The 42297-nt window shown below is 60.8% G+C and carries 43 protein-coding genes; 18 read left to right on the forward strand and 25 right to left on the reverse strand.

Features of this window, described 5'->3' with window-relative positions; all coding sequences use genetic code 11:
- Nucleotides 1-13 precede the first annotated feature (13 nt).
- Nucleotides 14-553, forward strand: a complete 540-nt coding sequence (locus tag G5533_RS19690; RefSeq protein WP_058057072.1) for a gamma carbonic anhydrase family protein — start codon at nt 14-16, stop codon at nt 551-553.
- A gap of 92 nt (nt 554-645) precedes the next feature.
- On the opposite strand, the gene polA is transcribed toward G5533_RS19690, so the two are convergent.
- Nucleotides 646-3411: a DNA polymerase I gene (gene polA / locus G5533_RS19695; RefSeq protein ID WP_421207254.1), complete on the reverse strand. Its 2766-nt coding sequence runs from the start codon at nt 3409-3411 to the stop codon at nt 646-648.
- A 400-nt stretch (nt 3412-3811) separates the two neighbouring features.
- Between polA and elbB the strand changes: the two genes are divergently transcribed.
- Nucleotides 3812-4462: an isoprenoid biosynthesis glyoxalase ElbB gene (gene elbB / locus G5533_RS19700; RefSeq protein WP_421255861.1), complete on the forward strand. Its 651-nt coding sequence runs from the start codon at nt 3812-3814 to the stop codon at nt 4460-4462.
- A gap of 72 nt (nt 4463-4534) precedes the next feature.
- On the opposite strand, the gene G5533_RS19705 is transcribed toward elbB, so the two are convergent.
- From G5533_RS19705 to fieF, 4 genes are all read right to left on the reverse strand, one after another.
- On the reverse strand, nt 4535-4744 hold the full coding sequence (locus tag G5533_RS19705; RefSeq protein WP_005339554.1) for a cell division protein ZapB: 210 nt from the start codon (nt 4742-4744) through the stop codon (nt 4535-4537).
- Nucleotides 4745-4990: 246 nt separating this feature from the next.
- Nucleotides 4991-6271, reverse strand: coding sequence for a hypothetical protein (locus tag G5533_RS19710; RefSeq protein WP_421310180.1), 1281 nt, complete (start codon nt 6269-6271; stop codon nt 4991-4993).
- Nucleotides 6272-6291: 20 nt separating this feature from the next.
- On the reverse strand, nt 6292-7071 hold the full coding sequence (gene cysE / locus G5533_RS19715) for a serine O-acetyltransferase (RefSeq protein WP_019446522.1): 780 nt from the start codon (nt 7069-7071) through the stop codon (nt 6292-6294).
- An 8-nt stretch (nt 7072-7079) separates the two neighbouring features.
- A complete protein-coding gene (fieF, locus tag G5533_RS19720) occupies nt 7080-7991 on the reverse strand; it encodes a cation efflux pump FieF (protein WP_216952360.1) in 912 nt (303 codons plus the stop codon).
- A gap of 85 nt (nt 7992-8076) precedes the next feature.
- Between fieF and G5533_RS19725 the strand changes: the two genes are divergently transcribed.
- The 3 genes from G5533_RS19725 to trmL all read left to right on the forward strand — a co-directional run bounded on the left by G5533_RS19725 (nt 8077) and on the right by trmL (nt 10663).
- A complete protein-coding gene (locus G5533_RS19725; protein ID WP_421310178.1) occupies nt 8077-8772 on the forward strand; it encodes a response regulator in 696 nt (231 codons plus the stop codon).
- Entirely contained in the window at nt 8754-10124 is a 1371-nt protein-coding gene (locus G5533_RS19730; RefSeq protein WP_410170594.1) for an ATP-binding protein, read from the forward strand. Before G5533_RS19725 ends, G5533_RS19730 begins: the two co-directional genes overlap by 19 nt.
- 74 nt (nt 10125-10198) lie before the next feature.
- Nucleotides 10199-10663: a tRNA (uridine(34)/cytosine(34)/5-carboxymethylaminomethyluridine(34)-2'-O)-methyltransferase TrmL gene (trmL, locus tag G5533_RS19735; RefSeq protein WP_005339545.1), complete on the forward strand. Its 465-nt coding sequence runs from the start codon at nt 10199-10201 to the stop codon at nt 10661-10663.
- Between the two features lie 13 nt (nt 10664-10676).
- Here trmL and dinF read toward each other — a convergent pair whose 3' ends face one another.
- From dinF to lexA, 4 genes are all read right to left on the reverse strand, one after another.
- Complete coding sequence (gene dinF, locus G5533_RS19740) at nt 10677-12038, reverse strand: MATE family efflux transporter DinF (protein WP_421310175.1); 1362 nt, start codon at nt 12036-12038, stop codon at nt 10677-10679.
- A gap of 2 nt (nt 12039-12040) precedes the next feature.
- A complete protein-coding gene (locus G5533_RS19745) occupies nt 12041-12667 on the reverse strand; it encodes an SCO family protein (RefSeq protein ID WP_047434095.1) in 627 nt (208 codons plus the stop codon).
- 210 nt (nt 12668-12877) lie between these two features.
- Nucleotides 12878-13093: a hypothetical protein gene (locus tag G5533_RS19750; protein WP_019446524.1), complete on the reverse strand. Its 216-nt coding sequence runs from the start codon at nt 13091-13093 to the stop codon at nt 12878-12880.
- A gap of 483 nt (nt 13094-13576) precedes the next feature.
- Nucleotides 13577-14203, reverse strand: a complete 627-nt coding sequence (gene lexA, locus G5533_RS19755) for a transcriptional repressor LexA (RefSeq protein ID WP_421310174.1) — start codon at nt 14201-14203, stop codon at nt 13577-13579.
- Between the two features lie 204 nt (nt 14204-14407).
- Here lexA and plsB point away from each other — a divergent pair, with 204 nt between their 5' ends.
- Nucleotides 14408-16831 (forward strand): glycerol-3-phosphate 1-O-acyltransferase PlsB, encoded by a 2424-nt coding sequence (gene plsB, locus G5533_RS19760; RefSeq protein WP_441255235.1) that lies wholly within the window; start codon nt 14408-14410, stop codon nt 16829-16831.
- A 68-nt stretch (nt 16832-16899) separates the two neighbouring features.
- On the opposite strand, the gene ubiA is transcribed toward plsB, so the two are convergent.
- Nucleotides 16900-17769 carry a 4-hydroxybenzoate octaprenyltransferase gene (gene ubiA, locus G5533_RS19765; protein WP_005339536.1) on the reverse strand — a complete coding sequence of 290 codons (870 nt, stop codon included), beginning with the start codon at nt 17767-17769 and terminating at the stop codon, nt 16900-16902.
- Entirely contained in the window at nt 17766-18302 is a 537-nt protein-coding gene (locus G5533_RS19770) for a chorismate--pyruvate lyase family protein (protein ID WP_421207245.1), read from the reverse strand. Before G5533_RS19770 ends, ubiA begins: the two co-directional genes overlap by 4 nt.
- A 145-nt stretch (nt 18303-18447) precedes the next feature.
- Here G5533_RS19770 and G5533_RS19775 point away from each other — a divergent pair, with 145 nt between their 5' ends.
- Together G5533_RS19775 and G5533_RS19780 are read left to right on the forward strand one after the other, a co-directional pair.
- Nucleotides 18448-18888 carry a flagellar basal body-associated FliL family protein gene (locus G5533_RS19775; RefSeq protein WP_216952370.1) on the forward strand — a complete coding sequence of 147 codons (441 nt, stop codon included), beginning with the start codon at nt 18448-18450 and terminating at the stop codon, nt 18886-18888.
- A gap of 112 nt (nt 18889-19000) precedes the next feature.
- Nucleotides 19001-19165, forward strand: coding sequence for a hypothetical protein (locus tag G5533_RS19780; protein WP_098971330.1), 165 nt, complete (start codon nt 19001-19003; stop codon nt 19163-19165).
- An 18-nt stretch (nt 19166-19183) separates the two neighbouring features.
- Here the strand turns inward: G5533_RS19780 and G5533_RS19785 are convergent, their stop codons facing one another.
- The 5 genes from G5533_RS19785 to waaF all read right to left on the reverse strand — a co-directional run bounded on the left by G5533_RS19785 (nt 19184) and on the right by waaF (nt 23241).
- A complete protein-coding gene (locus G5533_RS19785) occupies nt 19184-19516 on the reverse strand; it encodes a DUF2799 domain-containing protein (protein ID WP_216952374.1) in 333 nt (110 codons plus the stop codon).
- Between the two features lie 137 nt (nt 19517-19653).
- Nucleotides 19654-19791 carry a hypothetical protein gene (locus G5533_RS19790; RefSeq protein WP_216952376.1) on the reverse strand — a complete coding sequence of 46 codons (138 nt, stop codon included), beginning with the start codon at nt 19789-19791 and terminating at the stop codon, nt 19654-19656.
- A 74-nt stretch (nt 19792-19865) separates the two neighbouring features.
- Complete coding sequence (gene acuI, locus G5533_RS19795; protein WP_421255863.1) at nt 19866-20846, reverse strand: acrylyl-CoA reductase (NADPH); 981 nt, start codon at nt 20844-20846, stop codon at nt 19866-19868.
- 93 nt (nt 20847-20939) lie between these two features.
- Nucleotides 20940-22205 carry a lipid IV(A) 3-deoxy-D-manno-octulosonic acid transferase gene (gene waaA / locus G5533_RS19800; RefSeq protein ID WP_421310171.1) on the reverse strand — a complete coding sequence of 422 codons (1266 nt, stop codon included), beginning with the start codon at nt 22203-22205 and terminating at the stop codon, nt 20940-20942.
- A 1-nt stretch (nt 22206) separates the two neighbouring features.
- A complete protein-coding gene (gene waaF / locus G5533_RS19805; protein WP_005339516.1) occupies nt 22207-23241 on the reverse strand; it encodes a lipopolysaccharide heptosyltransferase II in 1035 nt (344 codons plus the stop codon).
- Nucleotides 23242-23517: 276 nt separating this feature from the next.
- Between waaF and G5533_RS19810 the strand changes: the two genes are divergently transcribed.
- Nucleotides 23518-24291 (forward strand): glycosyltransferase family 2 protein, encoded by a 774-nt coding sequence (locus G5533_RS19810; RefSeq protein ID WP_441255236.1) that lies wholly within the window; start codon nt 23518-23520, stop codon nt 24289-24291.
- A 51-nt stretch (nt 24292-24342) separates the two neighbouring features.
- On the opposite strand, the gene G5533_RS19815 is transcribed toward G5533_RS19810, so the two are convergent.
- The gene (locus tag G5533_RS19815; protein WP_441255237.1) at nt 24343-25380 is read right to left on the reverse strand and encodes a glycosyltransferase family 9 protein; all 1038 of its coding nucleotides are present in this window, start codon (nt 25378-25380) and stop codon (nt 24343-24345) included.
- A gap of 134 nt (nt 25381-25514) precedes the next feature.
- On the opposite strand from G5533_RS19815, the gene coaD reads away from it, so the two are divergent.
- The gene (gene coaD, locus G5533_RS19820) at nt 25515-25997 is read left to right on the forward strand and encodes a pantetheine-phosphate adenylyltransferase (RefSeq protein WP_040069411.1); all 483 of its coding nucleotides are present in this window, start codon (nt 25515-25517) and stop codon (nt 25995-25997) included.
- Nucleotides 25998-26103: 106 nt separating this feature from the next.
- Here the strand turns inward: coaD and G5533_RS19825 are convergent, their stop codons facing one another.
- The 6 genes from G5533_RS19825 to radC form a co-directional block, all read right to left on the reverse strand.
- Nucleotides 26104-27039 carry a VirK/YbjX family protein gene (locus G5533_RS19825; protein WP_441255238.1) on the reverse strand — a complete coding sequence of 312 codons (936 nt, stop codon included), beginning with the start codon at nt 27037-27039 and terminating at the stop codon, nt 26104-26106.
- 114 nt (nt 27040-27153) lie between these two features.
- Entirely contained in the window at nt 27154-27966 is an 813-nt protein-coding gene (gene mutM / locus G5533_RS19830) for a bifunctional DNA-formamidopyrimidine glycosylase/DNA-(apurinic or apyrimidinic site) lyase (RefSeq protein WP_005357390.1), read from the reverse strand.
- A gap of 24 nt (nt 27967-27990) precedes the next feature.
- Nucleotides 27991-28446: a hypothetical protein gene (locus tag G5533_RS19835; protein ID WP_216952392.1), complete on the reverse strand. Its 456-nt coding sequence runs from the start codon at nt 28444-28446 to the stop codon at nt 27991-27993.
- Nucleotides 28447-28539: 93 nt separating this feature from the next.
- A complete protein-coding gene (rpmG, locus tag G5533_RS19840; protein ID WP_005307500.1) occupies nt 28540-28707 on the reverse strand; it encodes a 50S ribosomal protein L33 in 168 nt (55 codons plus the stop codon).
- Between the two features lie 11 nt (nt 28708-28718).
- Entirely contained in the window at nt 28719-28955 is a 237-nt protein-coding gene (rpmB, locus tag G5533_RS19845) for a 50S ribosomal protein L28 (RefSeq protein WP_005307492.1), read from the reverse strand.
- A 136-nt stretch (nt 28956-29091) separates the two neighbouring features.
- A complete protein-coding gene (gene radC / locus G5533_RS19850) occupies nt 29092-29766 on the reverse strand; it encodes a RadC family protein (protein ID WP_441255239.1) in 675 nt (224 codons plus the stop codon).
- 147 nt (nt 29767-29913) lie between these two features.
- Between radC and coaBC the strand changes: the two genes are divergently transcribed.
- The 5 genes from coaBC (at nt 29914) to pgi (ending at nt 35311) form a co-directional block, all read left to right on the forward strand.
- Nucleotides 29914-31116: a bifunctional phosphopantothenoylcysteine decarboxylase/phosphopantothenate--cysteine ligase CoaBC gene (gene coaBC, locus G5533_RS19855; protein WP_421255868.1), complete on the forward strand. Its 1203-nt coding sequence runs from the start codon at nt 29914-29916 to the stop codon at nt 31114-31116.
- Nucleotides 31117-31197: 81 nt separating this feature from the next.
- Nucleotides 31198-31656, forward strand: a complete 459-nt coding sequence (gene dut / locus G5533_RS19860) for a dUTP diphosphatase (protein WP_005339498.1) — start codon at nt 31198-31200, stop codon at nt 31654-31656.
- Between the two features lie 68 nt (nt 31657-31724).
- On the forward strand, nt 31725-32321 hold the full coding sequence (slmA, locus tag G5533_RS19865) for a nucleoid occlusion factor SlmA (RefSeq protein WP_005339495.1): 597 nt from the start codon (nt 31725-31727) through the stop codon (nt 32319-32321).
- Between the two features lie 165 nt (nt 32322-32486).
- On the forward strand, nt 32487-33323 hold the full coding sequence (locus G5533_RS19870; RefSeq protein ID WP_041210774.1) for a mechanosensitive ion channel domain-containing protein: 837 nt from the start codon (nt 32487-32489) through the stop codon (nt 33321-33323).
- Between the two features lie 338 nt (nt 33324-33661).
- Nucleotides 33662-35311 carry a glucose-6-phosphate isomerase gene (gene pgi, locus G5533_RS19875; protein ID WP_139477812.1) on the forward strand — a complete coding sequence of 550 codons (1650 nt, stop codon included), beginning with the start codon at nt 33662-33664 and terminating at the stop codon, nt 35309-35311.
- Nucleotides 35312-35467: 156 nt separating this feature from the next.
- Here pgi and ilvC read toward each other — a convergent pair whose 3' ends face one another.
- Nucleotides 35468-36949 (reverse strand): ketol-acid reductoisomerase, encoded by a 1482-nt coding sequence (ilvC, locus tag G5533_RS19880; RefSeq protein ID WP_216959951.1) that lies wholly within the window; start codon nt 36947-36949, stop codon nt 35468-35470.
- Between the two features lie 221 nt (nt 36950-37170).
- Here ilvC and ilvY point away from each other — a divergent pair, with 221 nt between their 5' ends.
- The gene (ilvY, locus tag G5533_RS19885) at nt 37171-38064 is read left to right on the forward strand and encodes an HTH-type transcriptional activator IlvY (protein ID WP_005339488.1); all 894 of its coding nucleotides are present in this window, start codon (nt 37171-37173) and stop codon (nt 38062-38064) included.
- On the opposite strand, the gene G5533_RS19890 is transcribed toward ilvY, so the two are convergent.
- Nucleotides 38053-38919, reverse strand: a complete 867-nt coding sequence (locus tag G5533_RS19890; protein WP_198505594.1) for a hypothetical protein — start codon at nt 38917-38919, stop codon at nt 38053-38055. The two genes, ilvY and G5533_RS19890, sit on opposite strands and share 12 nt — an antisense overlap.
- Nucleotides 38920-39110: 191 nt before the next feature.
- Between G5533_RS19890 and G5533_RS19895 the strand changes: the two genes are divergently transcribed.
- Together G5533_RS19895 and G5533_RS19900 are read left to right on the forward strand one after the other, a co-directional pair.
- Nucleotides 39111-39302 (forward strand): hypothetical protein, encoded by a 192-nt coding sequence (locus G5533_RS19895; RefSeq protein WP_019446537.1) that lies wholly within the window; start codon nt 39111-39113, stop codon nt 39300-39302.
- Between the two features lie 73 nt (nt 39303-39375).
- On the forward strand, nt 39376-41952 hold the full coding sequence (locus G5533_RS19900) for a bifunctional acetate--CoA ligase family protein/GNAT family N-acetyltransferase (RefSeq protein WP_421255869.1): 2577 nt from the start codon (nt 39376-39378) through the stop codon (nt 41950-41952).
- The last annotated feature ends 345 nt before the right edge of the window (nt 41953-42297 follow it).

Consider the following 42297-nt stretch of genomic DNA (forward strand, 5'->3'; position numbering starts at 1 on the left):
CAAGGAGGCCAAGATGGACTTGCGACTGAGACCCTATAAGGGAAAACGCCCGCAACTGGGCAAACGGGTGTATGTAGATCCCTGCGCGACACTGGTGGGCGATATCGAACTGGCCGACGACGCCAGCATCTGGCCCATGGTGGCGGCACGGGGGGATGTGAACCATATCCGCATCGGCGCCCGCAGCAACATTCAGGATGGCACCGTATTGCATCTGACCCGCAAGAGCGTCAGCAATCCGACCGGCTATCCGCTGCTGATCGGTGAAGATGTCACTGTGGGTCACAAGGCGATGCTGCACGGCTGCACCATAGGCAACCGGGTGCTGGTCGGCATGGGTGCCATTCTGCTTGATGGCGTCGTGGTTGAAGATGATGTGATGATCGGCGCAGGTTCACTGGTGCCACCGGGCAAGCGACTCGAATCGGGCTTTCTATATATAGGGAATCCCGTCAAACAGGCTCGTCCGCTCAAACCCGCCGAGATCGCCTTCCTCAAGACCTCGGCCGACAATTATGTGCTGCTCAAGGATGAGTATCTGCAAGAGACCTGATAGGGCTGGCAGAAACAGGAAGCCCGGCATGATGCCGGGCTTCGCTTCTTATATAGCTATCTATATAGCCGTGCAGAACGGCTGACCGGAAATCAGTGGGCCTGATCCCAGTTGTCGCCGGTACCCGCTTCAACCAGCAGCGGCACATGCAGTTCGGCAGCGGCCGACATCTTCTCCTTGATGATGGCGGTATACTCCTCCAGCTTCTCTTCGCGGATCTCGAACACCAGTTCATCGTGTACCTGCATCAGCATGCGGATCGACTCATCCCCGATACCGCGGATCCAGCTGTCCACGTTGATCATGGCGCGCTTGATGATATCGGCGGCCGTGCCCTGCATAGGCGCGTTGATGGCGGCCCGCTCGGCTGCCTTGCGCAGACCGGCGTTGCGGGACTTGATATCCGGCAGATAGAGGCGACGACCAAACAGGGTCTCGACATAACCCTGGGCTTCCGCCTGCTGGCGGGTACGCTCCATATACTCCAGCACGCCCGGGTAGCGTTCGAAGTAGAGATCCATGTACTTCTGCGCTTCGGCACGACCGATCCCCAGCTGCTTGGCCAAACCGAAGGCACTCATGCCGTAGATAAGACCGAAGTTGATCGCCTTGGCGCTGCGGCGCATGTCGGTGGTGACCGCATCGAGCGCTACACTGAATACCTCGGCGGCAGTCGCCTTGTGGATGTCCTTGCCCTCGGCAAAGGCGGTCAGCAACCCCTTGTCACCGGAGAGGTGCGCCATGATGCGCAGCTCGATCTGGGAGTAGTCCGCCGCCACCAGCTTGTAACCGGCGCTCGGAATAAAGGCCTGACGGATCCGGCGCCCCTGCTCGTTGCGCACCGGGATGTTCTGCAGGTTGGGATCAGATGATGACAAACGGCCCGTAGCCGCTACCGCCTGATGATAGGAGGTATGTACCCGCCCGGTCTGCGGCTTGATCATCAGCGGCAACTTGTCGGTGTAGGTGGACTTGAGCTTGGCCAGCCCACGATGCTCCATCAGCAGTTGCGGCAGCTCATAGGTCTCCGCCAGCTCGGCCAGCACCTCTTCTGCGGTGGACGGTGCCCCCTTCGGCGTCTTTTTGATGATCGGTAGGCCCAGCTTGGTGAAGAGGATCTCCCCAAGCTGCTTGGGTGAGGAGAGGTTGAACTCCTGTCCAGCCAGCTCATGGGCCTGCTTCTCCAGCTCCGCCAAGCGCAGCTCGATCTCCTGGCTCTGCTGGTGCAGCAACTTGGGATCGATAGTGGTGCCGAGCAACTCCATCCGCGCCAGCACTGGCAGCAGAGGCAGTTCGATCTCGCTGAATACCTTGGCGAGACCCGGCACGGCCTCCAGCTGACCCCACAGCGCCTGATGAAGACGCAGGGTGATATCGGCATCTTCCGCCGCATAGGGGGCGGCCTGCTCCAGCTCGATCTGGTTGAAGGTGAGCTGTTTCACCCCTTTGCCCGCAATATCTTCAAAGGAGGTGGTCTCAACCCCGAGGTAACGCTTGGCCAGCGAATCCATGTCGTGGCGACTGGCGGTGGAGTTGAGCACATAGGATTCGAGCATGGTGTCGTAGGCGATACCTTGCAGGTCGATGTCGTGGTTGAGCAGCACGTTGCGATCGTATTTGAGATTCTGCCCCACCTTGAGACGGGTCGGATCTTCCAGCAGCGGTTTGAGCTTGCCCAACACCACGGCCTCGCTCAGCTGTACCGGTGCCCCCAGATAGTCATGGCCAAACGGCACATAAGCAGCCTTGCCCGGCTCAACCGCGAAGGAGACCCCGACGATCCGCGCCTCCATATAGTCGAGACTGGTGGTTTCGGTATCGAAGGCAAACAGCGGTGCCGCTTTCAGCTGTTCCAGCCAGCCGTCAAACTCGGCTTCGTCCAGAATGCAGCGGTAGTCGGTTTCGATGGCGGCAACCGGAGCGGCGCTCTCATCGCCAGCCTCGTTCTGTCCGGCGCTCTCGCTGCCCTCTTCACCACCGGATTCCAGCTCCTTGATCAGGTTGCGCAGCTCGTATTCGCGATAGACCGCCAGCAGGGACTCCTTGTCGACCGGCTTGAGCAACAGCTCTTCCAGACTCTGTTCCAGCTCGACATCGGTCTTGATGGTCGCCAGTCGATAGGAGAGACGAACCTGCTCTTCCTGCTCGCGGAACTTGTCGGCGAACGCCTTGGAGCCTCGGAAGCCGAGGGCGGCCACCTTGTCCAGGTTGGCGGCAATCTCGTCGATACTGCCAATCCCCTGCAGCAGAGCCAGTGCAGTCTTCTCGCCGACACCGGTCATACCGGGAATGTTGTCGACCTTGTCACCCATCAGGGCCAGATAGTCGATGATGAGCTCGGGCGGTACGCCAAACTTCTCGATCACCCCTTCCCGATCGGTCTTCACATCTTTCATGGTGTCGATCAGGGTGACATGATCGGAGACCAGCTGCGCCATATCCTTGTCACCTGTACTGATCAGCACCGGTAGCTGCTTCTCGGTCGCCTGGCGGGCCAGGGTGCCGATCACGTCGTCGGCCTCCACCCCCTCCACCATCAGGAAGGGGAAACCCATCGCCTTGATCATCTGGTGGATCGGGGCAACCTGGCTGCGCAGATCGTCCGGCATGCTGGCGCGGGTCGCCTTGTACTCGGGATAGATGTCATCGCGGAAGGTCTTGCCCTTGGCATCAAACACCACGGCCACATGACAGTCAGGATATTGCTTGCGCAGGCTGCGCATCATGTTGGCCATGACACGGACGGCGCCGCTCGGCAAACCGGTCGATGTGCGCAGATCGGCCTGCTGGGAGGCGAAGAAGGCGCGGTAAAGATAAGAGGAGCCGTCGACCAGAATAAGGGGGTTGCTAGGGGCCATGAAATCGTCCTGCCAGAGATAAACAGCCGCTAGGATGCCACAGGGCCCCCCTCACACCAAGGGGCGCAGCAACAGCACACAGCGCCTGATAAAGGGACTCAATCTGTGGATAACTCTGTGTTCAAAAATGGGGCGCATCAGAGCGCACAGTGATAAAACTGTGCATAAGAATATAAAAATCCATTAAAAACAATGCTTTGAGATCGCAAAAACCGATCGTGAGACAGTTAGAATGATCTCGATCAATGTGGAAAAAGATTTAAGGGAGTAGGTACGGCAGGATCCAAAACGAAACAATCCTAGCACAGCAAGATGACTTGACCAGCGGAGGGCGAGCGATAACCATACAAAAGTACAACAATCCATCCTGGCTCACATTTTCAACAACGAGGAGTTTGCCATGAAAAAAGTGGCCGTGATTTTGAGTGGCTGCGGTGTCTTTGACGGGGCCGAAATCCACGAGGCCGTCATCAGCCTGCTGGCGTTGGCCCGTCAGGGAGCCGCCGTCCAGTGCTTCGCCCCGAACGTGGCGCAGCTCCATGTCATCAACCACCTGACCGGTGAAGTGAGCGAAGGGGAGAGCCGCAATGTGCTGGTCGAAGCGGCCCGTATCTGCCGTGGCCAGATCAAGGATGTGGCCGAGCTGGATGCGGTAGATTATGACGCCCTGCTGGTGCCCGGCGGCTTTGGCGCGGCCAAGAACCTGTGTGACTTCGCTATCAAAGGAGCCGAGTGCCAGATCCAGCCCGATGTGCTGAAAGCGTGTCAGAGCTTTGCCAACGCCAACAAACCGGCCGCCTATATCTGCATCGCCCCCGCCATGATCCCGCAGATCTATGGCGCCGGGACGCTGGCGACCATCGGCCATGACGAAGGCACCGCCAACGCCATCGAGGCGATGGGTGGCAGCCATCTCAACTGCCCGGTCAACGAATTCGTGGTGGATCAGGAGCGCAAGGTGATCTCCACTCCGGCCTACATGCTGGCCAACAACATAGTCGAAGCGGCAGACGGCATCGAGAAGACAGTCAAGCAGCTGCTGGCGCTATAATCCTCACCCAGCCAAAAACAGACGGGCCGCTCATGGAGCGGCCCGTTTTCAATTCTGCCTGAAGGCGATGAGTTAGATGGTTTCGCCCATTTGATCCATTTTACCCAGCAGGGCACGCAGACGCTCCTGCCATGCAGTGTGCTCGTTGCGCAGCTGATGGTTCTCGTCTTGCAGCTTGCTGTTCTGCTCTTTCAGCTCGTCCAGCTCCATCTTCAGCAGGGAGATGTTGTCGACAGCGGATTGTACTTTGGATTCGAGTTGCTCAAGGACTTCTAGTGACATATGCATACCTGTTTGTTCAATTGCGATGCCCCACAGAGGGCGATTCAAGCGCGTGAAGCCAGCATACCCCGAGCGCATCGGCACAAACAAGCCAGTGCGCTGTAAAATGCGCCTTCCATAGATGTATTGTCTAAATATGCGTCTATTTTTCTCGCATCCTGCGCCCGAGCCGCGACAACACACTGAACCGTGCGTAAAAGACCCCGCCGCCCGCGCATCATTTGCCCCCTCCTGACGGCGCCGCCGTTATCCATGCAAGGCGATATAAGCCCCCAGCAACAGACAGGCGACGACATACATCAGCAGGCCATAAAGCAGGTTCCAGCGCAGGATCAGCCCGGCACTGAGGTTGTAGCGGGAGGCCAGCGCCAGATTGGAGCCGGAGAGCGGACTGGTGCCGGTGGCAAGCCCCCATCCCAGCAGGAAACACATACCTAGCAGGCTGGGATCCGGCGCCAGCGGCCAGAGCAGCGGCGCCAGCCCGGAGATACTGATGAGCGGATGCACCCCAACGATGGCCACCAGCAGGATCAGCAGCAGAGTGAGGGATGCCTCAAGCCAGCCAAAGTGGTTGAACAGTGGCAGGCCATGACCGGCACCGAGATCGATGACCGACAGCGCGCTGTTGATGCCTGCCGCAAGCAAACCGGCCCCCAGAAACAGCACCAGCTGACCGCCGATGGCGGGAAAGCGTTCCACCACCTGCCGCTTGAGGGCCGCCTTGCGCCCGACCCTAGGCATAAAAAGCAGCGCCAGCAGCGGGGCCACCAGCGCGATCACCGCCAGAATGCCGAGCTGGGGCCAGACCTGCTTGATGAGCAGTACCAGCAGCGCCAGCGTGACCGGCAACCCCAGGGTCTGCAGCCGCAGCGGATAACCGGCAAAGTCGGCTACCCCGATCCGCTCCACCTGCCAGGCAGTCAGCCCCATCGCCAGCAAGGCGGCGAGGATTCCAAACGGCAGAATATGGGAGAGCTGCAAGCCCGGCGCATAGGTGAGCGCCACCGCCATGGCGACAAAGAAGGGTGACCAGAAGGCAGCGGCACAGAAGATCCGGCTCAGCACCATCACCTGACGCCGCTCCAGGGTGCCATTGCGCTCCAGCCGATCGCCGATGATGAACAGCACCGAGAGGTTGATGACCGCCCCCAGCAGATTGAGGCTGGCCATAGTGCTCCACAGCCCCTTGCGTCCGGTCCAGGAGGTGGTGCCGGTCAAGAGACCTGAGGTGGCGAGGTTGAGGGTGCTCACCGCGGCAAACATGGTGAGCATATTGATGTTGGGCAGCAGCCAGTCACCGGCGGTGAGGGTCGCGCCCTGCCACCAGGAGAAGAAGAGCAGCAACAGCGCCGCGCCATACAAGGCCAGCGCCTGCCGCTTGGCGGCCCCCACCAGCCAGGGCCAGGTGAGCAGTGATGCCCCCCAGGCCGCCATGGCCGCTGGCCAAGGGGAGAGTCCCAGATAGAGATGGAGCAGGTTGAGCAGCCACATCCCCAAAATCAGATAACCCGACCAGCGTTTGGCCATCGACTACTCCGGCCGGGAGATCAGAGACACTGATCCATATCCAGTGAAGGCTTGTCGCACTCCGGACGGCCGACGATCTTGGCGGGTACGCCAGCGACCGTGGTATGAGGCGGCACCGGGTTGATCACCACGCTGCCCGCGCCAATTTTGGCACCCACGCCCACTTCGATATTGCCGAGCACCTTGGCGCCCGCCCCTATCATCACCCCTTCGCGGATCTTGGGATGGCGATCACCGCTCTCCTTGCCGGTACCACCGAGGGTCACGCTCTGCAGGATGGAGACATCATCTTCAATCACCGCCGTCTCGCCCACCACTATGCCGGTGGCGTGGTCGAACATGATCCCCTTGCCGATACGGGCGGCCGGGTGCACATCCACCCCGAACACCACCGAGATCTGGTTTTGCAGATAAAGGGCCAGCGAGCGGCGCCCCTGACGCCACAGCCAGTTGGCGACCCGATAACCCTGCAGGGCATGGAACCCCTTGAGGTAGAGCAGCGGGGTGGAAAAGAGATCGACCGCCGGATCCCGCTCCTGCACGGCGCAGATGTCGGCCGCCACTACCGTCAGCAGCTCGGGCTCGCTGCGCAGGGCCAGCTCGATCACCTCGCGCAGGGCGATGGCGGGCATGGTGGCGCTGTCGAGTTTGTTGGCCAGCTGGAAGCTGAGGGCCGAACGCAGATTCTTGTGATTGAGAATGGTGGAGTGAAAGAAGCTGGCCAGCATCGGCTCCTGAGCCGCCATGCACTGTGCTTCTTGCTGAATTTTGTGCCAGGTTTTGGCAACCAGTTCATCCATGTTGCAGCCTACTGTTGTTCTGGGTGAGGGCTCTGTTGTTCTTTTGTCAGCACCGAGATGGGGTCCATGTGGATGATGACATCCATCCGCTCGAATGCCTGGCGCACGGCCAGCTCGGCTTCATCGGCGATCTGATGGGCCTTGACCAGGGGGATCTGATCATCCAGTTCCAGATGCAACTGTACGAATCGGGTCGGCCCGGATTGACGGGTACGCAGGTCATGAACGCCGTGTACCCCTTCTACGGCACAGCAGAGGGCCATTATTCTCGCTTGTTCTTCCGCTGGCAACTGACGATCGAGCAGGGCCTGCACCGACTCGTAGCCGATATGTCCCGCCCCCCACAGCAGGAACAACCCGATCAGGATGGCAAACAGGCCGTCAGCCCAATACCACCCCTGCCCCGCCAGCACCAGCGCCAGCAACACCCCGGCGTTGAGCAACAGATCGGAGCGGTAGTGCAGCATGTCGGCCTTGATGGCAACGCTGTTGGTCTTGCGAATGACAAAGCTCTGGAAGCTGACGAGCAGCAGGGTCAGCACGATGGAGCCACCACTGACCCAGAGGCCCGCCTCCAGCCGCTCGATGGGTGCCTGCTTGAGCAGCGACGAGATGCCGTGCATCACCAGCAACAAAGCGGAACCGGAGATAAAGGCCGACTGGATGAGCCCAGCCAGCGATTCGGCCTTGCCGTGGCCAAAGCGGTGCTCGTCATCGGCAGGGGCCAGCGCATATCGGATGGCCAGCAGGTTGATGATGGAGGCGCTCACATCCATGAAGGAGTCAGTCAGGGATGCCAGCAAGGTTGATGAATCTGTCATCAGCCAGGCGATCAGTTTGCCGATGATGAGCAGGGTGGCGGTCGTGACGGCCGCCATGCTGGCAAAGGTAACCCAACGGGAATATTGTTGATGGCTCAAAACCGGCTTTCCTCTGGCGATGAAAAACTTATTATACCCTGACCCCGGCGTCAGTTTGGCGCGAAAATCTGCGGAATAACACCCGATGAACAGAATACTCCTGGTCGACGACGATCTTGAATTGACCCAGTTGCTCACCGAAATTCTGACCCTGGAGGGATTTCAGGTCACGGTCGCCGAGGATGGTGAAGAGGGGCTGCAACGACTGGCAGAGCAGAGCTTCAATCTGGTGCTGCTCGATGTGATGATGCCCAAACTCAACGGCTTCGCCATGCTGGCCAAGCTGCGCAAGACCCATGAAACACCGGTACTGATGCTGACCGCCCGTGGCGACAGCCAGGATCGGGTCAACGGTCTTGAGGCGGGGGCCGACGACTATCTGGCCAAGCCTTTCGATGACCGGGAGCTGCTGGCCCGGGTGCGCGCCATCCTGCGCCGTACCCAGAGCGCCCCGCCCCAGCGCGGCAACTCCTCCGACGAAGTCAGCTTTATGGACATAGTGCTGCAACCCGGCCTGCAGCAGGCCCGCTGCGGTGAGCAGCTGCTGGAGCTGACCGCCACCGAGTTCGGCCTGCTGGAGTGCCTGCTGCGCAACCCTGGCCAGATCGTCAGCAAGAGTCACCTCTCCGAGCAGGTGCTCGGCAAGAAGCTGGAACCCTTCGATCGCGCCATCGACATGCACCTGAGCAACCTGCGCAAGAAGCTGCCGGACCGCAGTGATGGCCAGCCCCGCTTCAAAACCGTACGGGGGCGCGGTTACCTGTGGCTAGAGCAAGAATAAAGAGTACCAGCTCCCTCAACGGCATATCGACCCACATCTTCCTCTGGTTCTGGTTCATGCTGCTGGTGATGCTGGCCGCCGTGATCAGCCTGCCCACTCTGGATCCTCGCAACCAGATCCCGCTGCCGACCCATGAGGCGGTGCGAATGCAGAAAAATGTGCAGGCCCTGCTCAACGCTGCCGATCCGAATCAGGATTTCGATCTGGCCAAAACGATGGACAAGATCGCCATGCTCCCGGTGGACAATGTCTACCTGCGCGACGAGAGGGGGCAGATCCAGTCCACCACCCATCCGCGCAAGTTTGTGGTGCGCTTTATGGTGGACGCCGATGACCCGGCCAAACCCATGCTGGGCAACGAGGATCGCAAGGCGATCGCTGGTCCCTTCCTGATGGAGCACCGCGGCCATCGCTATCACGTCTATTTCGGCCTCAATGCCGAGAACCCCTACCTGTTCCTGTTCATACAGGTGCTGGATCACCCGATCCGCATTCTGGGCATCTCGATGCTGGTCAGCACCCCGCTCTGCCTGCTGCTCGCCTGGCGGCTGACCCGCCCCATCCTGCAGTTGCAGAAATCGGTCTCCCAACTGGCGGCTGGCAATCTGGAGGTACAGATCCCCAACCTGGGACGGGGCGACGAGATCGGCCAGCTGGCGGATAACGTCAGCCGCATGGTGGAGACACTCAAGAGCATGATCCAGAAGCAGAAACAGCTGCTTTCCGATATCTCCCACGAGCTCCGCAGCCCCCTCACCCGGATGCAACTGGCGCAGGCGCTGATCCGCCGCAAGCAGGGTGACAGCGCCGAGCTGGCTCGGATCGAATCGGAGATCGGACGCCTGGACAAGCTGATCGGCGATCTGCTGGATCTGTCGCGAGTGCAGCAGCATGTGGAGGCGCCGGTGGTACATCCGCTGGCCGACCTGCTGGAACCCATCCTCGAAGATGCCATGTTCGAAGCGAATCAGAGTGGCAAACAGCTCAGACTGCCGCCGCTACCCGCAGAGTCGATCCAGATGTGGCCCGAGCTGCTGGCCCGGGCCGTGGAGAACCCCCTGCGCAATGCCCTCAAATATGCCCGCGAGTTCATCAAGGTGGACTGGTATCGGGAGGGACTGGAGTGGGTGATGACCATTCGGGATGACGGCCCCGGCGTGCCTGACGAGCAGCAGGCGCTGCTGTTCCAGCCCTTCTTCCGGGTGGATGATGCCCGCAACGCCAAAACTGGCGGTACCGGGCTGGGGCTGGCCATCGCCTCGGAGGCAATACAGCGCCACGGCGGCACCATTGCGGCCAGCAACAATCACCCGACCGGGCTGACCATCACCATCCGCTTGCCCATCGCCTGATCCTTTTCATCCGGACGGGCGCTGGGTATGCTGGCGCCCCTTCTTGGCTTTACATCTCTTTGCAGGAGCTCGTCATGCTCGATATCGTCCTCTACCAGCCGGAAATTCCGCCCAACACCGGCAATATCATCCGGCTTTGCGCCAATACCGGTTACCGGCTCCATCTGATCGAGCCGCTGGGATTTGAGTGGGATGACAAGCGGGTAAAGAGGGCGGGACTCGACTATCACGAGTTTGCCGAGGTGAAGCGCTGGCCGAGCTATGAGGCCTTTCTGGCCGCCGTGGCGCCCAAGCGGGTGTTTGCCTGCACCACCAAGGGCCGCACCGCGCACTCGGCAGCACAATATGCCCTTGGCGACGCCCTGCTGTTTGGCCCGGAGAGTCGCGGCCTGCCCATCGAGATCATCGAGAGTCTGCCATTCGAGCAGCGGCTACGCATCCCTATGGTGCCCCAGAGCCGCAGCATGAACCTATCCAACGCGGTGTCTGTCTTTGTCTACGAGAGCTGGCGCCAGCTCGGCTACGACGGTGCCATGTAAGCGCCACCGATGATCAGTGGCGGGCGTCGAGCAGATGCCCGCTGCGCTCCAGCCGCCAGCAAGTGACCCCCAGCGACAGACCGCGCCCCACCATCAGCGCCGCCATCGCCGCCCATAACGCGGCCACGCCCCACGACTGACAGAGCCACCAGATCGGGAAGAAGCCGCCAAACGCGGCCAGCAACATGCTGTTGCGCATCTCCCGCGCCCGGGTCGCTCCGATAAATACGCCATCCAGCAGGAAGCACCAGACCGCCAGCAAGGGCATGGCGATCAGCCAGGGAAGCTGACGATGTGCCTCCGCCATCACGGCCGGAATGTCGGTGATATAGCCGATAAGGTGGGCACCAAAGAGGGCAAACACCAGGGTAAAACCACTGGCAATGAGGGCGGCCCAGCCCAGATTGAGCACTATGGCCTCCCGCAGTTTCTGCCGATCCCTCAGGCCGATGGCCCGCCCCACCATGGCCTCCACCGCGTAGGCAAAGCCATCGAGCCCGTAGGAGATGAGCATCAGGAAGTTGAGCAACACCGCATTGGCGGCCACCGCCACATCCCCCAACCGTGCCCCTTGCAGAGTCATGAAGGCGAAACAGAGCTGCAAACAGAGGGAGCGCAGGAAGATATCGCGGTTGAGGCCGAGCAGCCGCACCATGGGCGCAAGCTGCCGCCAGCGCTGCCAACCATCCTGCCACACCGTCGGCGCCAGTTGCCGCAGCTGACGGCGTACCAGCCAGATACCGACTGCCAGCGCGCAGTAGTCCGCCATGACCGAGGCCGCCGCCACACCCCGCACCTGCCAGCCGAGTCCCAGCACAAACAGGGCATCGAGCGCCATGTTGACCAGATTGGTGAGGATCAGCATCACCATGGGGCTGCGGGCATCCTGCATCCCCAACAGCCAGCCCATGACCACCAGATTGCAGAGCGCCGCCGGGGCACTCCAGATCCGCACCGCCACATATTGGCCCGCATAAAGCTGCACCTCGGGCGAGCCGCCACTCAGGGCGATCAGTCGTGGCAACAGGGGGAAGAGCAACAACAGCAGCGCCAGGCCGAGAGCAATGGCCAGCCCCAGCGCCCGCAGCAGGGTATCGAGCTGGGCACGACCGTCGGCGGCGCCGAGCGCCTGCGCCGTCAGGCCGGTGGTCGACATCCGCAAAAAACCGAGCAGCCAGAAGATGAGGTTGATCAGGGTCGCACCGACCGAGACGCCCCCCAGAAACCAGGCCTGACCGAGATGACCGATCACCCAGGTGTCCACCAGCCCCAGCAAGGGGGTGGTGATATTGGAGAAAACCATGGGCAGGGCGAGCGCAAAGACGGCGCGGTGGCGAGAGGGATCTCGCCACCAGGGGGCAACAGCTGGGGTCACGCTCAGTTGCCTGTCAGCTTCAGGATGCGGGAGAAGTCAGAGAGCATGGTGGCCATCTGCACCCGTGGCACCTGACCCGGCGCCACTTGCGGGCGGAACACCGCCTGCAGCTTGCCATTGGGATTGATGAGCACGATGGAGGCGGAGTGATCGATCAGGTAATCCTTCTCCCCCTGATTGGCGATGGAGTAGATAAGCCCCAGATTGCGCACGAACGGGAACAGCTTGTCGTGGGGGGCAGTGGCCGCCTTGAACTCGGGATTGAAGAAGGCGGTATAGGTCTTGAGGCGTGGAATGTCGTCACGCTGGGGATCCGCCGAGATAAACACCACCTGACTGTCGGGCGCCATCTTCTTCAGCTGGTCATAGACGGAACGCATATCTGCCAGGGTGGTGGGGCAGATATCGGGGCAGAAGGTGTAGCCGACAAACAGGAAGGTCCAGTGCCCCTTCAGGTTGGCAGGAGTGAACGGCTGGTTGTCCGCATCGGTAAAGGCGAAATCGTTGATATCCCGCCCCGCCGGATAGTAGTCGGCCTGTTCAGGCTGCTCTGGCTGCGTGGCGTAGAACACCAGGATCAGGCAGGCTGTCAGCAGCAGAAAGAGCAGGGGATAGCGGAGCTTCATCATAACAAGAGACCCTTTCAGTTCGAGACAGATGGCCAGCAGTGACCGGACAAGAGGGGGGCATTGTACCCCAGCGAACCGCCAAGGTGGGTCAACCTTGTGCAGCACCCTCTCGGGAGTCGACCATTTGGCATAATTAATCGCCAGTTGCGGCCATAAAAAAACCGGCCCCCTCGGGTGCCGGTTATGGGTGGATTTGTTTGTCTCTTATGCTCAGGGGCGAGCGTTACGCCCCTGCTGCAACATCTTGCCGATGGCCCGCACGCCGATGGGAATAACGGGCGCCAGCCAGCCCTCTTCCCCCTGGCGATCACCGTGACCCCGTTTGAACAGCAGCACCAGACGCACCACCTTCTCTTTCGGGCATCCCAGCCAGAGCGTCCAGTGCGAACCACGATGGTGCAGCCAGAGACCGTAAAACCAGGTCATCCGGCTACCTTTGACAAAACGGGTGATTGACGATTCCGCTGGCGCAGCCCCAGCCTCTGAATCCCATGGCGATCTTGATGCCATACCAGTCCTCCTTGACCGACAGGTCATGTTGCTTCGTCGGCCTGAACTGGGAACAGGCCCGTCACGACTATCTGCAACCATTACGAGTGGTCCCCTTTGCCTGACAAGGCTCGGGATCTCCCCACTCCCCCTTCATATCCCGTGAAGGTGTACTGCCCGATTCTCGTTGTTACCGGCCCTCCCGTCCTGCGCATTGCGATGGTCAGAGGGAGGCGCCAAGCCCAGTCTCGGCGACAGGGCACTGATCTGAGCATATATCTGAAATGGATGATTGGTAGCCGGTCGCGCAGGACAAAAATGCCGCCACCGATGATCTGTTTGATATGACAAGGAAAGTGCGCCAGAAACAGCACGGCCTCCCGAAGGAGGCCGTGTGACAAACGCAGTTGGCGGGCATGATTACATCCAGTCGGCGTTGCGGATCACCCCGACAGCCAGTCCTTCGATGGTGAGCTGCTGGCAGGAAAGATCCACCTCGATGGGGGAGAGCTCTTCATTTTCCGGCAGCAGCCATACCTGACTGCCCTTGCGCTGGAAGCGCTTGACGGTGACATCCTCATCGAGACGAGCCACCACCACCTGACCGTTGCGCACCTCCTGAGTCTTGTGCACCGCCAGCAGGTCGCCATCCAGGATGCCGATGTTCTTCATGCTCATCCCCTGCACCCGTAGCAGAAAATCTGCCCGCGGATGGAACAGGGCGGGATCCACCTGATAGTGGCTCTCGATATGCTCCTGCGCCAGGATAGGTTCACCGGCAGCCACCTTGCCAATCAGGGGCAGGCCGCTCTCTTCCTGCACCTCTTCCTCCTCTTCAAGCAGCAGGCGGATGCCGCGGGACGTGCCCGGCATGATCTCGATGACCCCTTTTTTGGCCAGGGCCTTCAGATGTTCTTCGGCCGCATTGGCCGACTTGAAACCAAGCTTCTGGGCAATCTCGGCGCGAGTCGGCGGCATGCCGGTTTCGCTCATATTCGCCTTGATCAACTCCAGCACTTCGGCCTGGCGGGGAGTAAGGGGTTTCATAGAATGGGCACCTGTCTTTTTATACAGCACACTGGCAGTATATACAGTGCAGTGACCAAGGCAAGGCAGAGCTGACATTTGTCGCGACAAACCGCTCATTTATCGCTGTTTTGATCCTGCGCAGCTGACTCATCGTACCTCTCGGCGACAAGGGGCCGCCGATTTGCTATGCTCACGCCGCATTTTTTTGGAGAGCAGACGCACATGTCCCTAGGACAGAAGATTTCCAGAGCCATCTTGCAATGGCCGGTCAGCGGCTTGGTCAATCACAAGAGCCTGCCGGAAAATCCCATCACAGAACTCAATCTGGATCCGGCCAGACCCATCGTCTACGCCCTGAAGACCAGTTCGATCACTGACCTGATGACCCTGCAGCAGTGCTGTGAGGATCTCGGTCTGCCCGGCCCCTTCACCCCGCTGGAACTTAACGGCCAGCTGCTGCCGCGCTATGTCTGTCTGGATCGTCCGCCTCCCCTGTTTGGCAAACGCAGCAAACCGCTCCCCTTCCTGCAGGAGTTCCACCAGCTGCTGGATCTGCACAAGCAGGATCCCGAACTCGATATCCAGGTGGTGCCCGTCACCCTGTTCTGGGGCCGCGCCCCGGGTCGGGAAGGCGAAGAGGCATCCGGCCTCAACATCATCAGCAGTCTGGCGCCGAACAGGCTGAAGAAAGCGCTCATCGTGATCCTCAAAGGTCGCGAGAATCTGGTGCGCTTCTCGCCGCCGCTCTCCCTGCGCTACATGGCGGACAAACATGGCACCGACGAAGGGATCGCCCACAAACTGGCGCGGGTGGCTCGTACCCATTTCAGCCGCCAGCAGCTGGCCGCCACCGGCCCGAAACTGCCGAACCGCCACCTGCTGTTCAAACAGCTGCTCGACTCCGAAGTGATCCAGCAGGCGATTGAAGAGGAGGCCCAGCGCGAAGGGATCAGCCTCGAGAAAGCCAAGAAGCGGGCTCACGGCTATATGGACGAGATCGCCTCCGACTTCTCCTATCGGCTGATCCGTCTCGGCGAGAGCTTCCTCGGCTGGCTGTGGAACAAACTCTACCGCGGGCTCTCCGTCAACGGCGCCGAGAAGGTACGCCAGCTGGCACAGGAGGGGCACGAGATCGTCTACGTTCCCTGCCACCGCAGCCACATGGATTACCTGCTGCTCTCCTACGTCATCTACCACCAGGGGATGGTGCCGCCCCATATCGCGGCGGGCATCAACCTCAACTTCTGGCCGGCGGGCCCGATTTTCCGCCACGGCGGCGCCTTCTTCATCCGCCGCACCTTCAAGGGCAACCCGCTCTACAGCACGGTATTTCGTGAATACCTCAACCTGCTGTTTGCCAAGGGTTACTCGGTGGAGTTCTTCACCGAGGGTGGCCGCTCCCGTACCGGTCGCCTGCTACCGCCCAAGACCGGCATGCTGGCGATGACCCTGCAGGCGATGATGCGCGGGCTGGACAGACCGGTCACTCTGGTGCCCGTCTATCTCGGTTACGAGCACGTGATGGAGGTGAACACCTACCACAACGAGCTCAAGGGCAGCCGCAAGGAGAAAGAGAGCTTCCTGCAGGTGCTCGGCATCCTGCGCAAGCTGCGCAACTACGGCCGCGGCTTCGTCAACTTCGGCGAACCGCTGACCCTCAACAGCTACCTGAGCGAGCATATTCCCGACTGGAAACAGCACATCGGGGAAGAGGAGCGTCCGGAGTGGATGGCGGGTACCGTCAACGAGCTGGCCGAGCTGCTGATGACTCGCATCAACGGGGCTGCCGCGGTCAATGGCCTGACCCTGAGCGCGCTGGCACTGCTGGCCGCCGAGCGCCACGCCCTGACCCGCGACGAGTTGCAGGCCCAGCTCAACACCTATCTGGATCTGCTCAAGCAGGTGCCCTACAGCCCGCACAGCACCATGCCGGCCGAAGATGCCGCCACCCTGCTGGATCAGGCGATGGAGCTCAACAAGTTCGAGGTGAGCGAGGACAAGCTGGGCCAGATCATCAGTCTCGACCGCTATCAGGCGATCCTGCTGACCTACTACCGCAACAACATCCTCCACCTGTTCGCCATGCCCTCGCTGGTAGCAGCCCTGATCGAGCGTTGCGAAGGGATCTCACACAGCGAGCTGCTGGCCCGCTGCATCGACATCTATCCGCTGCTCAAGACCGAGCTGTTCCTGCGCTACGAAGAGGATGAGCTGCCGGCGCTGGCCGACAGCCTGCTCGACGCTCTGCAAACCCAGCAACTGATCGAGACCCGCGATGACGGCTACTGGGTCAATCCGGCCAACCAGATGCGCCTGCTGCTGCTGGCTGAGAGCATTCAGGAGACCCTGCAACGCTACGCCATCGTGCTGACCCGGGTGTTGGCCCAGCCCCATATCGAGGCGGAGCAGCTGGAGGCGGATGGCCTGATGATGGCAGAGCGCCTCGGCACCCTGCACGGCATCAACGCCCCCGAGTTCTTCGACCAGAAGCTGTTCAGCACCCTGATCCACACGCTGCGCAAGGAGGGCTACCTCTCCCCCGAGTGCAAGCCGGATCTCGGCCGCTTCCAGGCGCTGGCCGACAACATAGTGCCGCTGCTGAGCAACAAGATCCGCCGTACCATTCAGGCAGGCAATCAGCTCTGATCTGCAACACAAACAAAGAAGGCCGCATCATGCGGCCTTCTTTTTATCCAGTTTTACTCGGGGCGCAATCACGCCAGCAGGTAGTCAAGCACCAGACCGGCAAACACCAGCGCCCCCACATAGTTGTTGTTGAGAAACGCCTGGAAGCAGGCTTCCCGCTGCCGCTCGCGAATGAGCCGCTGCTGATAGACAAACAGCACCGCCGCTCCCAGCAATCCCCAGTAATACCAGCCCCCCAGCGTCATCAGTTGCCCGACCGCCAGCAACAGCAGCAGCGTCGAGAGTTGCAGTGCGCCGATGATCCGCTTGTCGTAACGACCAAACAGGATGGCGCTGGATTTGAGGCCGATCTTGAGGTCGTCATCTCGATCCACCATGGCGTACTGGGTGTCGTAAGCCACGGTCCAGAGCAGGTTGGCGAAGAAGAGCAGCCAGGCCACCAGCGGCAGGGCATCCGCCTGCGCCGCATAGGCCATCGGGATCGACCAGGAGAAGGCCATCCCGAGCACCAGCTGGGGATTGGAGATAAAGCGCTTCATGAAGGGGTAGCTCACTGCCAGCAGCAGGGCGACAAACGACAGGCCGATGGTGAGCGGATTCATGGTCAGCACCAGACCAAACGAAATAAGCGCCAGCACGAAGAAGAGCGCCAGCACCTCCCACGGCTTGACTCTGCCCGTGGGCAAGGGGCGTCCAGCGGTGCGTTTGACATGACCGTCGAAGTTGCGATCCGCATAGTCGTTGATCACGCACCCTGCCGAGCGCATCAGAAAGACGCCGACCACAAACACGGTCAGCACCCAGAGATTGGGCAGGCCACCGGCGGCCAGCCAGAGCGCCCACAGGGTTGGCCACAGCAGCAGCAGAGTGCCTATGGGTTTGTCGACGCGGGCCAACTGCATATAGGCAAGTCCCCGCTCCTTGGTTAACAGATTCACTCCAGCTCCTTGTCACAGACGAGAGAGGGCAGAAACAGCTCGTGCACCAGCAGTGGCCACTGCCCCAGAAACAGACGGGAACGACGCCCCCAGACAGTGGCGGCCGGGCAACGGGGATTGGCGGCAATATCGAAACGGGCCAGCTGCAGGTGATCGCGGCGGGCAGGCTCATGGCCAAATACCCGTTCACCCAGCGGCTGCTCGCCAAGCTCTGCAATGCCGCTCCCTTGCAGTGCGTCATCGGCAAACAGGGTCCAGCCCAGCACGGCGGGCCCACGATCCCCGTGCAGGATCACCTCGCGGCAGGTACCGGCCGGCGAGGCCGAATCCACCAGCCACTGCTCATCGGCAGTAAGGGCGACCGGGTGATTGCCCAGCCACTCCACCGAAAAGTGGCGATTGTGCTGACGCAGCCGCCGTGTCATGGAGCCGGACTCCAGCAGCCAGGGGCGCAAGTTGGCGGGCAATTCACAACATTCGGGGGCCAGCCACCCGCTTAACGGCGTGAGAGGAACAGTCAACTCGGACTTCACAGCTTCACCATCCAGAGATTTCCGTGTTCAGGTTAAAATCCGGTTTATTATCCGTAAATCAATAGCGAAATGTAAGAACATCCGTGCTTGACGGCCCCGATGGCAACATCAAAAATGGGTTATCTCTTGCTGATGAGCCATCTATATGAAGATCTTCAAAATTCTGCTGGTGTTGTTACTGAGCTGTGGTGCGCTGCATGTACAAGCCTCATCCGAAGAAGAGCCGCCCGCAGAGGGAGAAGAAGCAGCCGCAGCCGCCAAGCCGGGCTTTTCCTACCACGCGCTCGACCCCGACATCATCACCAACTACCTGAGCAACGGCAAAACCCTCGGTTATGTCCGAGTCACGGTGGAGCTAATGGCGGAAAACGAAGCCGACCTCAAGCTGCTGGAGCAGCATGACCCGCTGATCCGAGATACCATCATTCGTTTGATGGGCAGCAAGAGCGCCGAGCAGATCAAATCCCTGGTCAGCCGTGAAGAGTTGCGCAAGGAGTGCGAAACCAAGGTCAACGAACTGCTAGTCAAAGAGACTGGCAAGAAAGCGGTGCGCGAGCTCATCTTCACCAAGTTCCTTTACCAGTAATCCCTCCCGAAACAATCGCTTATTGGCATAACGGCCAATAAGCGAGCTTTACCGATTCACTCGAAATGAAAATCGATTACAATACGGCCGTCGAGTCTTAGAGGTAGTCGTTATGGGCAGCAAGACCCTGTGTGAGTGGCGTCGCCACGAGATCCCCACTGATCTCAAAGCGTTGCGCAAAATTGTTCGCAAGCCGAAATTCGTCTGCGGCAAGTGCGCCCGCAGCGCCAATGACAAGGGTTACCTCTGCCAGCCACTCCGCTTGAAAGAGGAGTAACCCCTCACGGTCAGTGCACTATTGATCGGTCCAACCCTGTCGTCCCTGCTCGAACAATCTGCGCGCCTGGGTATCGTTCGGGCAGACACCGCGATACTCCTCGCCTGAGCGGCCAGCCAAATAGAGATGCTCGGGGCGGCAATACCATGCCAATCCCTTCTGATGTCCCTGCTTCCACAGTTCGGTATCCACCTTCTTGCCACACTGGCCCTGATGGAACTCAACCCGTTCGGTGGTGAAGCCCAGCTTGCCGTCAGCCTCCCCCACTTCGCTCCACACCTTCTCGCAAGGGTCATCGTTGGAGACACAGCCCCCCAGCAGGGCCGCCAGCAATATGATGGAAAGTCGCATAGTCATCCTTGAGTGTCGTTTGAGCTGTTCATTCTTGACCAGCCAGGGGATGACCACAAGCAACTTGCATCCCCCCTGTGAGCGCACCAAAAAAATCAGGCGGGCACAATGCCCGCCTGTTCATTCAATGCTATGGATCACGGGTTGTTGAAGGGGTCATCGAAGGGATCATCGTCCTGCCAGCCTTCTTCTTCCCACTGATCCAGCTCTTCTTCCCAGGAATCCGGCTCCCAATCATCATCAGAGGAGTCGTAATCCGGCTTGTGTCCACCCATCTTCACTCTCCTTGGATAGTTCACCCGCACTCCAATTTTATCCGGAATTGTCGGGCTCGCCAGTCAGAGGAAGTTCAAAGTTTGACCAAGGTGCGGCCGGCGATCTGGCCTTGCGTGATGGCCTCGGCGGCCTCCACTACCTGCTCCAGCCCAATCTCGGTGACCGCCTGTTCAAAGAAGCTGGCAGGCAGATCCCGTGCCAGTCGCTGCCACGCCAGTTGACGACGTTCAAACGGGCACATCACCGAATCGACCCCCTGCAACCGCACGTTGCGCAGGATAAAGGGCATCACACTGGTCGGCAGATCGAAACCGCCCGCCAGCCCACAAGCTGCCACAGCGCCGCCATAGTTCATCTGGGCCAGCAGCTTGGCCAGCACCTGACTGCCGACGGTATCGATGGCAGCGGCCCAAAGCTGCTTCTCCAGCGGTTTGGCAGGCACCTGCAGCTCGCTGCGCGGCACGATGCGGCTGGCACCCAGTGCGGTCAGCATGGCGCCCTGCTCTTCGGGACGACCGGTCAGCGCCGCCACCTGATAGCCAAGGGCCGCCAGCAGGGCGACCGAGGTGGCCCCCACACCGCCTGCCGCGCCGGTGACCAGCACCTCGCCACTTGCGGGAGTAATACCCGCCTCTTCCAGCGCCAGCACGCAGAGCATGGCGGTGAGACCGGCGGTACCGATGCACATGGCCTGGCGCTCATCCAGCCCGGCGGGCAATGGCACCAGCCAGTCCCCCTTGACCCGCGCCTGTTCGGCCATGCCGCCCCAGTGCCCTTCGCCCACGCCCCAACCGGTCAGCACCACCTTGTCGCCGGGCTGATAGCGGCTGTCGGCAGACTCGAGCACGGTACCGGCGAAGTCGATACCGGGCACCAGCGGCCACTGACGCACAATCTTGCCCTTGCCGGTTATGGCCAACCCATCCTTGTAGTTGATCGAGCTGTAAGCGACCGCCACCCGCACTTCACCTTCCGGCAACTGGCTCTCGGTCAGCCGAGTCAGAGTCGGAACAGTCTTGCCGTCTTGGTTTTCCAGTAACAGAGCCTTGAACATGGTTGCCTCTTTGATGACGTGTGAAACGGGGATCAGCTGCTTTGACGCTTTTGCAGTTGAAAATCGAGAGCCAGAGCAGTGCCCATCATGGGTTCAGTCGTTCTCCAGCGCGGTGAGACAATGAGAGAGGGTGCGCGCCAGCGCCCCCTGATTGCGCAGCACCACGGCGCGGGCCTGCTCGCCCATCTCGCGGCGGGCGTTGCCGTCGGCAAACAACTGGCTCACCTGCTCGCCCAGCTCGGCGGCATCGGCCACGATGGCGGCGCCACCCTGAGCCACCAGCTGGCGGGTGATGTCGCTGAAGTTGAAGTAGGCGGGGCCGGTCAGGCAGGGCTTGCCGAGGGCTGCCGGCTCCAGCAGGTTGTGACCGCCAATCTTCACCAGACTGCCACCAACGAAGGCCACATCGGCCGCCGCCAGCATCAGCGGCAGCTCGCCCATGGTATCGCCGAGATAGACCTTATCCTGTGCTCCAACCGCGGCATGACTGGTGCGCCGCACGCAGCCGTAAGGGGCACACAGCTCGGCCACCCGGTCGAACCGCTCGGGGTGGCGCGGCACCAGAATGAGCAGCGCGTCGGGCTGGCGTTTGAGCAGCAGATCGAAGGCGGCCAGCACCTGCTCGTCCTCACCCTGATGGGTGCTGGCGGCGATCCAGACCGGCCGCTCGGCGCCCAGCTGCTGGCGCAGGGCGCGCCCCTTAGCCTGCACCTCGTCACCAAACTGGATATCGAACTTGATGGAGCCGGTCACCGCCAGCCGCGAACGATCGATGCCGAGGTGGGCGAAGCGGTCGGCGTCATCCTGATGCTGACAGAGCAGATGGGTCAGCGGCCGGCTCAGGGCATCGAAGGCGCCGTGGAAGCGGGCATAACGCTGGCAGGAACGCTCGGAAAGACGGGCGTTGATGATGGTCACCGGCAGGTGGCGCGCCTCACAGGCGGCCAGCCAGTTCGGCCAGAGCTCGGTCTCCATCACCCAGAGCGCGCGCGGCTTGAAGGTGTCGAGAAAGGCGGCAATGGCCCAGGGGTAGTCGAGCGGCGCGTAGCGATGGATCACCAGATCCCCCAGCCTGGCAGCCTGATCGGCGCCGGTGCGGGTGGTGGTGGTGAGCAGGATCGGCAGATCGGGCCGCTCCGCCTTGAGGGCGCGAATGAGCGGCGTGATGGCCAGCGTCTCCCCCACGCTCACCGCATGGATCCAGAGCGGCGCCTCCTGTCCGGTGGCGGGCAGCCGCCCGAGATGCTCGGCCCAGCGCTTGCCAAAGCCTGGCTTGCCTTTCTTCGGCTTGTAGAGGGCCAGCAGCGCCAGCGGCAATCCCAGATGGATCAGCAGGTTGTAGAGCAGACGGTAGGGCATCTTACTGACTCTGCTCCAGCTTCTTGCAGGCATCGACCACCTGCTCCGGCGCCAGATCGATCAGGCACTTGAGATGGCCGAACTTGCAGGTGCGCTTGAAGCAGGGGCGGCACTCGATGTCGGTGTGAACGATCTCGACCCGATCCGCCAGCGGCGGGGTGTAGAGCGGCGAGGTGGAGCCATAGACGCCCACCAGCGGCCGGTTGAGGGCGGCAGCGATGTGCATCAGGCCGGAGTCGTTGGAGATGACCCGGCTGGCCAGCGCCATCAGATCGATCGCCTCGTGCAGGCTGGTCTTGCCCGCCAGCACGTGGCAGTTGGGGCGAGTTAGCAGGTTGACCCGATCCCGGATGGTATTGGCTACCGGGACATCCTTGTTGGAGCCGAAGATCCACACCTGCCACCCTTCGTCCAGATGCTGCTGGGCCACCACGGCATAGTGCCCCTCCGGCCAGCGCTTGGCCGGGCCAAACTCGGCACCGGGGCAGAGCACCAGCACCGGGCGAGCGCGATCCAGTCCCAGCCGCTCCAGCGCCTTGCTCTGGTTGATCAAATCGACGTGGAGAGCCGGGTGCGGAATGGTCGGGATATCGGCCCGGCTCTTCATCTGCGCCTTGGGATAAGCGAGCGCCAGATAGCCCTCCACCATCAGCGGGAAGGCGGACTTGTTGCTGCGCAGGTCATTGAGCAGACCGTAGCGGCTCTCGCCCTTCCAGCCGGTACGGACCGGAATGCGGGCAAACCAGGGGATCAGCGCCGACTTCATGGAGTTGGGCTGGACGATGGCCTGATCGTACTTCTCCGCCGCCAGCTGCTTGCCGAGGCGGCGGCGCGCCACCAGCTTGAAGTCACCGTGGCCGAGGGGCATGGTGATCGCCTTGTCCACCTCCGGCATCCGCTCCAGCAGGGCGCAGCACCAGGCGGGGGCCATCACGTGCAGTTCACACTCCGGATGGTTGGCCTTGATCGCCTTGTAGAGGCTCTGGGACATCACCATATCGCCGACCCAGGAGGGGCCGATCACCAATATTTTCATCACGCGTCTTCTCTCGGGTCTGGCCCGGCGGTTAATCATCACTGGGCGAGATTATGCCCCAAGAATGGTCGGATAAATAACAGAAGATCCTTGGCAAACGCTGCCGTCACCCCATTTTTCCAGCAGTGCCCCGCTTCCAACCGGACGAGACGAGACAGGCAAACAGCTGATAGAAACGGGCAATGGCGGCTCTCTCTTTGACCCGTTTTTCCGTTAGAATGGCCCATCAATACGCATTCGACCCGCCAGCCGGGCAATAACCGTGAGCCCACATTCGTGAAAAAACCGACTCTGGCTGCCGTTCTTATCGTCAAGAATGAAGCCGACAACCTGCGCAAGTGCCTCGCCTCCCTCGACGGACTGGTGGACGAGATCGTCATTCTGGACTCTGGCAGTCAGGACGAAACCCCGGCCATCGCCGCCGAATTTGGTGCCCGTTTCTTCGTCAATGCCAAGTGGCCCGGCTTTGGCAAACAGCGCAGACTGGCCCAGTCCCATGTGCAGTCCGACTGGGTGCTGTGGCTGGATGCCGACGAGCGGCTCACCCCCGAGCTGAAAACCGCCATCGCTAACGTGATGGCCAATCCGGCCAGCGACACCATCTACTCGCTGCCGCGCCTCTCCTGGGTGTTTGGCCGCTTTATCCGCCACAGCGGCTGGTATCCGGATCGGGTGCTGCGCCTCTATCCCAAGGCGCTCACCAGCTACAACGAGGCGCTGGTGCACGAAAAGGTGGAAGTACGGGCCAACATGAAGATCGTCAATATTCATGGCGACCTGCTCCACTTCACCTATCGGGATCTGGAGCACTATCTGGTCAAATCGGCCGGTTATGCCCGCGCCTGGGCCGACCAGCGCACCGCTCGCGGCAAGAAGGGCTCCCTCAGTCAGGGGCTGATGCACGCCGTCGGCTGCTTCATCAAGATGTACCTGCTCAAGGCGGGCTTCCTCGATGGCAAGCAGGGGTTGCTGCTGGCGATCCTCTCCGCCCACTCCACCTTCGTCAAATACGCCGACCTCTGGGTGCGCCAGCAGCAGCAGCCGGAATAACCGTCATACTAAACAGGGCCCCGCGGGGCCCTGTTTGCATTGCTGCATACGTTATTTGCGCCAGAAAGGCGCCGCCCAGCGGGCCATCTCCGGCACCATGGCCTTGGGATCGAGCTGGCTCATATCCTCCGGGTGATCGCTGTCCTCCGGAGGGCTGAAGGCGAGGTGACGCCCTTCGCTGTTGAGGGGCTTCCAGCGCAGCGGGGTGGCGGAGCGGCGCATCGGGAAGAAACCGATGGTCGGCACATCGAGCGCACCGGCGATATGGAGCGGGCCGGTACTGCCGGCGATAAACAGGGCTGCGTTGGCCAACACCTGACAGAACATCGGCAAACCGTCGCTGGAGCGGTAGATCCAGCCGTTGCCGCCGTGGGCCAGCAGCTCGGCCGCCAGCTGTTCGGCCATCTTCTCCTCGCCCGGGCCTGCGGTCAGCACGCACTGCAGCTCGGGGCAGGCCTGATTGAGCTTGATGATGATGCGGGCGTACTGCTCGATGGAGAGGTTGTTAGCCGAGCCACCGCTGCCGGCGTGTACCATCAGCCAGGGGCGGCTGGCATCAAGCTTGAGCTTGAGTGCCAACTGCTCGCGCACCTGTAGCAGGGTCTCGTCATCGAACTGCAGGAAGGGGGTCTGGGGCTCCACCACGGCCACCTGCTGATCGGCCAGGAAGCGGCGGATCAGCTCCAGATTGTACTCGGACTCCGGCTTCTGGGAGCGGGAGCGGCGCTGCACCAGTCGCTGGTTGTAGAGCACCTGCGCCAGCTTGGTCGCCGGCGCCAGCCGGTAAGGGATATGTGCCTTCCACACCAGCATGGCGTTGCGGGAGTTGGAGAAGAGGCAGATGGACGCGTCGAACGCCGCCGCCTTGATCCGCGCCAGCAGCGCTCGCTGTTGCTCCTTGTCGGCCCGCACGCCCGGATCGATGATCACCTCGTCAATCCAGGGGCAGAGCCGGGCCAGCGGCGCCGTGTAGGCCGGAACCAGGGCAGTCACATGACACTCCATGGAACCTTTGAGCATGGCGAAACTCGGCCACGCCAGCATGAAGTCACCAATCTTGTCATTGCGAACGACCAGAATACGTTTCATAAAAAATCCCTTTGCTCCCTGTCACCAATGCAGGGAGGCTTGATGCGCGATGGCGTATTCTTGCCTGATGCACTGCTATTCTCAAGCGACGACCTTATAATGCGACCAAATTTCCAGGTTGCAGGACCGCAAAGATGACTACCAGGGTGATCTATCCCGGGACGTTTGATCCCGTTACCAATGGCCACGCCGATCTCATCGGCCGCGCCGCCAAGCTGTTTGACGAGGTGGTGGTCGGTGTCGCCAACAGCCCGAGCAAGCGACCTCTGTTCGATCTGGCAGAACGTGTCCAGCTTGTCCAGCAAGTGACCAGCACGCTTCCCAACGTCAAGGTGGTGGGCTTCTCCGGTCTGCTGGTCGATTTCGCCAAAGAGCATCAGGCCAACGTGCTGATCCGCGGCCTGCGCGCCGTCTCCGACTTCGAGTACGAGTTTCAGCTGGCCAATATGAACCGCCGCCTGATGCCTGAGCTGGAAAGCGTCTTCCTCACCCCGGCCGAGGAGAACTCCTTTATCTCCTCCACCCTGGTGAAAGAGGTGGCGCTGCACGGTGGCGACATCCGCCAGTTTGTCGACCCCGTGGTGGCCCAAGCCATCGCCGCCAAACAGAAAGGGTGATCCCCTTCCACACTGGCCATTCCCGACGGCAACAACGAACAAGGGCTACCCACGGGTAGCCCTTGTTGTATCTTTCTCGTTATAGAGAGGTCAGCATGCTTGCCGGTTACTGACGGGCAAACCGCTCATTCATCTCCTGCACCAGCAGATCGAGCCACTCGTAGCGGCGCCGGTACATGGCCCGCTTCTTGGAGGCGATCTCCTCCAGCGGCTTGCGCGGCTGGGCTTGCAGGGCGACGAAGTTGGCATCCACATCCCGGGCGCCGAATTCCTGCCACAGCTCGTCATAATCGGCCTGCAGGTTGGCTTTTTGCTTGCTGCTGTAGCGCCTAGCCTGAAACACGTGGGCCCGCTTGCGCACCGCCAGCACCTCCGCCGCCCCCATGCTCTGCGCCAGTTGCAGCACCAGCTGCACCAGCAGGGATTTGGGCCGCAGGCCGTGTCCCTCTTTGGTCAGCTCGCGCACCCGATCCTGGGCATTCTCGACCGCAGGCTCCGGCCCCTGCATGGAGCCGATCATCAGAATCAAATGATCGACGCTACCCGCCAGCGAAAAGGCGCAGCTGTAGAGGCGCTGCCCCTCGCCGTTGACGATGGAGAGCGCCAGCTCGGCCTCGCGGCGGAAGGTGCCATCATGGCGCAGCAGAAGGCGGCAGCCACTCTGGGGATAGTGCCCCAACTCGATCCCCTCGCCCAGATAGAGGGGATCAATCAGCTGGGGGTAGCACTCCAGCAGCAACCGATAGTGATTTTCCAGCATCTCGGCCCGTTGACGGGCGCTGGCACAGGCGAAGCGATAGGGACGCATCGGCTTGTCGAGCAGCTCGGGATAAACAGCTGGCAGTGCCTTGAGCGAGTCGCACTGAAACAGGCTGAAGACCCGGCTCAACGACTTGCGATAGAGCAGGCTGCGCAGCACAAACTTGCCGCGATTGAAGGTTTGGCGCTCGCACCCCTCGGGATAGAGGAAGCGGGCCATGGATTTTGCGCAATAGCGCTCCTGCCGGGATAGATACTCCCAGTCTATTGATTTTAAAGTCATTTCTAGTTCTCAAACCGCCTGAACGGCCGCTGATACTAGTAATGACTGCGCAAATATTCAACAGCCTGGAAATATGCTGTTACAACTTCCCCCGGATCGGGGAAAAAAGTATGCTCAGCGCTGGCAATGACTGCAAAAAACCGTGGTACGCTGCCCCATTCTTGTCTCGGTCAGCAGGGTGTGACAGTGGAAACAGGGCTGACCGCCACGGCCGTAGACCTGCAACTGCTGCACGAAATAGCCTGGCTTGCCATCGGCACTGGTGAAATCCTTGAGGGTGGTGCCGCCCTGCCGGATGGCTTCGGCCAACACCCGCTTGATCTCGGCCACCAGGGTTCCCAGCCGCTCGGCGCTGATATTGCCCGCCGCCCGTTTGGGGTGAATACCGGCGGCATAGAGCGCCTCGTTGGCGTAGATGTTGCCTACCCCGACCACCACCTGATTGTCCATCAGGAACTGCTTGATGGCAGTGCTGCGCCCCTTGGCACGCCCCTGCAGGTAATCAGCACTGAAGGCATCGGTGAGCGGCTCGGGCCCCAGCTTGGCGAGCAGCGCGTGGGCTTCGGCCGGTTCCCTGGTCCAGAGCAGGGCGCCGAAGCGGCGCGGATCGTTGAGCCGCAGCAGCTTGCCATTCTCCAGCTCGATATCCACGTGGTCGTGCTTCTCGGCCGGGGTGCCGATATCCAGTACCCGCAGGCTGCCGGACATCCCCAGATGGAGGATGGCGGTGCCGAAATCGGTCTCCAGCAGCAGGTATTTGGCACGGCGGCGCACCCGATGGATGGTGAGGTCCACCAGCTCCTGAATCTCACCGGGGATCGGCCAGCGCAGGCGGCCATCCCGCACCACCACGCGCGTCACCTTGATACCGGTGAGCCAGGGGGAGATCCCCTGACGGCTGACTTCAACTTCTGGCAATTCAGGCATGGGTACCTCACAAGGAAAAGGAACTCAGGGGGCAGGGCGCAGCAGATCGCGATACTGCTCGGCTGTGAGGGCGAGCCAGAGACCGGACGGCAGCTGGGCACCATACTGACCGCTATTCTGATAGAGGCCGATCTCGACCGGATCGTTCTGGCCGGCAATCCACACCTTGATGGTCACCGGCGCACCGCGTACCGCTTCACCGGGGGGTAACAACCAGCCCTGCCAACGTGCCAGACGGGCATCCAGCTGCGCGCTGTCGAGCCCCAGATCCGGCCCGCTGCGCCAGCCCTGACCGATCCGCTCAATCTGCCAGCTCGGCCCCTGCCAGGTGAGCACCACAGCCGCATCAGGCAGCAAGGGGCGAGCCCGCTTGGCGCTATTCTCCTGCTGGGCCAACTCCATACGATGCAACAGGGTGATCACGATCAGCACCACCACAATGATCACGTTATTCCAGCCTTTGCGGCTCAATTTGAACATGGCAAGCCTCCCTTTGAACCGGCAGTGTACTGAATTCGGCGCATAAAAAAACCCGGCACAAGGCCGGGTTTTTGGGAATGCAGCATCAAGTAATTACTTGATTTTGCCTTCCTTGTAGATCACATGCTGACGAACAACGGGATCAAACTTTTTGATCTCCATTTTTTCGGGCATGGTGCGCTTGTTTTTGGTAGTGGTATAGAAGTGACCAGTACCGGCGCTGGAGTTCAGGCGAATTTTCTCGCGAATACCTTTAGCCATGATCTAATTCCTTATACCTTAACACCGCTGGCGCGCAGTTCAGCCAGAACCACTTCAACGCCACGCTTGTCGATGATACGCATGCCTTTTGCGGATACGCGCAGGCTTACGAAGCGTTTTTCACTCTCAACCCAGAAACGGTGAGTGTGCAGGTTCGGCAGGAAACGACGCTTGGTAGCGTTGTTAGCGTGCGAACGGTTGTTACCAACTGCCGGGCGCTTGCCGGTTACTTGGCATACTCTAGACATGTCAGTCTCTCCAAATCTTACTTCATTGCTCGAGCAAATATCTGCCCCGCTGGCCTTCGATTGCGGGGCAAACAGAAGGCGGCATTTTATACAGCATCCGTGATCAAAGATCAACTAATACGGTGCCAGAGCACAGTTATAGCCAACCGCGCTCGGCAAAAGAAACCGTGATGCCATCACCGATCACCAAGTGATCCAGCACTCTGATATCGATCAGGGCCAAAGCGGCCGTGATCCGATCCGTGATCTGGCGGTCGGCCCTACTGGGCTCGGCGACGCCGGACGGGTGATTATGCGCCAGAATCACCGCGGCTGCATTATGTTTGAGCGCGATCTGCACGATTTCTCTTGGCCAGACGCTCGCCGAATCGATTGTGCCGTAAAAAAGCTCAACAAATTGAATGACTCTGTGCTGATTGTCGAGCAGCAGCAGGGCAAACACCTCGCGCGGCCGATCCCGCAGCTGGGCCTGCAGATAGTCCCGGGTCAGCTGGGGCGAGGTGAGGGCATCGCCCCGTTGCAGTTGCTCGGCCAGATGGCGTCTGGCCATCTCCAGCACCGCCTGCAACTGGGCATATTTGGCCGGGCCAAGGCCGTGCGCCTCGCAGAATGCCTGTTGATCCGCCCCCAGCAAGCTGCGCAAAGAGCCGAATTGATTCAATAGGTTGCGTGAAAGATCCACTGCACTCAGGCCATTGATGCCGGTGCGCAGAAAGATGGCGAGCAGCTCGGCATCGGAGAGCGCCGCGGGCCCCTGACGCAGCAACTTCTCTCTGGGGCGTTCATCTTCCGGCCACTCTTTGATGCTCATTTGTCTCTCCCTCATCCCTGTTGAGAAAAAACATAGCAAAAAATTGCGCGCGCCCGACCACACCCCTTGATGCCAACCCCTGTCGTCATCCATTGCCTGTGGTATCTTAGCCGACCAGTCAGAATGAGCCGGATAGAGAAACAGCAGATGAGATTGGCCGATAAACGCATCCTGTTGGGTGTCAGTGGCGGGATCGCCGCCTACAAGAGTGCCGAGCTGGTACGCCGCCTGAAAGATCAGGGCGCCGAAGTACGGGTGGTAATGACCCGCTCCGCCAAGGAGTTCATCACCCCGCTGACCCTGCAGGCGGTCTCCGGCCATCCGGTGGCGGACAGCCTGCTGGACCCCTCCGCCGAAGCGGGCATGGGCCATATCGAGCTGGCCAAGTGGGCCGATCTGGTACTGATCGCCCCCGCCAGCGCCAACCTGATGGCGCGGATGGCTGCAGGCATGGCCGACGAACTGCTGACCACCCTCTGTCTGGCCACTCCGGCGCCCATCGCGCTGGCACCAGCAATGAACCAGCAGATGTATCTCAACGCCGCCACCCAGGCCAACCTCAAGACCCTGGCCAGCCGCGGCATTCTGCTGTGGGGGCCGGATGCCGGCAGCCAGGCCTGTGGCGATGTGGGCCCGGGCCGGATGCTGGATCCCCTCGAACTGGTGGATCGCTGCTGTCAGCAGCTGGCCGCCGAGCCCTTGCTGGCAGGCGTCAAACTGCTGCTCACCGCAGGGCCAACCCGCGAGGCGCTGGATCCGGTGCGCTACATCAGCAACCACAGCTCCGGCAAGATGGGCTACGCCATCGCTCGCGCTGCCCGTGAAGCAGGCGCCGAAGTGACGCTGGTGAGCGGCCCGGTGACGCTAGCTACACCTGCTGGCGTGACCCGTGTCGATGTGGAGAGCGCCGAGCAGATGCATCAGGCGGTGATGAGCCGGGTCGGCGAGTGCGACCTCTTCATCGGCTGCGCCGCGGTGGCCGACTACCGTCCCGAGCAGGTGGCCAGCCAGAAGATCAAGAAAACCGGCGACAACGACCAGATGGTGGTGAAGCTGGTGAAAAACCCCGACATCATCGCGGCCGTCGGTGCCCTTTCAGACAAACCCTTCACTGTCGGATTTGCCGCCGAAACCGTGGATGTGGAACAATACGCCCTCGATAAATTGCAGCGAAAGCGGTTGGACATGATCGCCGCCAACGATGTATCCCGCGAGGGGCAAGGCTTCAACGCCGATGACAACGCCCTGACCGTGTTCTGGCAAGGGGGCCAGGCGCCTCTGCCGCTGGCCGACAAGCTGACGCTGGCCCGTCATCTGGTTGCCCTGATTGCGCGCCACTACCGGCACTGAGCGTCCCGAAAGAACAAGACTCACGGCGCCCCGCCTTGCCAAGAGGGGCGCCAACACAAGATCCAACTGAAAAAGCGATTCATGACAACACAAATTGAACTGAAGATTCTGGATGCCCGTATTGGTACCGAGTACCCGCTGCCCGCCTACGCTACTCCCGGCTCTGCCGGCATGGACCTGCGCGCTCTGCTGGATGCACCGCTGACTCTGGCTCCGGGCGATACCACTCTGGTACCGACCGGTCTGGCTATCCACATCCAGGATCCGGGTCTGTGTGCCACCATTCTGCCCCGCTCCGGTCTCGGCCATAAGCACGGCATCGTGCTGGGCAACCTGGTCGGTCTCATCGATTCCGACTATCAGGGTCAGCTGATGGTCTCGGTCTGGAACCGCGGCAAGGATGAGTTCACCATGCAACCCGGCGAGCGCATCGCCCAGCTGGTGATCATGCCGGTAGTTCAGGCCAGCTTCCAACTGGTCGATGAGTTCAACCAGAGCGAACGGGGTGAAGGCGGTTTTGGTTCTTCTGGTCGCCAATAACCGACCACACCAGCCTGATGGGCGGTGCCTAATAACAGAATCAAGCCATTGTTTTTTTAGGGGAATCCATGGCAAGCAGTAATCAGAAACAGAGTCGGCGCGATCAGATCCTGCAGGCGCTCGCCCATATGCTGGAAACCAGTCCCGGCCAGCGCATCACCACGGCCCGTCTGGCAGCCGAGGTCGGCGTCTCTGAAGCAGCCCTCTATCGACACTTTCCAAGCAAGGCGCGGATGTTCGAAGGGCTGATCGACTTTATCGAGGATTCCCTGCTGTCACGGGTCAATCTGATCATGGCGGAAGAGAAAGACACCATGGCGCGCTGCCACCACATCCTGCAGCTGCTGCTGGTGTTCGCCGAGCGCAATCCCGGCATCACCCGCATCCTCAACGGCGATGCCCTGCTGGGCGAGCACGACCGGCTGCGGGATCGCATCAGCATCCTGTTTGACAAGCTGGAGACCCAGATCAAGCAGGTACTGCGCGAGAAACGGCTGCGCGAGGGGCAGGGCTTCCAGCTCGACGAAACCATGCTGGCCAATCTGCTACTGGCCTATACCGAGGGCCGGATCAGCCAGTTTGTCCGTTCCGAGTTCAAGCTCAAGCCCACCGCCGGCTTCGAGGATCAGTGGCAGTTTATCCGCAGCCAGCTGCTGCAGAGCTGAGCGGCAGCGCTTTTCACCGAGCATGAAGAAGGGAGGCCTTGGCCTCCCTTCTTTTTTGTGGCAGCTTTTTATGGCAGTAAAATAAGCACCAGATGCGACCCGGACTGTCGCGCTGCGATGTTAGATTCATGCGCCATAAACCTTTAGCACCCGAAAGGACATTCTATGGAACCCGAAATCATTACCGAAGCGCAGACCTGGCTGGTCAATAACCAGGGCCTGCTGATCGAGTATGCCGTCAACATCGCGGCCGCCCTGCTCACCCTGCTGGTCGGCTATATCGCAGCCAATCTGCTCAGCGGTGGCGTGGTAAAAGTGATGCAGGCACGCAAGCTCGACACCACAGTCACCCACTTCGTCGGCAGCATCCTCAAGTACGCCATTCTGGTGTTCGTGGTGATCGCCGCACTGGGCCGAGTCGGCGTCCAGACCGCCTCCTTCGTCGCCATCATCGGTGCCGCCGGTCTGGCCATCGGTCTGGCGCTGCAAGGCTCGCTCTCCAACTTCGCCGCCGGCTTCCTGCTGATCATCTTCCGCCCCATCAAGGCGGGCGAGTTTATCGAAGTGGCAGGCACGTCTGGCGTGGTGCAATCCGTTCAGCTGTTCACCACCACCCTCACCTCCGGTGACAACAAGATGGTGGTAGTACCGAACTCCGCCATCCTCAACGGCACCATCGTCAACTACTCGCGCATGGATACCCGCCGCGTCGATATGACTTTTGGTATCGGCTACGGCTCCGACCTGCGCAAGGCCAAGCAGATCCTCGAGCGTCTGGTGAACGAAGAGCCACGCATCCTGAAAGATCCGGCTGCCACCATCGCCGTCGCCGCGCTGGCCGACTCCTCGGTCAATATCGTGGTGCGCCCGTGGGTCAAGACCGGCGACTACTGGGGTGTCTGGTTCGACTTCCACGAGAAGGTGAAACTGACCTTTGATGCCGAAGGGATCGAAATTCCCTTCCCGCAGATGGTGATGCACATGCAAAAACCGCAGGCGTAATCGCGGTAAAGCAGCAACCCACAATGCCAGCCTTCGGGCTGGCATTGTCATTTCTGGCGCGCCATCCGCTGCATAATCAGGCCGGCGGAATGAAAACAATTTCAGAGCCGCGGGCCAGCCCCAATCATGAGCGAGCGCAAGATCCCCCTTGCTTTCGTGACTCATAATCCCGATGTTCTGGTTGTATACTCCCGACGGTTGCCCCATTGCGGTAAAAGACAATCGGTAAAACTCTGTTACACGGGCCGCCCGGCCGGCTCGCTATAATGCTCGGATAATAAGGTTTGGCGGGACCTTGCCTGCAAGGTTCAAACACAACTTGGCATTTCAGGAATCCTATGAAAAACATCAATCCAACCCAAACCCAGGCCTGGCAGGCACTGGAAGCCCACTTTGCAGCAAACAAAGAGACCCGACTCAAGGATCTGTTCGCGCAGGACCCGAAGCGCTTTGACAAGTTTTCCCTTACCTTCGGCGGCGATATCCTGGTTGATTACTCGAAGAACCTGATCACCGAAGAAACCCTCAAGTTGCTGGTTGATCTGGCCAAAGAGACCGATCTTCGCAGCGCGATCGATGCCATGTTCAATGGCGAAAAGATCAACATGACCGAAGGGCGCTCCGTACTGCATGTTGCTCTGCGCAACCGCTCCGACCGCCCCATCGAGTGCGACGGCAAGGACGTGATGCCGGAAGTAAACGCCGTGCTGGCCAAGATGAAGGGCTTCTGCGAGAAGATCATCTCCGGCGAGTGGAAAGGCTACACCGGCAAAGCGATCCAGCACGTGGTCAACATCGGTATCGGTGGCTCTGATCTGGGCCCGGTGATGATCACCGAGGCACTGCGCCCTTACAAAAACCACCTGCAGATGCACTTCGTCTCCAACGTCGATGGCACCCATATCGCCGAGACCCTGAAGAAGATCGATCCGGAAACCACCCTGTTCCTAGTGGCCTCCAAGACCTTCACCACCCAGGAGACCATGACCAACGCCCTGACCGCCCGCGACTGGTTCATCAACATCGCCGGTGACAAGGCCCACGTTGCCAAGCACTTCGCTGCGCTCTCCACCAACGGCAAGGCCGTGGCCGAGTTCGGTATCGATACCAACAACATGTTCGAGTTCTGGGACTGGGTTGGCGGCCGCTACTCCTCCTGGTCTGCCATCGGCATGCCCATCGCCCTGTCCGTCGGTTTCGAGAACTTCGAAGCCCTGCTGCAAGGCGCCTTCGAGATGGACATGCACTTCGCCACTGCCTCCTATGAGCAGAACGTGCCGGTGCTGCTGGCGCTGATTGGCCTGTGGTACAACAACTTCTACGGTGCCGAGTCCGAAGCCATTCTGCCGTACGACCAGTACATGCACCGCTTCCCAGCCTACTTCCAGCAGGGCAACATGGAGTCCAACGGCAAGTACGTGGATCGCAACGGCAAGCCGGTTGACTACCAGACCGGCCCCATCATCTGGGGTGAGCCGGGCACCAACGGCCAGCACGCCTTCTACCAGCTGATCCATCAGGGCACCAAGCTGATCCCCTGTGACTTCCTGGCACCGGCCATCAGCCACAACCCGATCGGTGACCACCACCCGAAACTGCTGGCCAACTTCTTCGCCCAGACCGAGGCACTGGCCTTCGGCAAGAGCAAGGAAGAGGTCGAAGCCGAGTTCCTGGCTGCTGGCAAAACCCTGGAGCAGGTCAAGGATCTGGTGCCGTTCAAGGTGTTCGAAGGCAACCGCCCGACCAACTCCATCCTGTTCAAGAGCCTGACCCCGAAAACCCTGGGTGCCCTGATCGCCATGTACGAGCACAAGATCTTCGTACAGGGCGCAATCTGGAACATCTTCAGCTTCGACCAGTGGGGCGTGGAGCTGGGCAAACAGCTGGCCAACAAGATCCTGCCGGAGCTGGGCAACAACGAGGCTGTCACCAGCCACGACTGCTCCACCAACGGTCTGATCAACACCTGGAAAGCGTGGAAAGCCTGATTTATCCAGCCTTTCTGAATGCAAAAGCCCCGCTCGATGAGCGGGGCTTTTTTATGACTGTCAGGCTGATTTTTCTGGCTGGCCGGTCGGGTGTCCAGTCCGACCGGCGACGGGGATCGTCATCCCCGCCCCTTCATCATTCAGCCCGATGCCGGCTTAACCGCCAACGGCGATACGTTTCATGTCCTTCATGTAGCCACGCAGTACCTGGCCGATTTTTTCGATCGGGTGGTTGCGGGTCGCTTCGTTGGCCGCCAGCAGCGCCAGGTTATCGACATTCTGCCCTTCCGCCTTGCTGGCACCCAGATCGCCTGCTTTCAGGGTCGGCATGAAGTGCTCGCGCAGCAAGGGCACGGCGGCGTTGGCGAACAGGTAGTTACCGTACTCGGCGGTATCGGAGATGACCACGTTCATCTCGTACAGACGCTTGCGAGCAACGGTGTTGGCGATGAGCGGCAACTCGTGCAGGGATTCGTAGTAGGCGGACTCCTCGTAGATACCGGAAGCCACCATGGTCTCGAACGCCAGCTCGACACCCGCCTTGACCATGGCCACCATCACCACGCCATTGTCGAAGTACTCCTGCTCGGCAATCTTGCCTGCGAACGCCGGCGCGTTTTCGAAGGCGGATTTGCCCGTCTCTTCGCGCCAGGTGAACAGTTTGACGTCATCCTCGGCCCAGTCGGCCATCATGCCGCGGGAGAACTCACCAGCAATGATGTCGTCCATATGCTTCTCGAACAGCGGGCGCATCAAGGTCTTGAGCTGCTCGGAAAGCTCGAAGGCGCGCAGCTTGGCCGGGTTGGAGAGGCGGTCCATCATCAGGCTGATGCCACCCTGCTTCAGGGCTTCGGTGATGGTCTCCCAACCGAACTGGATCAGCTTGCCAGCGTAGGCCGGGTCTGTGCCCTCGGCAACCAGCTTGTCGTAGCAGAGCAGGGAACCGGCCTGCAGCATGCCGCAGAGGATGGTCTGCTCGCCCATCAGGTCGGATTTCACTTCCGCCACGAAGGAGGATTCCAGCACCCCGGCACGGTCGCCGCCGGTGGCAGAGGCCCACGCCTTGGCGATGGCCATGCCTTCACCTTTCGGGTCATTTTCCGGGTGAACGGCGATCAGGGTCGGCACACCGAAACCGCGCTTGTACTCTTCACGCACTTCGGTACCCGGGCACTTGGGCGCCACCATCACGACTGTGATGTCGGAGCGGATCTGCTGACCCTCTTCCACCACGTTGAAGCCGTGGGAGTAGCCCAGCGCGGCGCCCTGTTTCATCAGCGGCATCACGGTCTTCACGACGTCGGAGTGCTGTTTGTCCGGAGTCAGGTTCAGCACCAGATCGGCGGTCGGGATCAGCTCTTCATAGGTGCCGACCGCGAAGCCGTTGTCGGTAGCCTTCTGCCAGGAGGCGCGCTTCTCGGTGATGGCAGCCTTGCGCAGGGCGTAGGAGATATCCAGCCCGGAGTCGCGCATGTTCAGACCCTGGTTCAGACCCTGGGCACCACAGCCCACAATCACCACCTTCTTGCCCTTCAGCACGTTGCAGCCGTCCGCGAACTCTTCGCGCTGCATGAAACGACACTTGCCCAGCTGGGCCAACTGCTGACGCAGGTTCAAGGTGTTGAAATAGTTAGCCATGGTGATTGCTCCGTTCGATTGATTCCATGCCGGATGGCGGCGTTGTCTGAACCACTATAGCGCGGGACACTTATTGCCTGAACTGATATATTCGAAACAGTACGTTGCAATAACTGAAACGCTCACCCTTCATAATTGCCTGCTGAATGTACCGCGAGATGGCAGAAACAAGCCGCCAACCGCTGGATATCGGGCACACATGCCGCGCCAGGAGCTGAAAGATGGACCTTCGCAATCTCGAGCTGTTTCTCCACCTCGCCGACTCCCTTCATTTCGGCAAGAGCGCCGATGCCATGGCGGTCAGCCCCTCCACCCTGAGTCGCGCCATCCAGCGACTGGAACAGGAGACCGGCTGCATCCTGTTCGAGCGGGACAACCGCTCGGTGCGGCTCACCCCTGCCGGCGAGAAACTGCGGGAGTTTGGCGGCGGCCTGTTGCAGGAGTGGCGTCAGCTCAAGCAGGAGCTCAAACGCAGCGATGAACCGCTGCAGGGGCGGCTGCGGGTCTTCTGCTCGGTCACCGCCAGTTACTTTCTGCTGCCCGAGGTACTGGAGCGCTTTCGCCGCCGCTACCCCCAGCTGGAGATCAAGCTGGAGACCGGCGACCCGGCGCTGGCGGTGGACAAGATTCTGGCCGACGAGGCCGATCTCGCCATCGCCGCCCGCCCCGATGCCCTGCCCGCCAAGCTGGAGTTCGCCAGCCTGCAGCTGGTGCCGCTGGTCTTTATCGCGCCGCGCAACGCCCCGCAACTGAACCAGTGGTTCCGTCAGGGAGAACCTGATTGGGAGCAGCTGCCAGTCATCCTCTCCGAGCAGGGCTTGGCCCGCAAACGCAGCGATCAGTGGTTTCGCAACAAGGGGATAGCGCCCAACATCTATGCCGAAGTGGCGGGCAACGAGGGGATCGTCGCCATGGTGGCGCTCGGTTGTGGCGTGGGGCTGGTGCCGGCGGCGGTGATCGACCATAGCCCGCTCGGCGACAAGGTGCGGATCATCGACCTCAAGCCCGCCTTCAAGCCATTTGATGTGGGGATCGGGGTGCTCAAGAAGCGACTGGAAGAGCCGCTGATCCGCGCCTTCTGGGATACGGCACAGAACCAGAACTCACTGCGCTGAGACGGGCTGGTAGATGAGCGTCGGGTCGGCCATCATCTTGCGACTCGACAACGGCAGATCAGGGTTGTTCAGCTCGAGGCGCTGCCGCTGGTCGAGCTGCAAACGGCGGATGGTGCTGCCAAACCCCTCCTCGAAGATCCGGTCAAAATCCCCGGTTTGCCGCGCCCGCTGCAGGCCAAGCTCGATGCGCTGCGCCAGCTCCGGATATTTGGGCGAAACAAAGAAGAGCAGCGCCAGCGGATAGCGAAACACCAGATGGGGCTCGATGGCCAGATCCGGGTGCTGTTTCAGCTCATCCTCGACCTCGATGACGGAGCGCAAAAAGCAGTCGAAACGCTGCTTGCGCAACATGTTGAACAGCGCTTCGTAGAGGTTGCCAGCCATCACGTTAAGGCCATTGGCCCTCAGCAACTGGGTGTCAGGCCAGGATCTGTGCTGGCCGATGATGAGCCCGGAGCGGCGCCAGTCGGCCAACGAGTGAATAGCGGCAAAGCGCCCCTCATCCCCCTGCCGGATCAGACAAACCCGCCAGCCGAGCAGCCCTTTGGCCAATGGAATGTGTACCGCCAGCAGATCCCTTTCCCGCTCCTCATCGGGGGCAAACACTCCTACCTGAACCAGCTCGCCGCTGTGCAGCTCTTTCACCGTCCGCCCCTGTTCCATCGGCGGGCTGGAGACCAGCTGGTAGGGGCCATATTCAGGCACCGTCAGATCAAGGGAGAGCCGCAATAACTGCACCACTGCCGGGTTGGGATGCTCCAGCAGCAGATTCCAGGCGCGGATCGACTGCGCGGCAGCCGACGCATCCGCCGCCCACAGCCACAACACCATGCACCACAATCCGACTCGCTTCATTCCCCGCACCATCCAAACGCCATGCTTCTGGTCATACTATAACGCCAGCCAAGGGCCTGATGCGGCGTTCGCTGCCAGATGTGTGAACCTTCTCCTGTCCCGTCTCATGTCAGAAGTGACAATAGGCAAACCGGGCAAGGGATCACAGACTGAATATTCGCCATCATCGAACCACATCAGGGAGGAGCGCCATGAAACAGCATCTGGTCGAGATCAAGGGTTCAACCCTGTTTGAGGAGTATTTGCAGAGCATGGGTCTGCCCAGCACCTTGCTGGACAGGGAGCAGGAGATCTATCTGCAGGAACGCCACCTGGGTGCCATTCGCCGGGTACAGGGGGAACTGCGCTTTTACCTGCGCGCCAACGCCCTCAACAAACGGTGATCGGGAGCCGGTCACAGAACCTGCAACAAAGAGGTATTAGACTGGTATCTTCCCCCTTTCGACGGGAGTGCCCATGAACGCAAGCGGTCTGGATCGGCTGTTCAAACCCCAATCAATCGCCATCATCGGCGCCTCGACCGATCCGCACAAAGCGGGCCATGTCATCGTCCGCCACCTGCTGGCGGGCCACTTCAAAGGGCCCATCCTGCCAGTCACCCCGCGCAGCAAGGCGGTGGCCGGCGTGCTGGCCTATCCCGATATCGCCAGCCTGCCACTGGCTCCGGATCTCGCTATCATCTGCACTCGCCGGGAGCGGGTCATCCCCCTGCTGGAGGCGCTCGGCCAGAAGGGAACAGGCGCAGCCATCATCCTCGCCGCCGATTTTTCACAAGATGAGCGGCAGGAGTTGAAACGGCTCTGCAAGCAATACGGCATCCGCCTGCTCGGCCCCAACAGCATGGGGATGCTGCTGCCCGGTCAGGGGCTCAATGCCAGCTTTTCACCGATTGCCGCCAAGCCCGGGCAGGTCGCCTTTCTCTCACAATCTGCCGCGGTCAGCACCACCATTCTCGACTGGGCCAAGCAGCATGAGCTGGGATTCTCTGCCTTCATCTCCCTTGGCGATCACTGCGACATCGACTTTGGCCAGCTGCTGGATCAACTCTCCCGCGACAGCGTCACCCGCGCCATCCTGCTCTACATGGACAAGCTGCACGATGCCCGCCATTTTCTCTCGGCGGCGCGAGCGGCCTCACGCAACAAGCCGATCCTGGTGCTGAAAAGCGGACGCCACGATCCGGCTCACGGCCTCGACAATGTCTATGACGCCGCCATCCGCCGCGCCGGCATGTTGCGGGTGCGGGATACCCACGAGCTGTTTGCCGCAGTGGAAACCCTCAGCCACTCCATGACCCTCAAGGGGGAGCGGCTCGCCATCATCTCCAATGGCCGCGGGCTGGCCAATATGGCGGTGGATGTGCTGCTGGAGCGGGGCGGTAAACTGGCACGCCCACCGCTCGATATCGGCAGCGATGCCACCATCGCCACCTATCAGGAGGCATTGGACAACCTGCTCGGGGAAGAGGGGATCGATGCCATCCTGATCATTCATGCTCCCTCGCTCACGGCCCCCAGCGCACCGCTGGCCAGCCACCTTATAGCCCACCTGAAACAGCACCCCAAAGCTCGCCGTTTCAATATCCTCACCAACTGGGCAGGCGAGTACTCGGCGCAGGAGGGGCGCAAACTCTTTACCGAAGCGGGCATCCCGACCTACCGTACCCCGGAAAGCGCCATGGCCGCCTTCATGCATATGGTGGAGTACCGCCGTAACCAGAAGCAGCTGATGGAGACCCCCGCTTCCCTGCACGGCAACCAGCTCAATATCGAGCTCTGCCAGCAGCTGATCCGCCAGGCGCAGGAGCGCAAACAGCTGAGACTGGATACCCATCTCGCCCACCCCATCTTGCAGGCAGCCGGGCTCGCAACATTGCCCACCTGGATCGTCACCGACGCCATCGAGGCAACCCTGACTGCCGAGCAGATCGGCTACCCGGTGGCAGTCAAACTCCGTTCACCCGATATCCTGCACAAATCTGCCGTGCACGGTGTGGTGCTCAATCTGCGCACCTCGGCCGAAGTAGCACAGGCTGCCGATGCCATTCTGGACAGGGTGAAACAGCACGATCCCGGCGCCCGTATCGAAGGGCTGCTGGTACAGCGCATGGCACGGCGCAGTGGCGGTCTGGAGCTGCGGGTTCGTATCCAGCAAGACGCCATCTTTGGCCCAGTCATCCTGCTCGGTGAATCGGGCGCGGAGCCACAGGAGATGGTTGCAGCACTACCGCCGCTCAATCAGGCACTGGCCCGTTACCAGATCATCGGTGCGCTCAAAAGTCGCAAGATCCGTGAACATGCCACTCCGGATCGGCTGGATATCGATGCCCTCGGTCAGGTGCTCTGCCAGCTATCCGAACTGCTGCTCGCCTTCCCGCAAATTCAGGAGCTGGATCTTCATCCGCTGCAAGCGTGCGGTGCCGAGATGGTAGTGCTGGATGCCAGCGTGACGCTGGCCGACCCAGCACTTCCACCCGCCAGTCGCCTGGCTATCCGCCCCTACCCGACCGAGCTGGAGGAAGGGGCCTGGCTCAAGGATCAGAGTCATGTTCTGCTGCGCCCCATTCGCCCGGAAGATGAACCGGCTCACAAACAGTTCGTGCTGCAGGTTTCCGATGAGGACAGGTACAAACGCTTCTTCGCCGACGTGGGTGAGCTGGGTCACGAAGAGTTGGCCCGCATGACCCAGATCGATTACGACCGCGAAATGGCCTTTGTCGCCGTAGGGCAGGATGGGGAGCGCAAAGATCAGATTCTCGGGGTGGTGCGCGCCATCTCGACGCCGGATCTCAGCGATGCCGAATTTGCCATTCTGGTTCGTTCCGACCTGAAAGGGCTGGGGCTCGGCAAGCTGATGATGGAGAAGATCATCCGCTACGCCGACGAACAGGGCATTGGCCAGCTCTCCGGCATGACCATGCCCAGCAATCGCGGTATGGTGACCCTCGCCAAGCGACTCGGCTTTACCATTGATGTCCAGATGGAAGAGGGAGTGGTCAATATGGCTCTTACCTGTGGGGCTGGAGTCCGGTGATGGCGATGCGTGGAAGCGAGTAATCCAGCACAAATGGTTGCGAATCATCCGAAAAATCACTGTGATTACACACCAAAAGGAGGGAATAGCGGGCCTGTCAGCGGCCCTCCCTCAGGCAAGAACCACTGTTCAGTGGCTTCTGGATGCTGAAAATGCCAAAGCCCGGTCTGATAACCGGGCTTTGGTATCTATTCTGGCGTGCAACGCTGTGGCCAATCGGCAAATCGCCCATAGCAAAAAGGCCTTCCCAATCGGGAAGGCCTTCTATTTAGTGGCGGAGCGGACGGGACTCGAACCCGCGACCCCCGGCGTGACAGGCCGGTATTCTAACCGACTGAACTACCG

The organism is Aeromonas sp. A600620 (assembly GCF_029479985.1).
GTDB lineage: Bacteria > Pseudomonadota > Gammaproteobacteria > Enterobacterales > Aeromonadaceae > Aeromonas > Aeromonas veronii_A.

Bases quoted from the DNA above. Each gene is read 5' to 3' on its own strand.
- rpmG (WP_005307500.1), bottom strand. From the start codon at position 28,707: ATGGCTAAAGGTATTCGCGAGAAAATTCGCCTGAACTCCAGCGCCGGT.
- G5533_RS19785 (WP_216952374.1), bottom strand. From the start codon at position 19,516: ATGCGACTTTCCATCATATTGCTGGCGGCCCTGCTGGGGGGCTGTGTC.
- cysE (WP_019446522.1), bottom strand. From the start codon at position 7,071: ATGGATGAACTGGTTGCCAAAACCTGGCACAAAATTCAGCAAGAAGCA.
- coaD (WP_040069411.1), top strand. From the start codon at position 25,515: ATGACTACCAGGGTGATCTATCCCGGGACGTTTGATCCCGTTACCAAT.
- waaA (WP_421310171.1), bottom strand. From the start codon at position 22,205: ATGCCCTACCGTCTGCTCTACAACCTGCTGATCCATCTGGGATTGCCG.
- ilvC (WP_216959951.1), bottom strand. From the start codon at position 36,949: ATGGCTAACTATTTCAACACCTTGAACCTGCGTCAGCAGTTGGCCCAG.
- plsB (WP_441255235.1), top strand. From the start codon at position 14,408: ATGTCCCTAGGACAGAAGATTTCCAGAGCCATCTTGCAATGGCCGGTC.
- rpmB (WP_005307492.1), bottom strand. From the start codon at position 28,955: ATGTCTAGAGTATGCCAAGTAACCGGCAAGCGCCCGGCAGTTGGTAAC.
- mutM (WP_005357390.1), bottom strand. From the start codon at position 27,966: ATGCCTGAATTGCCAGAAGTTGAAGTCAGCCGTCAGGGGATCTCCCCC.
- G5533_RS19890 (WP_198505594.1), bottom strand. From the start codon at position 38,919: ATGAAGCGAGTCGGATTGTGGTGCATGGTGTTGTGGCTGTGGGCGGCG.
- G5533_RS19900 (WP_421255869.1), top strand. From the start codon at position 39,376: ATGAACGCAAGCGGTCTGGATCGGCTGTTCAAACCCCAATCAATCGCC.
- G5533_RS19775 (WP_216952370.1), top strand. From the start codon at position 18,448: ATGAAGATCTTCAAAATTCTGCTGGTGTTGTTACTGAGCTGTGGTGCG.
- G5533_RS19705 (WP_005339554.1), bottom strand. From the start codon at position 4,744: ATGTCACTAGAAGTCCTTGAGCAACTCGAATCCAAAGTACAATCCGCT.
- G5533_RS19725 (WP_421310178.1), top strand. From the start codon at position 8,077: ATGAACAGAATACTCCTGGTCGACGACGATCTTGAATTGACCCAGTTG.
- G5533_RS19895 (WP_019446537.1), top strand. From the start codon at position 39,111: ATGAAACAGCATCTGGTCGAGATCAAGGGTTCAACCCTGTTTGAGGAG.
- G5533_RS19815 (WP_441255237.1), bottom strand. From the start codon at position 25,380: ATGAAACGTATTCTGGTCGTTCGCAATGACAAGATTGGTGACTTCATG.
- polA (WP_421207254.1), bottom strand. From the start codon at position 3,411: ATGGCCCCTAGCAACCCCCTTATTCTGGTCGACGGCTCCTCTTATCTT.
- G5533_RS19825 (WP_441255238.1), bottom strand. From the start codon at position 27,039: ATGACTTTAAAATCAATAGACTGGGAGTATCTATCCCGGCAGGAGCGC.
- G5533_RS19745 (WP_047434095.1), bottom strand. From the start codon at position 12,667: ATGATGAAGCTCCGCTATCCCCTGCTCTTTCTGCTGCTGACAGCCTGC.
- ilvY (WP_005339488.1), top strand. From the start codon at position 37,171: ATGGACCTTCGCAATCTCGAGCTGTTTCTCCACCTCGCCGACTCCCTT.
- G5533_RS19710 (WP_421310180.1), bottom strand. From the start codon at position 6,271: ATGGCCAAACGCTGGTCGGGTTATCTGATTTTGGGGATGTGGCTGCTC.
- lexA (WP_421310174.1), bottom strand. From the start codon at position 14,203: ATGAAACCCCTTACTCCCCGCCAGGCCGAAGTGCTGGAGTTGATCAAG.
- acuI (WP_421255863.1), bottom strand. From the start codon at position 20,846: ATGTTCAAGGCTCTGTTACTGGAAAACCAAGACGGCAAGACTGTTCCG.
- G5533_RS19835 (WP_216952392.1), bottom strand. From the start codon at position 28,446: ATGTTCAAATTGAGCCGCAAAGGCTGGAATAACGTGATCATTGTGGTG.
- G5533_RS19690 (WP_058057072.1), top strand. From the start codon at position 14: ATGGACTTGCGACTGAGACCCTATAAGGGAAAACGCCCGCAACTGGGC.
- slmA (WP_005339495.1), top strand. From the start codon at position 31,725: ATGGCAAGCAGTAATCAGAAACAGAGTCGGCGCGATCAGATCCTGCAG.
- G5533_RS19750 (WP_019446524.1), bottom strand. From the start codon at position 13,093: ATGACCTGGTTTTACGGTCTCTGGCTGCACCATCGTGGTTCGCACTGG.
- G5533_RS19870 (WP_041210774.1), top strand. From the start codon at position 32,487: ATGGAACCCGAAATCATTACCGAAGCGCAGACCTGGCTGGTCAATAAC.
- pgi (WP_139477812.1), top strand. From the start codon at position 33,662: ATGAAAAACATCAATCCAACCCAAACCCAGGCCTGGCAGGCACTGGAA.
- radC (WP_441255239.1), bottom strand. From the start codon at position 29,766: ATGAGCATCAAAGAGTGGCCGGAAGATGAACGCCCCAGAGAGAAGTTG.
- coaBC (WP_421255868.1), top strand. From the start codon at position 29,914: ATGAGATTGGCCGATAAACGCATCCTGTTGGGTGTCAGTGGCGGGATC.
- trmL (WP_005339545.1), top strand. From the start codon at position 10,199: ATGCTCGATATCGTCCTCTACCAGCCGGAAATTCCGCCCAACACCGGC.
- waaF (WP_005339516.1), bottom strand. From the start codon at position 23,241: ATGAAAATATTGGTGATCGGCCCCTCCTGGGTCGGCGATATGGTGATG.
- G5533_RS19790 (WP_216952376.1), bottom strand. From the start codon at position 19,791: ATGGGTGGACACAAGCCGGATTACGACTCCTCTGATGATGATTGGGAG.
- dut (WP_005339498.1), top strand. From the start codon at position 31,198: ATGACAACACAAATTGAACTGAAGATTCTGGATGCCCGTATTGGTACC.
- G5533_RS19780 (WP_098971330.1), top strand. From the start codon at position 19,001: ATGGGCAGCAAGACCCTGTGTGAGTGGCGTCGCCACGAGATCCCCACT.
- elbB (WP_421255861.1), top strand. From the start codon at position 3,812: ATGAAAAAAGTGGCCGTGATTTTGAGTGGCTGCGGTGTCTTTGACGGG.